The organism is Streptomyces sp. JHA26, from assembly GCF_002005565.1.
In the GTDB taxonomy this organism is placed as follows: domain Bacteria; phylum Actinomycetota; class Actinomycetes; order Streptomycetales; family Streptomycetaceae; genus Streptomyces.
In genome coordinates, this window is sequence record NZ_BDJC01000004.1 from 170,108 (window position 1) to 225,631 (window position 55,524).

Below are 55,524 nucleotides of genomic sequence, written 5' to 3' on the forward strand. Positions count from 1 at the left end.
GTCGCCGGCGCGGGCACCGGCAAGGAGCGTGTCGGCCGATGACACGGGCGTCCGGGAACCTTCTCGCGGGGCCCGCCACGCTGGTGGCGGGCCTGGCGCTGTGGCTGTTCGCCCAGGGAGTGGACCTGCCGGTGGTCGACCCCGTCAAGGTCGGCGTGGTGCTGATGTGCGTCGGCGGCGCCGAGACCCTGCTGGGCCTCTACCGGGCCGCACGCGGTCGGGCGGAGCCCCGGTAGGGCTCAGCGCTCCCCGCCCGGCACCCACAGCACGTCGCCGGTCTCCTCGTTCGCGACGCGCGCCAGGATGAACAGCAGGTCGGAGAGCCGGTTCAGGTAGGTGGCGGTGAGCGGGTTCATCGTCTCGCCGTGGACCTCCAGCGCCGCCCACGTCGAGCGCTCGGCCCGCCTCACCACCGTGCACGCCTGGTGCAGCAGGGCCGCGCCGGGCGTGCCGCCGGGCAGGATGAAGGAGCGGAGCTTCTCCAGCCGCTCGTTGAAGCGGTCGCAGTCCGCCTCCAGCCGGTCGACGTAGAACTGCTCGACCCGCAGCGGCGGGTACTCGGGGTTCTCCACGACCGGTGTCGACAGGTCGGCGCCCACGTCGAACAGGTCGTTCTGGACGCGGGTGAGGACCTGGACGACCTCGTCCTCCAGACCCCCCAGCGCGATCGCCGTGCCGATCACCGCGTTCGCCTCGTTGGCGTCGGCGTAGGCGGAGATCCGCAGATCGGTCTTGGCGACCCGGGACATGTCACCGAGGTTCGTGGTGCCCTTGTCGCCGGTCCGGGTGTAGATACGCGTCAGGTTGACCATGGGGTCAGCCTAGTTACGCCCCGGCCGTCCGGAACACGCGTGTGCCCACCGTCACGGCCAGTGCGGTGAAGGCCACGGCGACGAGGGAGCCGTACAGCATGTGCGCCGTCGCGTAGCTGCCGACGTAGGCGTCCCGTACCGCGTCGACCAGGTAGCGGAACGGCATCAGGTGCGACAGCACGTCCAGCCACGCCGGCCCCAGCGTCATCGGGAGCATCAGACCGGACAGCAGCATCGACGGCATCGTCAGCGCGTTGATCGTGGGCCCGAACTCCTGCGGGGTCCGCACCTTCATCGCCAGCGCGTACGACAGCGACGCCAGCGAGACCGTGAGCAGCGCGACGAACACGAAGCCGATCAGCACGCCGGGCAGCGGTGCGCGCAGGCCCATGACCACGGCCGCCAGCACCAGCAGCACCGCCTGGAAGGCGAAGACGGTGGCGTCCCGCAGGACCCGCCCCAGGAGCAGCGCGAGCCGGCTGACGGGCGTGACGCGCATGCGTTCGACCACCCCCTGACCGTTCTCGATGATGATCGAGAACCCGGCGAAGGAGGCTCCGAACAGGCCGAGTTGCAGCAGCAGGCCGGGGACCAGCACCTGCCAGGAGCTGCCCCGCCCGCCGAGCGGCAGGTCGGTCAGCAGCGGGCCGAAGAAGAGCAGGTACAGCAGCGGCATCAGGACGCCGAAGAGCAGCGCGAAGCGGGAGCGCAGGGACTGGCGCAGATAGCGGCCGTAGACGAGGCCGGTGTCGTGGAGCAGCATCGGTGTTCCCAGGGGTGTCGGGCGGCTACGGGGTGTCAGACGGTTGCGGGGGTGGCGTCGGCCGGCGCGGCGCTGCGACCGGTGACGGCGAGGAAGGTGTCCTGGAGGGAGGCGTCGGGCGAGCCGCCGTACTCGAGCTTCAGGGCGGCCGGGGTGCCCTCGGCGACCACCACGCCGCCGTCCACGACCACCAGGCGGTCGGAGAGCGCGTCGGCCTCGTCGAGGTAGTGGGTGGTCAGGAAGACCGTGGTGCCGTGCTCGTCGCGCAGCCGGCGCACCAGGTCCCACAGGTCGGCGCGGCTGCCGGGGTCCAGGCCGGTCGTCGGCTCGTCCAGGAAGAGCACCTCCGGGCGGTGGGTGAGCGCCATCGCGATGTCCAGCCGGCGCCGCTGCCCGCCGGACAGCGCGCCGCACCTGCGGTCCAGCAGCTCGGTCAGGTCCAGGTCGCGGGCCAGCTCCTCGGCGCGCTCGACGGCCCGCGCCCTGGTCAGCCGGTACAGGCGGCCCTGGGTGACCAGCTCCTCCCGCACGGTGATCTGTGTGTCCACCCCGCCCGACTGCGCCACGTACCCGCACGCCGCGCGCACCCCGGCCGGGTCGGTCGCCAGGTCGTGGCCGGCGACGGTGGCCGCGCCGCCGGTGGGGGCGAGCAGGGTCGTGAGCATCCGCAGGGTGGTGGTCTTGCCGGCGCCGTTGGGGCCGAGGAAGCCCAGGATCTCGCCCTCGCGGACGGTGAGGTCGATGCCGCGCACGGCCTCGACCGGGCCGCGCTTGGTCGCGAAGGTACGGGCCAGCCCGGCCGTACTGATGATTGCCATGCCCCCAGAAAAACAGAGTCACTGAAATTTTGCAATGACACCAAGTTTTCAGTGACCCCATCCGGTGGTGCCGGCGCGGTTAGGATGCGGGCATGGCCGAGGGACTCAGGGAACGGAAGAAGCGGCAGACCCGGCAGTACATCTCGGATGTCGCCACGGGGCTGTTCCTGGAGCGCGGCTTCGAGGCCGTCACGGTGGCGGAGGTCGCGGACGCCGCGAACGTCTCCGTCAACACCGTCTACAACTACTTCCCGGCCAAGGAGGACCTCTTCCTCGACCGCTCCAAGGGCGTCGTCGACCGGCTCTCGCGCTGGGTGCGCGGCCGGCGCGAGGGGGAGTCGGCGGCCCGCGCCGTGCTGCGCGAACTGCGCGAGGAGGTCGAGACGGTCTCCCCCCGCGTCGGCCTCATGGAGGGGTACGCGCGGTTCATGGGGGTCATCGAGGCCTCACCCGCGCTGCGCTCCCGGCTCTGGGCGATCGCCCAGGAGGTGCAGGACGACCTGGAGCGCACCCTGCGCGAGGTGACCGGCGCCCCGGACGGCGACCCGGTGCCCTCGCTGATGGCGGGTCAGATCAGCTGGCTGCACGGCACGGTGATGACGGCCATCGGTCGCCGCATGACGGCCGGCGGAAAGCCCGCCGAGGTCTCCCGCGACACCCTCGTGCTGCTGGACGAGATGGAGGACCTGTTGAGCGACAGGGTGCTCAACTACGCCGTCCGGGGTGCGGACTGACACCTGAACGGCGCACCCCGGTGTGACGTCCGTCATTTGAGACGTGACGCGCGTTACTAACCGGTCACACAGCGCCTCACGCCCGCTAATCTCCGGCCGAGAGACGAGAATCAGCGCGTATCAGGGGAGTCGCACAGTGGCACGGAAGCTCGCCGTCATCGGAGCCGGACTCATGGGGTCCGGCATCGCCCAGGTCTCCGCGCAGGCGGGCTGGGACGTCGTCCTGCGCGACGTCACCGACGAGGCGCTGCGGCGCGGCACCGACGGCATCAGGGCCTCGTACGACAAGTTCGTCGCCAAGGGCAAGCTCGCCGCGGACGACGCCGAGGCCGCCCTCGCCCGCATCACCGCGACCACCGACCTGGACGCCGCCGCCGACGCGGACGTCGTCGTCGAGGCCGTCTTCGAGAAGCTGGAGGTCAAGCACGAGATCTTCCGCGCCCTCGACAAGCTGGTCAAGGACGAGGCGATCCTCGCGTCCAACACCTCCGCCATCCCGATCACCAAGATCGCGGCCGTGACGGAGCGCCCCGAGCGGGTCGTCGGCACCCACTTCTTCTCCCCGGTCCCGATGATGCAGCTGTGCGAACTGGTGCGCGGCTACAAGACCAGCGACGAAACGCTCGCCACCGCCCGTGAGTTCGCCGAGTCCACCGGCAAGACGTGCATCGTCGTCAACCGCGACGTCGCCGGCTTCGTGACCACCCGTCTCATCTCCGCCCTCGTCGTCGAGGCCGCGAAGCTGTACGAGTCGGGCGTCGCCACCGCCGAGGACATCGACCTCGCCTGCAGGCTGGGCTTCGGCCACGCCATGGGGCCGCTGGCCACCGCCGACCTGACGGGCGTCGACATCCTGCTGCACGCCACGAGCAACATCTACACCGAGTCCCAGGACGAGAAGTTCGCCCCGCCGGAGCTGATGCGCCGGATGGTGGACGCCGGTGACATCGGGCGCAAGAGCGGGCAGGGCTTCTACAAGCACTGAGTCCGCACCGAGTCCGCCCCCGGCCCGGGCAACATCACACGCCGGGGTGAATTCGGTATCGGTTCGCTCACGGGTGGCAACCTCCGACCGTTTCGGCCAGTCAGAGGTTGCATGACCTGATATCGCCGAGAGACCACCCCGCGGGACGGGAGACCGCCCGTGGGACACATCGCCGAGCACGAGACGCACGCCGGGGAGCGCATATGCACATCAGGGGCGACCACGTCGAGCTGGTCGTCGGGGGCCGCCTCGACGTCCGCAGCGCGGCGGACGCCCGTACGGTCCTGCACTCGGCCGTCGACGACGGGGTCGGCGACCTGGTCCTGGACCTGTCCGAGCTGGACTCCTGGGACGCCACCGGACTCGGGGTGATCATGGGGGTCCACCGGCGGGCCGGCCGCTGCGGCCGGCGCCTGGTGCTGCGCGGTGTTCCGCCGCAGATGCAGCGCCTGCTGGTGGCCACCCGGCTGCACAGGATCCTGGCCATCGAGGGCGGCATCGGCGTGGAGACCCTGCCCAGGGTGTGACCCCCGGTGGCCGTCGCACCCCGGCGGCCGCGGAACGCCCCGCCGCGAGGACCCGGGCACCGTCCGGCACGACGCCCGATGCACGCAATCCTCACGAGACCGTGACCTCTCGGACGGACCGGCACCCCGGACTGTCGGAGATACTGGGCGAAGGTTTAGGGTCTGGCTGCCCGCCGCATCGCAGCCCACTTGGCGGGCCCGGACCAGAAGCGACAGCGCGGTGTGCGGCAAGGCCGGGAGGGGTGGTCCCGACCGGGGACCCGGCACACGACGCTTTTGGGGGGCTTGAACCTATGGACCCGAACAACCGGGGACCCGAGGAGCACGGCCACGACGGCAGCACGCCGCGCCCGCGCCCGTCCAGGGACCCCCTCACACCCGACTTCGGACAGCACGCGCCCGCGCTCGCCCGCACCGTGCAGCTCGTCTCCGGCGACTTCCTGCTCACCGTCAACCCCGTCGACGGCAGCGAGATCGAGGTCTGCCCGCCTGGGGGTACCTCCCGCTCGAGCGAATTCGAGAGTGGGGGAGAGCGCCCCGCCCGCCCGGAGAAGCTCACCGCGACCGAACGCGCCGAACTGGACCGCGCCGCCCGGCCGCCCGCCCCGCCGGGCCCGACGCGGCCCGCACTCGGCCTGCTGGCCCGCCAGGACGAACGCGAACGACTGACCCGGCTGCTCGCCCGCGGCCGTTCGGTGCGCCTGACCGGCCCCGCCGGCTCCGGTCGCACCAGCCTCCTCGACGTCGTCGCCGAGGACTGCGCCGGCCTCGCGCCCGACGGCGTCGTCCGCCTCAGCGGCTTCCGCCGCACGGCCGACGACCTGCTGTACGACCTCTTCCACGCCGTGTACCGCGCCCCCCTGCACCGGCCGGACCGGGAGGAACTGCTCGACCTCGTCCGCGAGGTCGGCGCGGTCGTCGTCCTGGACGACGTGGAGTTCGGCGGCGCCGCCCTCGACGAACTGCTCGACGCCACCCCCGAGTGCGCCTTCCTCGTCGCCGCGACGCCGGACGTGCCCGCCCCCTCGGCCGGCTCCGCCGTCGAGGAGGTCTTCCTCACCGGCCTGGACCGCTCGGACGGCGTGGAACTGCTGGAGCGCGCCGCCCGGCGGCCCCTCACCGACGAGGAGGCCAACTGGGCCGGTGACCTCTGGTTCGAGTCCGAGGGCCTGCCCCTGCGGTTCGTGCAGGCCGGTGCGCTGCTGCGCCGGCGCGACCGGCTGCGGGCCGGCGCCGACGCCGTCGACGAGTTCGGCGTCTTCGCCGACGCCCGCCCGGCCGACGACACGCCCTACGACGCCGCCGAGAACGACGAGGTCCCCCTGCCGTCCGTCGGCGAGGCCGCCGCGCCCGCGCCGCTGCTCGCCTCCCGGCTGAGCGCCTCGGCCCGCGCCACCCTGGAGTTCGCCGTCGCCCTCGGCGGCGAGGTGCCCCACCAGGCGCACCTGCCCGCGCTGGTCGGCGACACCCACGCGGACGCCGCCCTCGGCGAGCTGGCCGACTGCGGACTGGTCTCGCCGGTCGGCTCCCGCTACCGGCTCGCCGCCGGGGTCCTCACCCAGCTGGAGAACGCCGGATACGCCGACGGCGCGCGGGAGAAGGCGTCGGCCACCGCCCGGCACTACGCCTGGTGGGCCGGACACCCCTCGGTCACCCCCGAGCGCGTGTGCGCCGAGGCCGACGCCGTGCTGGCCGCCCTCGCCGCGCTGGTGCCGGCGACGGCCCCGGCCGGGGACGACGAGGAGAGCCCCGCCGTCCAGCTGGCCCGCACCGCGGCCCCCGCGTTCGCCGCCGGACTGCACTGGAGCGCCTGGGAACGGGCGCTGCGCTCCGGCGCCGAGGCCTCCCGGCTCGCCGGTGACGTCGCCGAACAGGCCTACTTCCACCACGAGCTCGGCGTCCTCGCGCTGTGCGAGGGACAGCTCGACCGGGCCCGTGCCGAGCTGGAGGCGTCCATCGGGCTGCGCGGCGCGCTCTCCGACAAGCGCGGCGCCGTCTCGGGCCGCCGTGCCCTCGCCCTGGTGTCGGACCGCTCCGGGGACACCCCCGGCCCGGGTGGCGCCGCGGGACCCGGGGCCGTCGGCGCCGGACTCGGCGCCGCCTTCGGCCCGACCGCGGCCGAGGAGGTGCCCGACGCCCGGCACGAGGAGTCGGCGTCGCCGCCGGCCGGTGTGCCCGCGCCCTTCCCGCCGCTCCGGCCGTCCCCGCAGTCCCCGACGCTCGTCGTCCGCCGGGACCCGTCCCCGGGGCCGGCCCGCGGCCCCCTGGGCGGCATCAGGGGACTCGCGCGGCGCAACCTGGCGGCCGCCGGCGCGGGCGCGCTGCTCGTCGCCGTGCTCGGCACGGTGGTGACGCTGGGCGCCACCTCCGAGAACGACCCGGGCACGCCCGCCGACCAGGTCGGCGTCAACCCGTCCGCGAGCCAGGGCGTCGACGACGGAAGCCTGGGCGCCGACCGGCCGGAGGACGACGGCAACGGCTCCGCGGACACCGGTGAGGCGACCGCCCGGCCGACCGACCCCGGCCCGGACGGCACCCCCGGCACCTCCGACGACCCGACGCCGGCCGAGTCGGACCGGCCGTCGGACAGCAGCGGGCCCGGACACCCGAGCGGCACCGGCGACCCGAGCGGCACCGGCGACCCCAGCGACCCGGACGGGTCGGACGGGCCGGGCGGCCCGACGAAGCCGCAGCCGCCCACGTCGTCCAGGCCGCCCACGTCGTCCGAACCGCCGACCTCGTCCGAGCCGCCCACCGATCCGCCGTCCCAGACGCCCACGACCGACCCGCCCTCCGAGTCGCCGACGACGCCGCCGACCTCGCCGTCGACCCCGGAGACCTCCAACAGCGCGACCGGTCCGGGCACCACCACCCCGACCACCGCGAGCGCTCCCGCCGACGGCCCCGCGACCGCGACGCAGAGCGGCACCCCGACCGGCGGCACGGGGTCCGCCCCGGCGACCGGGCTGATCGTCTGAGGCGGTCCGACGCGCGAGGGGCCGGGTCCGCATCACGGACCCGGCCCCTCGCGCACGCGGGCCTCACGCCCGTACCGCTCAGAACAGCCGGAGCTTGTCGTCCTCGATGCCGCGCAGGGCGTCGTAGTCCAGGACCGTGCAGCCGATGCCGCGGTCGGTGGCGAGGACGCGCGCCTGGGGCTTGATCTCCTGGGCCGCGAAGATGCCGCGGACCGGGGCGAGGTGGGGATCGCGGTTCAGCAGTTCCAGATAGCGGGTGAGCTGCTCCACGCCGTCGATCTCGCCGCGCCGCTTGATCTCGACGGCCACGGTCCCGCCGTCGCCGTCCCGGCACAGGATGTCGACCGGCCCGATGGCCGTCGGGTACTCGCGGCGGATCAGGGTGTAGCCCTCGCCGAGGGTCTCGATGCGGTCGGCGAGCAGTTCCTGGAGGTGCGCCTCCACGCCGTCCTTGATGAGACCGGGGTCCACGCCCAGCTCGTGCGAGGAGTCGTGGAGGATCTCCTCCATCGTGATGATGAGTTTCTCGCCCGCCTTGTTGACGACGGTCCACACGCCCGCCTCGTCACCGGAGCCCTCCTTGAGGGTGCACGGAGGCGACATCCAGTTCAGGGGTTTGTAGGCCCGGTCGTCGGCATGGATCGAGACGCTGCCGTCCGCCTTGACCAGAATCAGCCGCGGGGCCGAGGGAAGGTGGGCGGTGAGCCGTCCGGCATAGTCGACGGAGCAGCGGGCAATGACGAGACGCATGGTCGGAAACGCTACTCGACGCGCCCCTTCCGACGCGATTCGCCTCCGCTCCCGACGCCCGGCGGAATGCCCCGCTTCCCCCCAATGGTCCCGTGTTGCGCACTGGCCGATTGTGTACGTACCGGATGGGACCCATCTGGGCATTCTCCTGGTGCGGCCCCGATCGGTTGCTTACGGTATTGAACGGGAGGTCGCGAGGCGTGTACGCAGCGTGTCCGACATCGCGCACTCCCTTCACTGTCCGGCAACCCCTGTCGATCGGGGGTGCGAGAGGAGTACCCATGTCGCTCGACGTCTCACCGGCCCTACTCGAAAAGGCCGAGCGAGGCGAGGTCGACGAAGCAGAATTCGTCGACTGCGTCCGGACCTCCCTGCCCTACGCATGGGAGATGATCAGCTCCCTGGTGGCACAGCTGAAGGTCGACGGCGGAGCCTTCGCCGACAACCAGACGCCCCCGCCGGACGAGCAGGCGCGTGGTCAGCTGCTGCGTGCGCTCGCGAGCGACGCCATACGCGGTGCGCTGCAGCGGCACTTCGGAGTGCGGCTGGCCTTCCAGAACTGCCACCGGGTGGCGGTGTTCCCGTTGGACTCCTCCGTCGACGAGACGCTGGCCCGTTTCACCTCGGTGCGCAGCCAAGTGCTGAACCAGTCGCCCGAGTTCCGCGACTGCTGACGCGACGGTCGTCCGCTTGCCGCTCCGTACGCGGGAGGTGCAGTTCGTACCGGAGCGGCAAGTCTCCCGCCCGGCCCTTCGCGGGCACCGGACGTTCGTCCGTCCCCGGGTCGCTCAGCGGAACCGGGGGAGCACCTCGGTCCCGAGGCGCCGCACGTTCTCCTCGGTCGCCGCGAGGTCGCCGGAACCCTCGACGAGCAGCGCGAAGCGGGAGATGCCGGTCCGCTCGCTGGTCGCCGCGAGCCGGTCCGCGCACAGCCGGGGCGTGCCCACCGGGTGCAGCCCGCAGAGCAGTTCGGTGTACGCCAGCGGGTCGCGCATCCGCCGGGCGCGGCCGTCCACCGTGACGTGGGCGCCCAGCCCCTGGCGCAGCCAGCCCGGCATCGCCTTGAGCAGCGCCTCCGACGCGTCGGCGTGCCGGTCCGCGATCTGGCAGACGCCGGCCGAGACGTGGGCCGCGTCGTGGATCTCCGCGTCCGGACGCCCGGCGACGCGGGCGTGCCGCCGCCACAGGGCGACCATCTCGGCCTTCTCCTCGTCCCCGACGTGCATCCCGAGCAGCATCGGCAGTCCCCGCTCGGCCGCCACGCGCACGCTCGCGGGGGAGGTGCAGGCCATCACGACCTCCGGTCCCGGAACCTCCGACAGGGCCTGCGACGGCTGCGGGACGACGGGCACCTCGCGAAACCGGAAGCGGTCCCCCGAGGCGGCGACGGCCGGTTCGCGCAGCCAGCGCACCAGCAGATCGAGTGACTCCGGGAACCCCGTCTCGTACGCCTGCAGGCCCGCGCCGAACACCTCCAGGTCGACCCACGGGCCGCCGCGGCCCACGCCCAGCGAGAACCGGCCGCCGCTCGTGACGTGCAGCAGCGCCGCCTGCTCGCCGAGCGCCACCGGATGGGTGGTGGGCAGCACGCTGACCGCCGTGCCGACCCGGATGCGGCGGGTGCGGCCCAGCAGCAGCGCGGCCAGCGTCACGGCCGACGGACACGTGCCGTACGGCACGAAGTGGTGCTCGGCCAGCCAGACCGTGTCGAGCCCCGCCTCCTCGGCGACCTCGGCGGAGCGGACCGCGCGGTGCAGCGCCTCGCCCTGGCCCTGGCCCGGGAACTGGGCGCCCAACACGAAACTTCCAACGCGCATTGCTCTTCCTGCTTCCTCGGCTCCGACACGGAGCTCCCCCGCAGGGCATAACCAGCCGACACGTGCCGAGGACACGGCCGGACGAGGGGATTTGCGGATTGTCTGCGGAATCCGCCGCCGAGGGAGGTCTGCAGGCGCTTCACCCGCGCCGCGTAGGCTGGACGCGGTCCGTACTTCCTGTATAGCTCCGTGAGGTGTCCTGTGTCCCCGCGTCGCAACCGACCCAAGGGAGCCGGCACGACCGGCCGGAGCGCCGAGGACGACGGCCTCGTCCGCTACGGCGGCCGGCAGACGTCGGAGAGCTGGCGGGGCGAGGACTGGAACGTACGGCACGTGGCCGGCGCGAGCGCGCAGGGCAAGTCCTACCGCTGCCCGGGCTGCGACCAGCTGATCCCGGACGGCGTCCCGCACGTGGTGGCCTGGCCGGCGCACTCGGGCGTCGACGACCGCCGGCACTGGCACAAGTCCTGCTGGAACGCGAAGGACCGCCGCACCACGCGGGTGCAGCGGTCCCGTAACGCGCCGAGGTTCTGAGCGCCGGTCAGACGTCCCGCTTCCGCAGCAGGGCGAACGCGCCGGCGAACGCGACGGCCGTCACGACGAGCATGATCAGCAGCGGGTCCCAGCCGGACGGGCCGGACTCCGTGAGGGAACTGACGTAGAAGACGCTCATCTGGTTCGGGATCGAGTACTCGAACAGGGCGTCGCGCACGTCCTCCAGGGACCGCGAGACCATGAACAGGGCGATCACCAGCGGCGCCAGCACGGCCCCGATCATGAGGGTGATCGCGCCCGCCGAATGCCGGATGACGGAGCCGACGGCGAGCGAGAGCAGTCCCAGCAGCGCGAGGTAGAACGAGACGCCCACGGTGGCCTTCAGCCACTCCTCACCGGTGGGCGCCACCGCGCCGTGGTCCTCCAGCAGGGCCACGTGCAGCAGGGCGACGAGCGTCGTGGACACCAGCGTCACCACGAACGCGACCAGGAAGAAGACGATCGCCTTCGCGGCGAGCACCCGGCCGCGGCTGGGGCAGGCGGTCATCGTCGTGCGGATCATGCCGGTGCCGTACTCCGAGGCCGTGGTCATCACACCGAGCGTGATGACGCACATGCTGCCGAGCAGCAGGCCGAAGAAGCCGAGGCTGAGCGCGTTCTCGCCGGACGCGTCCGCGGAGGACTTCGCCACCAGCACACCGGCCAGCAGGCCGATGCCGAGGACCAGCAGGACGAACACGCCCAGCGTCCACATCGTCGAGCGCACCGACCTGATCTTGGTCCACTCGGAGGCCAGCGCGTGCCCGAGGTGCGCGCGCACCACCGGGATCGGCGAGGTGTAGGCGGGGTACGGCGAACCGGGCGCCGCCTGCCACTCGGGCGCGGCCTGCGGCATCGGGGACTGGGGCGTGCTCATCGGGCGTCCTCGGACTTGGTCGGGTCGGTGACGGGCGCGGGGTCGGTGACGGGCGCGGGGGGAGCGGCCGGGGGAGTCGCGGGGGCGGACGGGGCCTGCCGCGCGTAGGGGTTGTCCGACGGCGTGCCCGCCGGGGACGCGCCGGGAGCGGCCGGGGCGCCGTAGGGACCCGCGGGGGCCTGGACCGGCGGGCCCTGCGGCGCGGGCAGGTCGCCCGGCCGGGGCGGCGGCGGGGCGTACCAGCCGGGCTGGCCCTGCCCGGGCACCGGCATCGGAGGCTGCGCGCCGGGCGGCAGCGGCTGCTGGAGCCCGGCCTTCTGGTCGGCGGTCGACCGGTAGTCGACGGCGCCCTGCGTCATCCGCATGTACGCCTCCTCCAGCGAGGCCTGGTGCGGCGACAGCTCCCACAGCCGTACGCCGGACTCGTGCGCGATGTCGCTGATCCGCGGCAGCGCCAGCCCGGTCACCCGCAGCGCCCCGTCCTGCTCGGGCAGCACGTGGCCGCCCGCCTCGGTCAGCGCGGAGGTCAGCTTCTCGCGCAGCTGCGGTTCGGTGTCCGGCGTGCGCACCCGGGCGAAGTCGGCGGAGTTGGCCGAGATGAAGTCCTTGACGCTCATGTCGGCGAGGAGCTGGCCGCGCCCGATGACGATCAGGTGGTCGGCGGTCAGCGCCATCTCGCTCATCAGGTGCGAGGAGACGAAGACCGTGCGGCCCTCCGCCGCGAGCGCCTTCATCAGGTTGCGCACCCAGTGGATGCCCTCGGGGTCGAGGCCGTTGACCGGTTCGTCGAACAGCAGCACCTGGGGGTCGCCGAGGAGCGCCGCGGCGATGCCGAGCCGCTGGCCCATGCCGAGGGAGAAGCCCTTGGAGCGCCGCTTGGCCACGTCCTGCAGGCCCACCACGCCGAGCACCTCGTCCACGCGCCGGGCCGGGATGCCGGACAGCTGGGCCAGGCTCAGCAGGTGGTTGCGGGCGGACCGGCCGCCGTGCACGGCCTTGGCGTCGAGCAGGGCGCCGACCTGGCGCGGGGCGTTGGGGAGCCTGCGGTACGGGTGACCGCCGATCGTCACGTGCCCCGCGGTCGGGTTGTCCAGGCCGAGGATCATGCGCATCGTCGTCGACTTGCCGGAGCCGTTGGGTCCGAGGAAGCCGGTCACGGCACCCGGCCGCACCTGGAAGGACAGGTTGTACACAGCGGTCTTGTCGCCGTAGCGCTTGGTCAGGCCGACTGCCTCGATCATGCTCCGCACCCATCGAAAGGTTCAGGACAGCGGGGCACACGCCCCCGTAAGGGTTAGGAGGATATCGAGGCGCTGACGGTTCCCTTCAAGTCCGGGTAAAAAACCGGTCGTCCCGGGCCCCTCCCCGGGCCCGTCGTCGGCCTCCCGCCCCTCCGGGCGTACGGCGGGAGGCCGACGACAGGTCCTAGGCGTCCCGCCTCTTCAGCACGAGGTAGCCGCCGACGAGCGCCGCCACCACCCACAGCACCATGATCCCCAGGCCGCCCCAGGGGCCGTACGGGGTGTCGTCGTCGATCGGCGTCACCACCTGCATGATCTTGCTGCCGGCCTGGTCGGGCAGGAACTGGCCGACCTTCTTGGTCACGTCGACGTTGCCGAGGATGTTGGAGATCAGGAAGAAGAACGGCATCAGGATGCCGAGCGACAGCATGGGGGAGCGCAGCATCGCGGCGACGCCCATCGAGAACACCGCGATGAGGGTCATGTAGAGGCCGCCGCCGATGACCGCCCGCAGCACGCCCGGGTCGCCGATCGACGCCTTGAGGTCGCCGAGCATCACCTGCCCGAGGAAGAAGGTGACGAAGCTGGTGACCATGGAGACGACCAGGGCGAGCCCCGTGGCCACGACGATCTTGCTGAACAGGAAGGTGCCGCGCTGCGGCACGGCCGCCAGCGAGGTGCGGATCATGCCGGAGCTGTACTCGTTCGCCACCACCAGCACCCCGAACACGATCATCGCCAGCTGACCGAGGCTCATCCCGGCGAAGCTGATGAAGGTCGGGTCGAAGAAGAGCCGCTCCCGCTCGCTCATGTCACCGAACTCGTTCTTCGCCAGGGCCGAGATCAGCATGCCGAGGGCGACGGTGACGACCACGGCCAGGGACAGCGTCCACACCGTGGACGCCACCGACCGGATCTTGGTCCACTCGGACCGGACGACCTGGGTCGCGGCCGTGCTCATCGCCGCCTCCAGTCGCTGCCCCACTGCTGTGCCCGCCGCTGTCCGCCCTGCTGTCCGTCCTGCTGTCCGTCCTGCGGCAGCCCCTGGCGCGGCGGCGCCGCGAGCGGCTGCCCGTCGTGCGCGTGGTACTCCACCGACTCCGCCGTCAACCGCATGAACGCCTCCTCCAGCGAGGCCCGTTGCGGGCTCAGCTCGTGCAGCACGATCTGGTTGCGGGCCGCCAGTTCGCCGATCGCCTCCGACTTGTCGCCGTCGACCTCCAGGACCTCGGCGCCGCTCTCGACGACCGTGATCCCGGCACCGTGCAGCACGTCGAGCAGCCGCTCCCGCTGCGGGGAGCGGATCCGGACGTAGCCGCGCGAGTTCTCCTCGATGAACTCGGCCATCGAGGTGTCCGCCAGCAGCCTGCCCTGGCCGATGACGACCAGGTGGTCGGCGGTCAGCGCCATCTCGCTCATCAGGTGGGAGGAGACGAAGACCGTACGGTCCTGGGCGGCCAGCGTCTTCATCAGGTTGCGGATCCAGTGGATGCCCTCGGGGTCCAGGCCGTTGACCGGCTCGTCGAACATCAGGATCCGCGGGTCGCCGAGCAGCGCCCCGGCGATGCCGAGCCGCTGGCCCATGCCGAGGGAGAAACCCTTGGCCTTCTTCTTCGCGACCGCCGTCAGGCCGACGATGTCCAGCACCTCGCGCACCCGGCGGGCCGGGATCCCGTTGGCCTGCGCCAGGCACAGCAGATGGTTGTAGGCGCTGCGTCCGCCGTGCATCGCCTTGGCGTCCAGCAGGGCGCCGACGTACGTGAGCGGGTCCTTCAACTGGTCGTAGCGGCGCCCGTCGATGCGGACGTCCCCGGCGGTGGGCCGGTCCAGTCCCAGCACCATCCGCATGGTGGTCGACTTGCCCGCACCGTTCGGCCCGAGGAAGCCGGTGATGACGCCGGGTCTGACGGTGAACGTGAGGTCGTCGACCGCCACTTTCTCGCCGTACCGCTTGGTCAGCCCCTCGAGCTCGATCATGCGGCCCACGCTAGAACGGGACGGAGCCCCCTGCCACCCCAGTGGCAGAGGGCTCCGCCCCCGTTCTGCTCCGGTTCGGCCGGACCGCGTCCCGGCGTCAGCGGGTCTGCTGGGCCGGCACCCCGCGGGAGACCGGCTCGTCCTCGGCCGGCGTACCGGCGGCGGCCACCGCGGCGCCCGTCAGGGTCGCCAGCATCTCGCGCACGTTGGTCAGCTGCGCGTTGATGGAGTCGCGGCGGTTGGTGAGGGCGGCGAGCTCGCGCTCCGACTCGGAACGGATGCGGTCGGCCTTGGCGTTGGCGTCGGCCACGATGTCCTCGGCCTGGCGCTGCGCCGTCTCGACGGTCTGGCGGGCGCGGCGCTCGGCGTCCGTGCGCAGCTTCTCCGCCTCCAGGCGCAGCTGCTCGGCGCGGTGCTCGATCTCCGCGAGCCGCTTCTCGGCCTTGGCCTGACGGGAGGCCAGGTCGCGCTCGGACTGCTCCCGGCGCTTGGCCAGGTTCGTCTCGAAGTCGGCGGCGGCCTGGGCGGCCTTGGCGCGGGTCTCCTCGAAGAGCGCGTCCGCCTCCTCGCGCTTGGACTGCGCGTCCTTCTGGGCCTCGGCCCGCAGCTGCGACGCGTCGCTCTTGGCCTTCTCGACGATCCGAACGCCCTCGTCCTCCGCCTTGGCCTTGCGCTCCGCGGCGTACGACTCGGCGTCGTTGCGCACCTGCTGGGCCGCCGACTCGGCCAGCTCGCGGTGCTGCTCGGCGGCGCGCCGGGCCTCTTCCCGCAGGTCCTTCGCCTCCTCCTCGGCGAGGCGCAGGATCTTCTCGACCCGGGCACCGAGACCGGCGTACGACGGCTCGGCGTCACTGACCTGGGCCTGGGCGTTCTGGGTCTCGAGGTGGAGTTCCTCGATGCGCTTTTCCAGAGCGGTGATGCGGGACAGGGCGCTGTCACGGTCGGAGACGAGCTTGGAGATGCGTTCGTCCACCTGAGCGCGGTCGTACCCACGCCGCACAAGCTCGAAGCCGTAGGGGGAAGTGTCGCTCATGGGGTTCCTGTCGAAAGAGACCGGGTGAGGTGATAGAGGGAATCCTAGGCGTCATTGCGGTGTGTCATCGAGCGGATGCGTGTTTGATCTGGAGAATGACACCTCTTTTGAGTGGCTGACCTCCGGACGGCTTGCCAAACTTCGAGTCAAAGGCCAAGACCATGACGGGTCAGAGCCCTCCAGGAGACACGGAAACCCTCCTCGACGCTAGCCGTCCGACGACTTGCCACCCGAACGGGGGGCGCCGACCGTCGCGCCAGCCTTGACCCCGCCGTCCTTGCCGCCCGCCGGGGCCTCGAAGGACTCCAGCGCCTCCAGCACGTCCTGCACCCGGGAGATCTCGGCGTTGATGTCCTCGCGGCGCCGCACCAGGACCTCCAGCTCGCGCTTGCCCTCCTCGACCGTGCGCCGGGCCTCCCGGACCGCCTCGGCCTTGAGCTCCTCGGCCTCCCGGACCAGCGAGGCCTTCTTCTGCTCGGCCTCCTTCAGCAGGCCCTCGGCCTTCTTGACGGCGGCGATGCGCACCTTGCCGGCCTCGGAGTTGGCCTCCGACACCAGCTCCTTGGCCTTCGCCTCGGCCTTGGCGAGCTGCTCCTCGGCGGCCTTGACGAGCGCGTCGCAGCGCTCGCCGGCCGACTTCATCGTCTCGGCTGCCTCGCGGCGGGCCCGCTCGTGCAGCTCCTCGATCTCGGAGGTGAGGCGCCGGCGCAACTCCTCCGCGCGCTCCCTGATGGCCGTCGCGTCCCGCCGGGCGCCGACGAGCAGCTCGTCCGCGTCCGTACGGGCCTTCTCCACCCGGGTGTTGCCCTCGACCGTCGCCTCGGCGACGATCCGGTCGGCCTCCGCACGGGCCGCGCCGACCATCGTGTCGGCCTGCGACTCGGCGTCCGCGGTGGCCTTCTGCGCCTGCTGCTGGGCCTCGGTGAGCAGCTTGTCGGCCTCCGCCGTGGTCTCCGTGATGAGCGTGTCGACCTGCTCGGCCGCCTCCGAACGCCGCTTGTTGGCGTCCTTGCGGGCCTCGTCCAGGGTGCGTTCGGCCTCCTCGCGTGCGGCCGTCGTGACCCGTTCGGCCTCCTCCGCCGCCCGGGCCTTGAGCCGCTCCGCCTCGGAACGGATCCGCTCGGCGTGCTGCTGCGCGGAGCCGACCGCCTCGGCGGCCTCGGCCCGCAGCCGCTCCGCCTCGCCGGTGGCCTCCGACAGGAGCTGCTCGGCCTGGGCGCTCGCCTCGGCCCGGACCCGGTCGGCCTCGGCCGCCGCCTCGGCGCGGACGCGTTCCGCCTCCGCGACCGTCTCGGTGCGGATCCGGTCGGTCTCGGCGGCCGTCTCCGTGGTGAGCCGCTCCGCCTCGGAGCGCGCCTCGGTGATCAGGGTGTCGGCCTGCGTCGCCGCGTCCGACCGGATGCGGTTGGCGTCCTCGCGGGCGTCCGCCCGGGTGCGCGCCGCCGCCTGCTCGGCCTCCGCGATGGCGTCCGACGCCTCCGTGCGCACCCGCTGGGCGTGCTCGGCGACGTCCGACCGGATCCGCTCGGCCTCCGACATCGCCTCGGACATCGTCCGCTCGGCCAGTGCCTTGGCGGCCTCCGCCTCCTCCTGCGCCTCGCGGCGCAGCCGGCCGGCGTCCTCGCTCGCCCGCTCCCGCTCCGCGTAGGCGTCGGTGCGGACCCGGTCCGCCTCCTCCTCGGCCTCGCGCCGGGTGCGCTCCGCCGCGTGCTCGGCGGCACTGCGCAGCCCGGTGATCTCCTCCTGGGCCTGCTCGTGCAGCCCGGCGACCGACTCCCGCACCTGCTGCGCGTGCTGCTCGGCGGCCGACACCATCTCGGTCGCGCGCCGGTCGGCCTCCTCGACCAGCCGGACCGCCTCGGCCTGCGCCTCCTCCACGCGGGTGCGCGCCGAGGCCAGCAGCTCCTCGCTCTGCTCGCGGGCCCGCTCACGCTCCTGGTCCGCCTCCTGCCGGGCGGCGCCCAGCAGTTCCTCGGCCTCGCGGCGGCGCCGGGCGGCCTCCTCCTGCGCGGCGGCCAGCGTCTCCGAGGCCTCCGCGGCGATGCGCTCGGCGGCGGCCTGCGCCTCCGCCCGGACCCGGTCCGCGCTCTCCTGCGCCTCCGACTTCAGCCGCTCCGCCTCGCCCGCGGCCTCCGACCGCAGCCGTACGGCGACGGCCTCGCCCTCCGCGCGGAACGCGGAGGCGTCGGCGGCGGCCTCGGTGCGCAGCCGCTCGGCCTCCGTCTCGGCCTGCTGCTGGAGCGTACGGATGCGCTCCGCGGCCTCCGTGCGCAGCCGCTCGCTCTCCTCGGCGGCCTCGCGGCGGATCCGGGCGCCCTCCTCACGGGCCTCCGTCAGCGCCTGCTCGGCGGCGGACCGGCGCTCCTCCGCCTCGGTGTGCAGCCGCGTCAGTTCCTCGGCGGCCTCCGCCTGCCGGGCCTCGACGGCGCGCTCGGTCTCCTCGCGCAGCTCACGGGCGGCGTGCTCGGCCTCCGCCTGGAGCTCCTCGGCCCGCTCGGCGGCCTCCGCCCGGTGCCGCTCGGCCTCGGCGCGGGTGCGCTCCAGCGTCTCCTCGGCCTGACGGCGCAGGGTCGTCGCCCGCTCGATCGCCTCGGTGCGGACCTTCTCGCTGTCCGCGGTGGCGCTCTGCCGCAGCTCGTCGGCGTCCGCCTTGGCCTTGGCGAGCAGCTCCTCGGCGGTCTTCGCCGCCTCCTCGATCTGCGCCACGGCCTCCTTGCGGGCCTCGGCGCGGATCTTCTCGCCCTCGGCGACCGCGTCGGCGCGCAGCTGCTCGGCCTCGCCGCGCAGCCGGCGCGCCTCCTCCTGCAGCTCGACCGTCTTGGCGCGGTACTCCTTGGTGTCGTCCTTCGCCGCGCCCTTGAGCTCCTCGGCGATGTCGTGGGCCTCGGCCCGCAGCCGGTCCGCCTCCGCCTCGGCCTCGCGGCGGATCCGCTCGGCCTCCTCGACGGCGGCCCTCGTGGTCCGCTTGGCCTCCTCGGACGCCTTGTTCAGCACGTCCTCGGCGGTCTTGGCGGCCTTGGACAGCTGGGTGGCCGACTCCTCGGCGCTGACCGTACGGGCCTTCTCGGCGGCCTCGGTGACGATCTTCTCGGCCTCGGCGCGGGCGTCCGCGACCAGTTGCTCGGCCTCGGCCCTGGTGGTCTCGGCGTCCTTCGTGGCCTCGCTGACCAGCCGGGCGACCTGCTCCTTGGCGGTGCGGGTGCGCTGCTCGTTGGCCGACTCGGCGCTCGCGAGGGCCTTGGCCGCGGACTCCTTGGCCTCGGCGACCAGCTTCTCCGCCTCGGCCTGCGCCTTGCGCAGCGCCTCCTCGGCCTCGCTCATGCGCTGCTCGGCGGTCCGGCTCAGCTCCTGGGCCTGCCGGCGCGCGGCCTCCGACTCGCTCGCCGTGGAGCTGCGCAGCTGCTCGGCGTGGTCGGTGGCCTCCTGCGCCTGCGTGGAGGCGGCGTTCAGCAGCCGTTCGGCGTCCGCGCGGGCGCGGCGCAGGATCTGCTCGGCCTCGGCGCGCGCGGTCTCGGCGTCGTTCTGCAGCCGCTGCCGGGCCTCGGAGGTCAGCCGTTCGGCCTCCGCGCGGGCCGCGGCCAGGGCCTGTTCGGCCTCGGCGCGGGACTCGTCGAGCAGCCGGCGGGCCTGCTGCTCGGTGCGGGCGCGCAACTGCTCCGCCCACGCCACGTTCTCGTTGACGTGCGACTCGACGGTCCGCCGGCGCTCGGCCAGCTCCTGGTCGAGCTGCTGGCGCCGGGTCACCGCCTCCTGGTGCAGCTCGGCCTGGAGCCGGGCGGCCTGCTCGGCGTGCTCCTGGAGGATGCGCTGGGTCTGCGCGCGGGCCTGGCTGAGCTCGCGCTCGGCGTCCGCGCGCAGCTGGTCGGCCTGCACCTGCGCGTTGCGCAGCAACTGCTCGGCCTGGTACCCGATGTCGCCGCCGTCGAAGGCGGGCCGGGACATGATGGTGCGCCGCGCCTCGTGCAGCTTGGCGCGCAGCACCTCGACCTGGTAGCCGAGGTCCTCGGCGTGCTGGATCGCCTTTTCCCGCTCGGTCCTCAGCCGCTTCATCTCGGCCTCGAACCGAGAGAGGTGGTCGACGTCAGCCGCCGGCTCTCGCTCCTGGCTCTCGTAGCCCCGCACTGCGCGGTCCCATCCGTCCCCTGGTCGCAAATCCCTTAGAACGGGCTCCGTCCGTCCACCGAACGGGGCCCCCGGGGGAATGGTGTCAGATCAACGGCGGAGCTTGGGCTGCTGCCCCGTCCCTCGCCCCCCGAAACACGGACCCCGGCGGTCCCGGCGCCGGTGACGACAGGACCGGGTCACCCTGGACTGAGCGGCGACCGCACCCAACCCTACCGGCCCTTATGTACGGGGGTCAGTGCTCAGGTGACTCAACGGCCGCCGAAGTGACCAGTTCCGTCAGGACACCGTGGCAGTCCTTGGGGTGCAGGAAGGTGATCCGCGAGCCCATGGATCCGCGCCGGGGCTCGTCGTACAGGACGCGTACGCCCTTCCCGCGGATGTCCGCGGCGTCCGCGTCGACGTCCGCCGTGCCGAAGGCGATGTGGTGGACGCCCTCCCCGTTCTTCGCCAGCCACTTGCCGACCGCGGAGTCCTCCCGGGTCGGCTCCAGCAGCTGGAGGTACGACGCGCCGCCGTCCGACGTATCGTTGATCTTGAGCATGGCCTCGCGCACGCCCTGTTCCTCGTTGACCTCGGTGTGGAACACCTCGAAGCCGTAGGTGGCACGGTAGAACTCGACGGTCGCGTCGAGGTCGCGGCAGGCGATTCCGATGTGGTCGATTCGCGTCAGCATGGAATCAGTGCAGCGCGGCGGAGGTGGTTGCGCAACGTGCGGGCGATCACACCGACGGCACGGTGACGGGCGGGATACCGCTCAGTACATTCGAGTAAACCCTCGTTCACTCCTCGGCCTGTGCGGGCCGGAAAAGGGGATCGCAGCTCATGTCTTCTGCAACGAACGGCACGACCTCCGTCATCGTCGCGGGTGCCCGCACCCCGATGGGGCGGCTGCTCGGCTCGCTGAAGTCCTTCTCCGGGGCCGACCTCGGCGGCTTCGCGATCAAGGCCGCCCTCGACCGCGCCGGGATCGGCGGCGACCAGGTCCAGTACGTGATCATGGGGCAGGTGCTCCAGGCCGGCGCCGGCCAGATCCCCGCCCGCCAGGCCGCCGTCAAGGCCGGCATCCCCATGAACGTCCCGGCGCTCACCGTCAACAAGGTGTGCCTCTCCGGCCTCGACGCCATCGCGCTGGCCGACCAGCTGATTCGCGCCGGCGAATTCGACATCGTGGTCGCCGGCGGCCAGGAGTCCATGACCAACGCCCCGCACCTGCTGCCCAAGTCCCGCGAGGGCTACAAGTACGGCGCGGTCCAGATGCTCGACGCCATGGCGCACGACGGCCTGACCGACTCCTTCGAGAACATCGCCATGGGCGAGTCGACGGAGAAGCACAACACCCGCCTCGGCATCACCCGTCCGGAGCAGGACGAGATCGCCGCCCTGTCCCACCAGCGCGCCGCCGCCGCCCAGAAGAACGGCGTCTTCGAGGCCGAGATCACCCCGGTCGAGATCCCGCAGCGCAAGGGCGACCCGGTGCTGTTCAGCAAGGACGAGGGCATCCGCGGCGACACCACCGCCGAGTCCCTCGGCAAGCTGCGTCCGGCCTTCGCCAAGGACGGCACGATCACCGCGGGCTCCTCCTCGCAGATCTCCGACGGCGCGGCGGCCGTGGTCGTCATGAGCAAGGCCAAGGCCCAGGAGCTCGGCCTGGAGTGGCTCGCCGAGATCGGCGCCCACGGCAATGTGGCCGGCCCCGACAACTCTTTGCAGTCGCAGCCGTCCAACGCCATCCGGCACGCCCTGAAGAAGGAGGGCCTGGAGGTCGGCGACCTCGACCTGATCGAGATCAACGAGGCGTTCGCGGCCGTCGCCGTGCAGTCGATGAAGGACCTCGGCGTGTCCACCGAAAAGGTGAACGTCAACGGCGGCGCCATCGCCCTGGGCCACCCCATCGGCATGTCCGGCGCCCGGCTCGTCCTGCACCTGGCGCTGGAGCTCAAGCGGCGCGGCGGCGGCGTCGGCGCGGCGGCGCTGTGCGGCGGCGGCGGTCAGGGTGACGCGCTGATCGTCCGGGTACCCAAGGCCTGACACCCCCTTCTCCCCACGTACGCGCTGACTCGGAACGGAGCTGTGATGCAGGACGTCTCCTCGCTGGTCGCCCAGGCCAGGGAAGGCCGACCGCGGGCCGTGGCCCGGTTGATCTCCCTGGTCGAGGGGGCGTCCCCGCAGCTCAGGGAGGTCATGGCGGCCCTCGCGCCGCTCACCGGGGGCGCGTACGTGGTGGGCCTGACGGGGTCGCCGGGCGTCGGCAAGTCGACGTCCACCTCGGCGCTGGTCACGGCCTACCGCAAGCAGGGCAAGCGGGTCGGCGTCCTGGCCGTCGACCCGTCCTCGCCGTTCTCCGGCGGCGCCCTGCTCGGCGACCGGGTCCGCATGTCGGAGCACGCCTCCGACCCGGGCGTCTACATCCGCTCCATGGCCACCCGCGGCCACCTCGGCGGCCTCGCCTGGGCCGCGCCGCAGGCCATCCGGGTGCTGGACGCGGCGGGCTGCGACGTGATCCTGGTCGAGACCGTCGGCGTCGGCCAGTCCGAGGTCGAGATCGCCTCGCAGGCCGACACCTCCGTCGTCCTCCTCGCCCCGGGCATGGGCGACGGCATCCAGGCCGCGAAGGCCGGGATCCTGGAGATCGGCGACGTCTACGTCGTCAACAAGGCCGACCGCGACGGCGCGGACGCCACCGCCCGCGAGCTGAACCACATGCTGGGCCTCGGCGAGGCCCGCGCCGCCGGCGACTGGCGCCCGCCCATCGTCAAGACGGTCGCCGCGCGCGGCGAGGGCGTCGACGAGGTCGTGGAGGCGCTGGAGAAGCACCGCGCCTGGATGGAGGAGCGGGACGTGCTGGCCGAGCGCCGCCGGGCCCGCGCCGCCCGCGAGGTCGAGACGATCGCCGTCACCACCCTGCGCGAACGCATCGGCGACCTCCACGGCGACCGGCGCCTCGGTGCGCTGGCCGAACGGATCGTGTCGGGCGAACTGGACCCGTACCGCGCCGCGGACGAGCTGGTGACGGGGCTGACGCGGGGCTGACGCGGACCGGCCGGGCACGGCCGGCCCGTGCACGGGCGCCGGTCAGTCGTCGTCCGAGCCGGAGTCGTCCGAGTCGGCCGTGACCCTGCCGGTTCCGGCGTCGACCCGCCAGCCCTGTTCCCCCTTGCCGGAGACACGGGTCTCGACCTCCCAGGCGGCCCCGCCGTCGCCGTCGTCGTCCAGCTCCACCGAGGTCACGGTGCCGTGGCCGGCCGCGGCCCGCGCGGCCCCGGCGGCGTCCACGGACGCGCCCTTCAGCGCGGCCCGCGCCTCGGCGGTGTCGTCGGTGTCGTCGTCATCCTCCGTCTGCGAACCGAGGACCTCGCCGGTGGCCGGGTCGATCCGGACGCTGTGCCGGGTGCCGTCGCCGGCGAGGACGTCGACCTCCCACGCCGTGCGCCCGTTGTCACCGTCGTCCTCGTCGTCGAGTTCGGCCGAGACGGCGGTGCCCGGCGCCTCCCGCAGGGCGGAGGCGACGGCGTCGCCGGCCGGGACCTTCACCGAGGTCACCCGGGCGTCGTCGTCCCGGTGGGGCGCGTCGTCGTCCCCCGTGACGGCCAGGGCCGTCGCCGTGCCGCCTCCGACCAGTGCGGCGGCGGTGACGGCGGCGATCACGATGTTGCGCTTCATGCGGTTTCCTCCGAGTCGTCCAGAGCCCGGTGTCTTCCGGTGTCTTCACTGTCGTGGACCGACGCTGAGGCCAGGCTGAAGCCACCTGAAGGGATCTTCAGCTTGCTTTTGGGACCCTCTTCCCATGCGCCCACCCGTCGCCCACCACCACCCTGCTCGAGGCGCTTCGCGCCGCCCCTCTCGAATCTTGATCGTGGAGGACGAGAAGCGCCTCGCCGTGTCGCTCGCCAAGGGCCTCACCGCGGAGGGGTACGCCGTGGACGTCGTCCACGACGGGCTGGAGGGACTGCACCGCGCCGGCGAGGGCGTGTACGACCTCGTCGTCCTCGACATCATGCTGCCCGGCCTCAACGGCTACCGCGTCTGCGCCGCCCTGCGCGCCGCCGGACACGACGTGCCGATCCTGATGCTCACCGCCAAGGACGGCGAGTACGACGAGGCCGAGGGCCTGGACACCGGCGCCGACGACTACCTCACCAAGCCGTTCTCGTACGTCGTCCTGGTCGCCCGCGTGAAGGCCCTGCTGCGGCGCCGGGCGCAGGGCGCCGGTGCCTCGCCCGTGCACGTCCACGGCGATCTCAAGGTCGACACCGCCGCCCGCCGGGTCTTCCTCGGCGAGGACGAGGTCACCCTCACCGCGAAGGAGTTCGCCGTCCTGGAGCAGCTCGTGGTGCGGGCCGGACAGGTGGTGTCGAAGGCGGAGATCCTCGAGCACGTCTGGGACTTCGCCTACGACGGCGACCCGAACATCGTCGAGGTGTATGTGAGCGCGCTCCGGCGCAAGCTGCGCGCCGGGCTCATCGGGACCGTGCGCGGCGCCGGATACCGGCTGGAGACCGCGCGATGAGCCGCCCGTTCGCCTCGGTGCGGGCCCGCGCCACGCTCGCCGCGACCCTCGTGGTCGCCGTCGCGCTCGTCGCGGCCGGCACCGCCGTCCTGCTGTCCCTGCGCTCCAACCTGCTCGGCGAGGCCGGCACCCAGGCGGAGCGCTCGGCGCGGGAGGTGGCGACGGAGCTGGCCGTCGGGACGCCGTACGCCGACCTGTCGCTGGACGTCGACGACCGGCCGGTGCAGGTCGTCGACGACGACGGTGCGCTGGTCGCCGCCAGCGAGGACCTGGAGCGGATCAGCGGGACCGGCGTCGACACGGTGAAGCCGCGGCCCGCCGCCTCACCGGGCGGGGAGGACGCCGAGGACGACGATGACGACGACGGCTCGGGCGAGTCCCTCGGCCCCGGTGAGATCGGCGGCCGGATCACCGTCAGCGACGGCTCGGCGACCATCGACGGGGACACGGAGGACTACCGTTTCGCCGCCGTCCCGGTGAAGACCGACGACCGGGGCGAGCTCACCGTCTACGCCGGTGCCCCGCTGTCCGCCGAGCACGGCGCCGTCGACACCGCGCTGACCGTCATGCTGATCGGCTTCCCGGCGCTGCTCGCGGTCGTGGCGTGGGTGACCTGGCTCGTCACCCGGCGCGCGCTGCGACCGGTGGAGGGCATCCGCCGGGAGATGGCCGCGATCACCGCCAGCGAGGACCTCGCCCGCCGCGTCCCCGTGCCGGACACCCACGACGAGGTCGCCCGGCTCGCCACGACGACCAACGAGACGCTGGCCGCCCTGGAGAGCTCGGTGGAGCGGCAGCGGCGGTTCGTCGCCGACGCCTCGCACGAACTGCGCAGCCCGATCGCCTCGCTGCGCACCCAGCTGGAGGTGGCCGCCGCCCACCCCGAGCTGCTCGACCTGGACGGCGCCGTCGAGGACACGGTACGGCTGCAGCGGCTCGCCGCCGACCTGTTGCTGCTGGCCAGGCTGGACGCGGGGGAGCGGCCCGCCGACGCGCGGGTCGACCTCGCCGCGCTGGCGCGCGCGCAGGCGGAGGGCCGGGCCGGGGTGAGCGTGCGGGCCGAGGACGCCGTGGTGGTCGCCGGATCGCGGGGCCAGCTGGAGCGGGTGCTGGCCAACCTGCTCGACAACGCCCGGCGGCACGCCCGTTCGGCGGTGGAGGTGTCGGTGCGCCGGGACGGTGACGTGGCGGTGGCCGCGGTGGCCGACGACGGGGAGGGCGTGCCGGTGGCGGACCGGGAGCGGATCTTCGAACGGTTCGTCCGGCTCGACGCCGCCCGCAGCCGCGACGAGGGCGGGGCCGGTCTCGGGCTGGCCATCGCCCGTGACGTCGCCGTGCGGCACGGCGGCACGCTCACGGTGCGCGACGCGCCGGCGGGCGGAGCCCTGTTCGAACTCCGCCTGCCGGTCGTCTAGGACGCGTCCGGGGGACCGTCCGGGGTCAGGGACGTCCTCGTTGGCCGCGCAGGTGCTCGGCGACGGGCCTGAGCGCCTTGTCGAGCTCCGCCAGGGCCTCGGGCGTCAGCAGGTCGATGAAGTGCCGGCGCACGGACGCCACGTGGTGCGGCGCGACCTTCCGCATCGTCTCCAGACCGTGCTCGGTGAGGACGGCGTAGAGCCCGCGGCGGTCGGACTCGCAGTTCTCCCGCCGTACCAGGTTCGCGTTCTCCATGCGCGTGATCTGGTGGGAGAGGCGGCTCTTGGACTGCAGGGTGGCGGAGGCGAGATCGCTCATCCGCATCCTGTCGTCCTCGGACTCGGAGAGGTTCACCAGGATTTCGTAGTCGTTCATCGTCAGGCCGAACGGCTGCAGGTCCTTCTCGAGCTGGTGCGTCAACAGCCTGTTGACCTCCAGGTGGGTGCGCCAAGCACACTGCTCCGTATCGGTCAGCCAGCGGGTGGCCGTCTCGGTCTCCATGAATGAAGTCTACCTAAAAAGTTGAAAGGCGAACTAATGAGGGGTGTCGTGTGACGGTGACGGGTGCGCACGCGTTCGACGTCACACTCCGCAGGTTACCGCTCACAGCCCGAAGCGGCGCTGGAGGTCTCCCAGCTGTCCGGGAAGCCCCGGTACTCCCGACCGGCCTCCCGGCGTGCCCTGCGGGCCGCCGCCGGGCACGCCCGCCTGCTGCGGAGCGGCCCCCGTCGCCTGTTCCGCCATCAGCGCCTCGCTCGACTGCAGCAGCACCGTCCCCGCCCCCACGAACTCGAACTGGTGCTCCTCCCCGGAGGCGCCGCCCAGGCCCGTCATCGCACGTAGACCGCCCAGCAGGCCGGTCAGGTACCCGTGGTCGTAGTGATGGCAGGGCGAGGGGCAGTCGGCCCAGCCGACCAGGGCCTGCGGGTCCACCCGGATCGGGGGTTCCATGAACACCACCGGACCGTTCGACGCGGCCACGAACTTTCCGGTTCCGATCAGAGTCAGAAAACCCGGCACGATCGACTGCTTGAGGGCGAGACTTGGCTGAAAAGCGAGCAGGTTGCCCGAGCGAATGGTCAGATTGCCGTCCTCCAGGTCGTACGAGTTCACGTCGAAGGCCCGGTCGGCGAGGAGCATCTTGCCCGAGCCCCCGGCGACGACCCAGTCGCTCGCGTGCAGAGGCGAATGGAAGGCCGTGCGCACCAGCCGGTCCAGCCGGCCGTGCCCGATCCCGTTGAACTCGATCGTCCCGTAGTAGGCGATCATCTTCCCCTTCTGCAGGAACCACTGGTTCCCCGTCAGCTCCACGCAGAAGGTGTACGCGTTGACGTTGTCGTCGGCCGGCAGCGTCGCCGGGTCGTGGGGGACGGTGCTCACAACTTCTCCTCGGACGCCTGGACGTACACCGTGCCGTTGCCGCTCAGCTCCAGCTGGAACGCCTCGCCGGAGCCGCGCCCCACCATGTCCCGCCAGCCCAGCGCCGTGGACAGCCTGTTGCGGAGGTCACCGTGGTGGGCGACGTAGGCCTGCGGGTCGACGTGCACCGTCCGGTGCGGGGTGACGGGCACCTCGAAGACCCCGCCGTGCGCCATCACCGCCACCGACCCGTGCCCCTTGAGGGACGTGGTGAACAGCCCCTGCCCGCTCACCTGGCCCCGCACCATGCCCATGACGCCGCCCTGCGAGCCGAGGAACACCGTGCCCTGCTCCAGGGTGCCCTCGAAGGCGAGGAGGCGGTCCGCCTCCACGTACAGGGTGTCGCCCGACAGGTTGATCACCTGCACGTGGTGGCCGCCGTGCCCGAAGAACACCGTGCCGCTGCCCTCGACGGTCATCAGCGGGGTGTCCTCGTTCGCCACCCGGCGGCCGATCATCGACACGACGCCGCCCCGGCCACCGGTCAGGTTCGGGGTGAACGACACGTCCCCCTGGTAGGCGAGCATCGCACCGCGCTGACTGAACAGCCGCTGCCCGGGCCTCACGGTCGCCCGGACCATCTTGGAGTTCACTTCCTCGAAGGCCATGTCACACGTCCCCCGCGATCGTGTTCCGCTCGCTCGGCTGCACGTACACCAGTCCGTCGCCCTCGAAGCGGATCTGGAACGCCTCGCCGCCGCCCTCGCCGAACAGGGTGCGGAAGGTCACACCCGACTGGAAGGACTGCCGCAGGTTCCCCTGGTGCGCGACGTACGCCCCCGGGTCGACGGTCAGCGGGTACCGCGCGCTGACCCGCAGCACCACCGCCGGGCCGTCCGACACGATCGCCGCCCGGCCGTGGCCCTCGACCGTCGTGGTGAACAGCCCGTTGCCCTGCGCGGCACCGCGGGTCCCCGTGAAACTGGTGCCCGTGCGCAGCCCGGCGTCGGCCGCCAGGAAGTTGCTGGACTCGACGTACAGCGTGTCGCCCCGGAGTTCCACCAGGGTGATCTCCGAGGCCCGGTCCGCGAACCAGCAGGTCCCCCGCCCCCTCACCTCCATCACCGTCATCTGCTCGCCGGTGAGCCGCCGGGTCACCATGCCCCGGATGCCCTCACCGCCGCCGCTCAGCTTCTTGAAGGCCATCTCCCCGTCGTACGCGACCATCGAGCCGTTCTTCGCCTTCACGGCGTCCCCGGTCATGTCGACGGCGAGCACCTTGCCGCCCTGAAGTCGGAACATCGCCACAAATGAGAACGTAGCGGCCGGGCGGCCCGGAGGACAGGTCCCCGGGGTGGAGGTCACCCCCGATCCCGGCCCCGGGGCGCCGACGCGCCCGCGGTCCCCGACCCCCCGGGCCGGGCGTGGCGCGGGTTTGCCACAATGGACGGGCGCTTGTGAGTGTGTTCACAAACCGCGCTGCTCATCGACCGATCCCTCATCCACCCCTCTCCCACCGAAGGTGACCCGTGGACCTCAAGACCGCCACCGCCCTCCGCCGCCTCCGCCTGGTCTCGGGCCCCGAGGCGATCTCGTTCATCCTGCTGCTCGTCTGCTCGGTGCTGAAGCGGACCACGGACTTCAACGCGGTGCCGGTGATGGGCATGATCCACGGCGTGCTGTTCGTGCTGTACGTCCTCTTCTGGGCGGACGCGTGGAACCGCGCCAAGTGGCCGCTGGGGACCGCCGCCCTCTACTTCGTGCTGTCGGTCCTGCCGACCGGCGGCTTCTTCGCCGAGCGCAGGCTCAAGCGCGAGGCCGAGAACGCGGTCATCGCCTCGCGCGCCCGTCAGGAAGGGATCGTCAACGCATGATCGTCGCCTTTTCCGTGACGCCGCTGGGCGTCGGCGAGGACGTCGGGGAGTACGTGGCCGACGCGGTCCGGGTGGTCCGCGAGTCGGGGCTGCCGAACCGCACCGACGCGATGTTCACGTCCGTCGAGGGCGAGTGGGACGAGGTCATGGACGTCGTCCGGCGCGCCGTCGCCGCCGTCGAGGCGCGGGCGCCGCGGGTCTCCCTGGTCCTCAAGGCGGACATCCGCCCCGGCGTGACGGACGGCCTCACGTCCAAGGTCGAGACGGTGGAGCGCCACCTCGCCGGATGAAGCGGTCGGCGGGACGGTGGTATCGAAAGGCGAGACGGGGCTGACCGGCATATGACCGGCCGGTAAGGTCTGATGCCGTGCCGAAGCCCCTCAGCCTCTCCTTCGATCCCATCGCCCGCGCCGACGAACTCTGGAAGGAGCGCTGGGGCGGCGTCCCCTCCATGGCCGCGATCACCTCGATCATGCGCGCCCACCAGATCCTGCTGGCCGAGGTCGACGCGGTGGTCAAGCCCTACGGGCTGACGTTCGCGCGCTACGAGGCGCTGGTGCTGCTCACCTTCTCCAAGTCGGGCGAGCTGCCGATGTCCAAGATCGGTGAGCGGCTCATGGTGCACCCCACCTCCGTGACCAACACCGTCGACCGCCTGGTCCGCTCCGGCCTGGTCGACAAGCGCCCCAACCCCAACGACGGCCGCGGCACGCTCGCCAGCATCACCGACAAGGGCCGCGAGGTCGTCGAGTCGGCCACCCGCGACCTCATGGCCATGGACTTCGGCCTGGGTGCGTACGACGCGGAGGAGTGCGGCGAGATCTTCGCGATGCTCCGCCCGCTGCGGGTCGCCGCGGGCGACTTCAAGGAGGACTAGGGCCACTTTCGCCACAGGCCCTAGGGCCGGCACGTCGCCTCCTGCCCGCGGGGGACGGTCCCGGCGTCCCGGCGCACCGGCGGGTCACGGCGTACCGCTCCCCGCCGACGCGGGGATGTTTCGGGCGGTTATGCTCGCATCCATGAAACGAAGCGTGCTGACCCGCTACCGCGTCATGGCGTACGTCACCGGTGTGCTGCTGATCGCCCTGTGCCTGGGCATGATCGCCAAGTACGCCCTGGAGCTGGACGGCGCCGCCGACTTCACCCGGGTCGTCAGCATCGCCCACGGCTGGCTGTACGTCATCTACCTCGTCCTCGCCTTCGACCTGGGCTCCAAGGCGAAGTGGCCGGTCAAGAAGCAGCTCTGGGTGCTGCTCGCGGGGACCGTCCCGACGGCCGCCTTCTTCGTGGAGCGGAAGATCAGCCGGGAGCTGGACGCCAAGACCGCCGACGCCGCCCCGGCGGCCGCCGGGGCCTGACCCCACCGCCGTACGGACACCCGTTCGGCGGTACCCCATCGACATTTACTTGGACGTCCTAGTAAATTCGAGGGTATGGACGCTGACGCCATAGAGGAAGGCCGCCGCCGGTGGCAGGCCCGGTACGACGCCTCGCGCAAGCGGGACGCCGACTTCACCACGCTCTCCGGGGACCCCGTGGAGCCGGTGTACGGGCCCCGGAGCGGGGACAGGTACGAGGGGTTCGAGCGGATCGGGTGGCCGGGGGAGTTCCCCTTCACCCGGGGGCTGTATCCCACCGGCTACCGAGGGCGGACGTGGACCATCCGGCAGTTCGCCGGGTTCGGGAACGCCGAGCAGACCAACGAGCGGTACAAGATGATCCTCCGGAACGGAGGCGGGGGGCTGTCCGTCGCGTTCGACATGCCGACGCTGATGGGCCGCGACTCCGACGACCCGCGCTCGCTCGGCGAGGTCGGGCACTGCGGGGTGGCCATCGACTCGGCCGCCGACATGGAGGTGCTGTTCAAGGACATCCCGCTCGGGGACGTGACGACCTCCATGACGATCAGCGGGCCCGCCGTGCCCGTGTTCTGCATGTACCTCGTCGCCGCCGAGCGCCAGGGCGTCGACGCCTCCGTGCTCAACGGCACGCTCCAGACGGACATCTTCAAGGAGTACATCGCCCAGAAGGAGTGGCTCTTCCAGCCCGAGCCGCACCTGCGCCTCATCGGCGACCTGATGGAGTACTGCGCGGCCGGCATCCCCGCCTACAAGCCGCTCTCCGTCTCCGGGTACCACATCCGCGAGGCCGGGGCGACGGCCGCGCAGGAGCTGGCGTACACCCTGGCGGACGGCTTCGGGTACGTCGAGCTGGGGCTCAGCCGCGGGCTGGACGTCGACGTCTTCGCGCCCGGGCTGTCCTTCTTCTTCGACGCGCACGTCGACTTCTTCGAGGAGATCGCCAAGTTCCGCGCCGCCCGGAGGATCTGGGCCCGCTGGATGCGGGACGTGTACGGGGCGAAGAGCGAGAAGGCGCAGTGGCTGCGGTTCCACACCCAGACCGCCGGCGTCTCGCTGACCGCGCAGCAGCCGTACAACAACGTCGTGCGGACCGCCGTGGAGGCGCTGGCCGCCGTGCTCGGCGGGACCAACTCCCTGCACACCAACGCCCTGGACGAGACCCTCGCCCTGCCCAGCGAGCAGGCCGCCGAGATCGCCCTGCGGACCCAGCAGGTGCTGATGGAGGAGACCGGCGTCGCCAACGTCGCCGACCCGCTGGGCGGCTCCTGGTTCGTCGAGCAGCTGACGGACCGGATCGAGGCGGACGCCGAGAAGATCTTCGAGCAGATCAAGGAGCGCGGGCTCAGGGCCCACCCCGACGGGCGGCACCCCATCGGGCCGATGACCTCCGGCATCCTGCGCGGCATCGAGGACGGCTGGTTCACCGGCGAGATCGCCGAGTCCGCCTTCCGCTACCAGCAGGCACTGGAGAAGGAGGACAAGAGGGTCGTCGGCGTCAACGTCCACACCGGCTCCGTCACCGGCGACCTGGAGATCCTGCGGGTCAGCCACGAGGTGGAGCGCGAGCAGGTGCGGGTGCTGGGCGAGCGCAGGGCGGCCCGGGACGACGCGGCCGTGCGCTCCGCGCTGGACGCGATGCTCGCCGCGGCGCGGTCCGGCGGGAACATGATCGAGCCGATGCTGGAAGCCGTGCGGGCCGAGGCGACGCTCGGTGAGATCTGCGGGGTGCTGCGGGACGAGTGGGGCGTCTACACGGAGCCGGCGGGTTTCTAGGCGCCCGCGCCCGCCCACCGCCGGGCGCGGTGGGTCAGGAGGTGGGGCCGGCCGGCTCGTCCGGTCGAGCCGTCAGGCCCCACAGCAGTACCCGCGTCAGGCTCCGCACCCACTCCCCGTCGGCCGGTTCCGCGCTGACCAGGGTGCGGTGGACCACCGCGCCCGCCACCACGTCGAAGATGAGGTCCGCCGTGCGGGCGGCCTCCGCCGGGTCGGCCTCGGCCGGCAGCTCGCCGCGCGCCTGGGCGCGGGCCCTGCCGGTCAGCACCAGGCGCTTCTGCCGGTCGACGATGGAATCGCGGATGCGTTCGCGCAGCGCGTCGTCCCGCGTGGCCTCGGACACCACCGCCATCAGCCCGTTCCGGGCCTCCGGCCGGGCCAGGATCGCCGCGAACTGCAGCACCACACCCTCGATGTCGGCGGCCAGACAGCCCCGGTCGGGCAGTTCGAGTTCGTCGAAGAGCTCCGCCACCGCGTCCACGACCAGCTCGTTCTTGCCCGCCCAGCGACGGTAGAGGGTCGTCTTGGCAACCCCGGCCCGCGTCGCGACGTCTCCCAGGGTGAGCTTCGACCAGCCGAGGTCCACCAGGGCCGCCCGGGTCGCGGCCAGGATCGCGGCGTCCGCCGCGGCGCTGCGCGGGCGCCCGGTGCGGCCGGCGGGGGTGCTGCTCTGCATGCCCTCGACCATAACCGGCGTGTTTCCGGCGGCCGGCCGTGAGGGAGATCACCGGAGCGGGGTGTTCCGACGACCCGTCATGGCATTACGCTACGACTCGTAGCGAAAGCGCGGGTACGCCCGTGCCCGAGCGACGACCACGGGCGCAGGGTGGGGACCCGGCGCCGCACGACCCGCGCCGACGGCACACGTCGGGGCGGGCTTTCACGCCGCTTTTCACACACGCGCGCAGGACAGGGGAGGATAGACCCATGCAGCCACGGAACATGTCCATGAGCGGGGTCGTCGACCTCGCCGCGGTGAAGGCGGCCCAGGAGGCCAAGGCGAAGGCGGAGCAGGCACGCGCCGAGGCGGCCCGGCACGGCGGAACGGGGGGCGTCTCCCCGGCCGATCTCGTCATCGACGTCGACGAGGCCCGCTTCGAGAGCGACGTCCTGCAGCGGTCCACCGAGGTCCCGGTCGTCATCGACTTCTGGGCCGAGTGGTGCGAACCCTGCAAGCAGTTGAGCCCCGTCCTGGAGCGGCTCGCCGTCGAGTACAACGGGCGCTTCCTCCTCGCCAAGATCGACGTCGACGCCAACCAGATGCTGATGCAGCAGTTCGGCGTCCAGGGCATCCCGGCCGTGTTCGCGGTCGTGGCCGGACAGGCGCTGCCGCTCTTCCAGGGCGCCGCCGGCGAGGCGCAGATCCGTCAGACCCTGGACCAGCTGGTGCAGGTCGCCGAACAGCGCTTCGGCCTGACCGGCCTCGTCGTCGACCCGGAGGCGGAGCCGGGCGCGGACCGGGCCGCCGCCCCCGAGCGTCCGGCCGGGCCGCACGACGCGGCACTCGAGGCCGCCGTGCAGGCGCTGGACGCCGGCGACCTGGCCGGCGCCGTCCGCGCGTACAAGAACGTGCTCAGCGACGACCCGGGCAACACGGAGGCCAAACTGGGCCTCGCCCAGGCCGAGTTGCTCCAGCGCGTCCAGGGCGCCGACCCGCAGCGGGTCCGTCAGGAGGCGGCCGACAAGCCGGACGACGCACAGGCGCAGATCGCCGCCGCCGACCTGGACCTGGTGGGCGGGCACGTGGAGGACGCCTTCGGCCGGCTCATCGACACGGTGCGCCGCACGGCCGGGGACGACCGGGACGCCGTACGGGTGCGCCTGCTGGAGCTGTTCGAGGTGGTCGGTGCCGACGACCCGCGGGTGACCGCGGCGCGCAGGGCACTGGCCCGCGCCCTGTTCTAGGGGGCGTTTCCGGGCCCTTCCGCCGGGCGGTCGTCGGCCGCCCGGCCGGGTGGTGCCCGAGTGGGAGAACTGCCGACGCGACGTCAGTGCGGCCGCGCTTTGCCAAATCTTGGTAATCGCGGCCGCTGTTACTGCTAGTAAGTCGTAGGCGCCGTTCTGCCGGATTCTGTCCGGCGATCGATGTTTTTGTCCCTCCCGTAGGACACACCCAGCGTCGCCGTCCGGGGCCGGTGTGTCGTGTCAGGGTTATCCGGCCGTTACCAGTGAGTAACGAGCCCCTTGTGCCGACGGCGAGAATGCACCACGATCGGCGACGCTCGGTCCATTCCCGTACCCCGAAAGCCAGTCGGGTCGCGGGGGTTCCTGGGTCCCCACCGAGCAGAGCCGGCGGCAGTGGCGCCGGCTCTTGGGCAGGGGGGTCTTCACCCAGTCGGTGAAGCCTGTCCAGCAGGGTTGTGCGTGATGTGTGTCAGGCGCGACCAGTGGTTGTCGCTCGGGGGTGATCGCCGGTGATTCGGGCGCGTTCCACGTGCCGCCGAGCGCGGGCGCTCTCCTTCCCGAGGACGTAGCACTTCTCCCATCCCTGCCAGGCCGAGCCGCCGATCCGGGGGCGGGCCGAGGCCAGGAGATGTACGTCCGAGAAGGAGGAAATATGGAGTCCCAGGTGCGTGGCGGGACCAGATGGAAGCGGTTCGCCGTCGTCATGGTGCCCAGCGTGGCCGCGACGGCCGCGATAGGCGTGGCGCTGGCGCAGGGTGCCCTGGCCGCGTCGTTCAGCGTCTCCGGCCAGTCGTTCAAGGTGACGGCGGAGCAGCTCGACGGTACGGGCTTCGTCCAGTACGGGGCGATCGACTCGGGTTACACGCTCGACGGGCAGAAGACGGCTCACCCCGTCGCCGTCTCGGCGTTCAAGTCCGCGTCGATCAAGGGCATGTGCCAGTCCGTGGTCACCCCGGACATCCCGCTCATCGGCTCGGTCAGCCTCATGCTGAAGGCCGGCGGCGGCGGCAAGGCGGTCGAGGCCGAGAACCTGTACATCGACGTCGAGCAGCTCGAGGCCGATGCCACGTTCCGCGGCATCGACATCGGCGTCGCGGCCAAGGACGCCGCCAAGGGTCCGGGCATCAAGAAGGGCGACACCACGAACCCCTACGGGTTCGCGCAGCAGGCCGACTCGGTCACACTGACCGGCGTGAAGCAGACGGCGTGGGCGACCACCGCCGGAACCTTCAAGCTCAGCGGCCTGAAGATGTCGCTGTCCAAGGGTGTCAAGGAGTGCTACTAAGCACTCGCTGACGGGCGGGGGAGCCGGTGGCGCCCCCGCCCGTCCACTCTCCGGGCGCGCCTTCACGCGCGGCCCACATCTCCACCACAGCAAAGCCGTACCAGGGAGCTGTTTTCCATGAGCGCCGAGACTCCTGCCGCAACCGGCCAGTTCACCAGCCGGAGGCTGCAGTTCCGTGCCTGGCGAGGCGCGCGGCCGTTCTGGGCCGGACTGTTCGTCGCCCTCGGTGGACTCCCCATCGCCTACTTCCCGTACGCGAACCTCCAGATCGGTCACCTGACGCTGGCGATGGCCACCACCGCGGGCGCCGGGTCCCTGATCATCGGCGTGCTGCTGGTCGTCCTGGGCGTCAGCCTCTGGTTCCAGAAGCACGTCCGGGTCTTCGCGGGTGTGGCGGCGATCCTGCTGGCGCTGGTGTCCATCCCCGTGTCCAACCTCGGCGGTTTCCTCATCGGCTTCCTGTTCGCGCTGGTCGGCGGGGCGATGGCCGTGTCGTGGGTGCCGGGCCTGCCGCCGCAGGCCGAGCCGCCGCTGGAGGGCAGGGGAACGGGCGGCGCGCCCGAGGGCGTGGTCCCCGGCACCCCGGTGCCCGACGCCCCGGTGCCCGACGCCCCGGTGCCCGGCACCGCGGTGCCGCAGCCGCGGGACGGCGGGGAAGAGCCGAACGATCTGTCAGGAACGAGCCCGGCCAACGGGGCGAACGGGAGGCACAGTGCCGGCTGACGAGGTGACCCGCGGGACTGATGTGGAGGCGTCCCGTGTGAGAACCGGGCCGCGCCACGCGGCACCCAAGAAGCCGTTGTTCACCAGGTTCCACATGCCGGCCGGGAAGGCGATAGCCCTGGCGGCGATGCCCACGGCGGTCCTCATGGGGATGGGGTTCACGCCGACGCTGGCCCTGGCGGACGGCAACGACGCGGCGCCGCCGTCGAACAGCCTGACGGCCGACGAGTACAAGGACTGCGTGGCGGCCCTCGAGGACGCCGGGAAGGACCCCTCGGAGTCCCCCGAGCCGTCGCCCTCGGCGACCGACGGGGCGGACGACGAGAAGGCCGACGACAAGCCCGACGACAAGCCCGACGACCAGGGCGACGCGACCGAGCCGGAGCCTTCGGCCTCCGGTGCCGCGGACCAGGACGGCGACCAGGGCGCCGGTTCGACCTCTTCGCCGGATTCAGGTTCCGACGACGAGGCCGGCCCCGCCCCCTCCGCGTCCCCCGAGGCGCAGAGCCGGGAGAAGGCGCCCGACGCCGGCACCCCGACGCCCTCGTCGTCCGGGAGCGGGAGCGGCGGCGTGCTGAAGGACCTCGGTGACGCCCTCGGGGGCATCCTCACCGGCGGCAAGGTCGAGAAGAGCCCGAGCCCCACGCCCACCCCCACGGCGTCCGCGAGCGCCGACGAGGACACCGGTGGGAAGAGCACCGCCGAGGACGTCTCCCGGACCGTCGGGGACACGGTCGAGAAGGCCACCGGCACGGTGGAGGACACCGTGAAGGACACCACCGACGCGGTGTCCGGGGCGGCCGAGGACACCGGCGAGGCGGTGGAGGAGCCCGGCGGGGAAGCGGCCGGGGCGACGGAGGAGTCCGGAGCGACGGAGGAGGCCGAGGAGGACGAGGAGGCCACCGCCTCGCCCGGCCCCGAGGCGTCCGAGAGCGCCGGCCCGGACGTGGACGACTGCCCGGTCGCCACGGACGCGCAGGGCGGCGTCGACAACAAGGTGCCGCTGCCGGACGACCCCTGGTACCTCAACGCCAGCTCGCTGCTGCTCAAGGGCGCCTCGTACAAGGGCGTCGTCGAGGTCAGGACGGCGGGCGGCGCCACCAAGAAGGTGCTGAAGTACGTCGTCTCGAACGGCACCGACATCGGCGACCTGCACCAGACGGTGAAGGACGAGCAGTCCGGCAAGACCTACCACGTGCAGGCGGCCAAGGGCTCGACGTCCACGATCCGCGACGGCGAGACCGTGATGTACACCGAGAGCATCTCGGGCAACCTGCTCGGGCTGATCCCGATCACCTTCGACCCGGAGAACCCGCCGCCCCTGGACATCCCGCTGATCTACTTCACGAACGTGACGGTCGTCCAGGCCGGCCAGTTCGGCGGCACCCTGCACGTCCCCGGGCTGCACCAGTACACGACCTGAGCACACCCGCGGGCCCTTCCGGAGCCGCGGAAAGAGCGAGGGCGCCCCCTGTCGAGCACAGGGGGCGCCCTCGTCGCGTACCGCGTACCGCGGAAGGCGTCAGGCGCGGCGCGCCTCGCCGAGGTGGTGCACGCGGACCATGTTGGTGGTGCCGGGCACGCCGGGGGGCGAGCCGGCGGTGATCACGACGATGTCGCCGTCGTTGAAGCGGCTCAGCTTCACCATCTCCTGGTCCACCAGCTCGACCATCTCGTCCGTGCTGTTGACGAACGGCACCACGTGCGGCTCCACGCCCCAGCTGAGCGCCAGCTGGTTGCGGGTGGACTCGTCGGTGGTGAAGGCGAGGATGGGCTGGGTCGCGCGGTAGCGGGACAGGCGGCGCGCGGTGTCGCCGGACTGGGTGAAGGCCACCAGGCCCTTGCCGCCGAGGAAGTCGGCGATCTCGGCGGCGGCACGGGCCACCGAACCGCCCTGCGTGCGCGGCTTCTTGCCCGGCACCAGCGGCTGCAGGCCCTTGGAGAGCAGCTCCTGCTCGGCCGCCGTGACGATCTTCGACATCGTCTTGACGGTCTCGATCGGGTACGCGCCCACGGACGACTCCGCCGACAGCATGACCGCGTCCGCGCCGTCCAGGATGGCGTTGGCGACGTCGGAGGCCTCGGCGCGCGTCGGGCGGGAGTTGGTGATCATCGACTCCATCATCTGGGTCGCCACGATCACCGGCTTGGCGTTGCGCCGGCACAGCTCGATCAGGCGCTTCTGCACCATGGGGACCTTCTCGAGCGGGTACTCGACGGCCAGGTCGCCACGGGCGACCATCACGCCGTCGAACGCCATCACGACGTCCTCCATGTTGTCGACCGCCTGCGGCTTCTCCACCTTGGCGATCACCGGGACGCGGCGGCCCTCCTCGTCCATCACGCGGTGCACGTCGGCGACGTCCTTGGCGTCCCGGACGAAGGAGAGGGCGACCAGGTCGCAGCCCATGCGCAGCGCGAAGCGGAGGTCCTCGATGTCCTTCTCGGACAGCGCGGGCACGTTCACCGCCGCGCCGGGCAGGTTGATGCCCTTGTGGTCGGAGATGACGCCGCCCTCGATGACGATCGTCCGCACCCGGGGGCCGTCGACCTCGGTGACCTTCAGCTCGACGTTGCCGTCGTTGATGAGGATCTGGTCGCCCTTGGCCACGTCGCCGGGCAGGCCCTTGTACGTCGTGCCGCAGATCGTCCGGTCGCCCGGCACGTCCTCGGTGGTGATGGTGAACTCGTCACCGCGCACCAGCTCGACGGGACCCTCGGCGAAGGTCTCCAGGCGGATCTTGGGGCCCTGCAGGTCGGCGAGGACGCCGATGGCCCTGCCGGTCTCCTTGGCGGCGGCCCGGACGCGGTCGTAACGCCCCTGGTGCTCGGCGTGGGTGCCGTGGCTGAAGTTGAAGCGGGCCACGTTCATGCCGGCGTCGATCAGGGCGACGAGCTGCTCGTGGGAGTCGACCGCGGGGCCGAGAGTACAGACGATTTTCGAACGGCGCATGGGGCGATCCTATCGGTTTGTTTCGCTGCGGAATATTCCGTCTGGCGGAAAATACAAAAGGGCGGGATGCCGCTCAGGTGAGATTCCCCGAACCATTTACCAGCGCGTAGGTTTGTGTCGCGATCTCCATTTCCTCGTCGGTCGGCACCACGGCCACCGCCACCCGCGCGTACGCGGGCGAGATCAGCCGCGCCCCGTCGCCGCGCGCGGCGTTCAGGTCCGCGTCGACCACCAGGCCCAGCCCTTCCAGGCCCGCCACGGCGGCTTCCCGCACCGGTGCCGCGTTCTCCCCGACCCCGGCGGTGAAGGCGACCGCGTCCACCCGTCCGAGAACGGCGTAATAGGCGCCGATGTACTTCTTCAACCGGTGAATGTAGATGTCGAAGGCGAGCCGCGCCTCTTCGTCCCCCGCGTCGATCCGGCGCCGGATCTCCCGCATGTCGTTGTCGCCGCACAGCCCGAACAGGCCGCTCCTCTTGTTGAGGAGCGTGTCGATCTCGTCCGTGGACATTCCGCCGACGCGCTCCAAATGGAAGATGACCGCCGGGTCGAGGTCTCCCGAACGCGTACCCATCACCAGTCCCTCCAGGGGCGTCATCCCCATGGACGTGTCCACGCACCGGCCGCCCTCGACCGCCGAGACCGAGGCGCCGTTGCCGAGGTGGAGCACGATGACGTTGACCTCCGACGGGGCCCTGCCCAGCAGGCGTGCCGTCTCCCGGGAGACGTACGCGTGCGAGGTGCCGTGGAAGCCGTAGCGGCGGATGCGGTGCCGGTCGGCGATCTTCGGGTCGATCGCGTAACGCGCCGCGGACTCCGGGATCGTCGTGTGGAACGCCGTGTCGAAGACCGCCACCTGGGGCAGGTCGGGGCGGAACGCCCGGGCGGTGCGGATGCCGGTGAGGTTGGCCGGGTTGTGCAGCGGTGCCACCGGGACCAGCCGCTCGATCTCCGTGAGCACGGAGTCGTCGATGAGGGTGGGCTCGGTGAAGAAGACGCCGCCGTGCACCACCCGGTGCCCGATCGCGGCCAGCTCCGGGGAGTCCAGGCCCAGACCGTCCCGGGCCAGTTCCCCGGCGACCGCCTTCAGGGCGGCCTCGTGGTCGGCGATCGGCCCGTTCTGCTCACGGGTGTCGCCGTCGGCCACGCGGGTGTGCTTCAGCCGGGAGGTCCGCTCGCCGATCCGCTCGACCAGCCCCACCGCCAGGCGGCTGCCGTCGTGCATGTCGAGCAGCTGGTACTTCACCGACGAGGAGCCGGAGTTGAGGACGAGGACGCGCGTCGCGCTCACAGGTCGGACACCTTCTCGTTCGGGGACTGCTGGGCCTGGATCGCCGTGATGGCGACCGTGTTGACGATGTCCTGGACCAGGGCGCCCCGGGACAGGTCGTTGACCGGCTTGCGCAGGCCCTGGAGGACCGGGCCGACGGCGATGGCGCCGGCCGAGCGCTGCACGGCCTTGTAGGTGTTGTTGCCGGTGTTCAGGTCGGGGAAGATCAGCACGCTGGCCTGCCCGGCGACCTCGGAGCCGGGCAGCTTGGTCGCGGCGACCGACGGCTCGACGGCGGCGTCGTACTGGATCGGTCCCTCGATCCTCAGGTCGGGGCGGCGCGCGCGGACCAGCCCGGTCGCCTCGCGCACCTTGTCGACGTCCGCGCCGGAACCGGACGTGCCGGTCGAGTACGACAGCATGGCGATGCGCGGGTCCACGCCGAACTGCGCCGCCGTGGACGCCGACTGCGTCGCGATGTCGGCGAGCTGCTCGGCGTCCGGGTCCGGGTTGACCGCGCAGTCGCCGTAGACGAGGACCTTGTCGGCCAGGCACATGAAGAAGACCGAGGAGACGATCGACGCCTCCGGCTTGGTCTTGATGATCTCGAAGGCCGGGCGGATGGTCGCCGCCGTCGAGTGCACCGACCCCGACACCATGCCGTCGGCCAGCCCCTCCTGCACCATCAGCGTGCCGAAGTAGTTCACGTCGGACACCACGTCGTACGCCAGCTCCACGGTGACGCCCTTGTGGGCGCGCAGGGCCGCGTACTTCTCGGCGAAGGAGTCGCGCAGCTCGGACACCGCCGGGTCGATCAGCTGGGCGGCGCCGAGGTCGACGCCGAGGTCGGCGGCCTTCTTGCGGATCTGCTCCACGTCGCCGAGCAGCGTCAGCTCGCACACGCCCCGGCGCAGCAGCACCTCCGCCGCGTGCAGCACCCGTTCCTCGGTGCCCTCCGGGAGGACGACCCGGCGCAGGTCCGAGCGGGCCTGCTCCAGCAGCTTGTGCTCGAACATCATCGGGGTGACGCGGTCGCTGCTCGGCGCGGAGACCCGCTTGCTGAGGTCGGCGGTGTCGACGTACCGCTCGAAGAGGCCGAGGGCGGTCTCCGCCTTGCGCGGGGTGGCCGCGCCCAGCTTGCCCTCCAGGGAGAACAGCTGCTCGGCGGTGGGGAAGCTGTTGCCGGTCACCGAGAGCACCGGCGTGCCCGGGGCGAGACGGGCGGCGAGGGTGAGGACGCTCTCGCCCGGCACCTCGTCCAGGGTCAGCAGCAGGCCGGCGATCGGCGGGGTGCCGGCGCTGTGCGCGGCCAGCGTGCCGACCACCAGGTCGGCCCGGTCGCCGGGGGTGATCACCAGGCAGCCGGGGGTCAGCGCGGCCAGCAGGTTGGGCAGCATCGCCCCGCCGAAGACGAAGTCCAGCGCGTCGCGGGCGAGCCCCGAGTCGTCCCCGAGGACCACCCTCGCGCCGAGGGAGTGCGCGATCTGGGAGACGGTCGGCGCCGACAGCGCGGGCTCGTCGGGCACCACCCAGCAGGGCACCGGCAGCCGGTTCGCCAGCCGCCCGGCGATCTCGTCCCGGTCCTCGCGGGCGACCCGGTTGGTCACCATGGCCAGGACGTCGCAGCCCAGCCCGTCGTAGGCGCGGAAGGCGTTGACCGTCTCGGCGAGCACCGACTCGGCCGTCTGCTTGCGCCCGCCCACGACCGGGAGCACCGAGGCGCCGAACTCGTTGGCGAGCCGCGCGTTCAGCGACAGCTCGTCCGGGAGCTGGGTGCCGGCGAAGTCGGTGCCGAGGACGAGGACGACGTCGTAGTCCCGGGCGACCAGGTGGAACCGCTCGACCAGCGCGGACACCAGCTCGTCCGTGCCCTGCTCGGCCTGGAGCGCGGACGCCTCCTGGTAGTCCAGGCCGTAGACCGTCGCCGGATCCTGCGAGAGCCGGTAGCGGGCGCGCAGCAGCTCGAAGAGCCGGTCGGGCCCGTCGTGGACCAGGGGACGGAAGACGCCGACCCGGTCGACCTGCCGGGTCAGGAGCTCCATGACCCCCAGCTCGACGACCTGGCGGCCGTCGCCGCGGTCGATGCCGGTCACGTACACGCTGCGCGTCACGCGTGCTCTCCGTTTCGTCTCGGTGCGGTTGTCCGGCGGCGGCTGCCCCGTGCACAAAGATCACCCACCGGGGTGAGCGGAACCCTCTTGACAGTACCTCTCCCCATGGATAAGGCGCCCGCCGGTGAAGCCTGCCGGAGGGCGGCCGGGACCGCTGTCCGCACGGAAGCGGCATCCCCCTGGGGGACGTGAAAGAATCGGACGTGGCTCACCGGTGTCCACAGCGAGCAGGAGACACAGCACGATGCGTATCGGAGTCCTCACCGCAGGCGGCGACTGCCCCGGGCTGAACGCAGTGATCCGGTCGGTCGTGCACCGAGCGGTCGACAACTACGGCGACGAGGTCATCGGCTTCGAGGACGGCTACGCGGGCCTGCTCGACGGCCGTTACCGCACCCTCGACCTGAACGCGGTCAGCGGCATCCTGGCGCGCGGCGGCACGATCCTCGGCTCCTCCCGGCTGGAGCGCGACCGGCTCCGCGAGGCCTGCGAGAACGCGGGCGACATGATCCAGAGCTTCGGCATCGACGCGCTGATCCCGATCGGCGGCGAGGGCACGCTGACGGCGGCCCGGATGCTGTCCGACGCGGGTCTGCCCGTGGTCGGCGTGCCCAAGACGATCGACAACGACATCTCCTCCACCGACCGCACCTTCGGCTTCGACACGGCGGTCGGCGTGGCGACGGAGGCGATGGACCGCCTCAAGACCACCGCCGAGTCCCACCAGCGCGTGATGGTCGTCGAGGTCATGGGCCGGCACGCCGGCTGGATCGCCCTCGAGTCCGGCATGGCCGCCGGCGCCCACGGCATCTGCCTGCCCGAGCGGCCCTTCGACCCGGCCGACCTGGTCAAGATGGTCGAGGCCCGCTTCGCCCGCGGCAAGAAGTTCGCCGTCGTCTGCGTCGCCGAGGGGGCCCACCCCGTCGAGGGCTCCATGGACTACGGCAAGGGCGAGATCGACAAGTTCGGGCACGAGCGCTTCCAGGGCATCGGCACGGCACTGGCGTACGAGCTGGAGCGCCGGCTCGGCAAGGAGGCCAAGCCGGTCATCCTCGGCCACGTCCAGCGCGGTGGCGTGCCCACCGCGTACGACCGCGTCCTCGCGACCCGCTTCGGCTGGCACGCGGTCGAGGCCGCGCACCGGGGCGAGTTCGGCCGGATGACCGCGCTGCGCGGCACGGACGTCGTCATGGTGCCGCTGGCGGAGGCCGTCACCGAGCTGAAGACGGTGCCGAAGGACCGCATGGACGAGGCCGAGTCGGTCTTCTAGAACCGGACTTCCAGAACCGGAAGCGGTCCCCTCACCGGCTGCTCCGTCCTCGCCCGCTCCGCCCTCGGCCGCCGCCCCGGCCGAGGGCGGCGGCCGTGTGGCCCCGGTGGTCCTCCCGGGACGAAGCAGCCGATCGGGCAGGCCGAGCGGCCCTCAGGGGTGTGCCGGCGTCGCCGCCGCGCCGGGGGTGCTCCACAGCGGAGCCCGACTCCACGTCGGACGCCTTCGCGCGGTCCGGCCCCAGCGGCCCGGCGGCGTACTCCCGTAGCGCCCTCGGAGCCGGTTCGGTCGTCGAACTGCCGGAAAACGGGGCGCGGGCCGATGAGTTCCCTCATGATCGGCGGTCATAGGTCGTGACCGGTGCGCCGCAGCCGCGAGTGCGGCCGCAGCGTCCACCGGTCCGACCCGCTGAGAACCAGACACGAGCTAGCGAGGAACCTTCGATGCGCACCCTGATCAGTACCGCCTTCATCTCGCTCGACGGCGTCGTGGAGGCCCCGGGCGGCGAGCCCGGTTACCGGAACTCCGGCTGGACCTTCAAGGACGTCGAGTTCCTCCCCGAGGCGTTCGACATCAAGGGGCGCGAGCAGAAGGAAGCCACGGCGATGCTGATGGGCCGGACCAGCTACGAGGCGTTCAGCCCGGTGTGGCCGGACATGGCGGACTTCGCCGACTACAAGGTGATGCCGAAGTACGTGGTCTCCACCACCCTCACCGAGGACGAACTGGTGGCGAACTGGGGCGAGACGACGATCCTGCGTTCGCTCGACGAGGTCGCCGCCCTGAAGGAGACCGAGGGCGGCCCGATCATCGTCCACGGCAGCGCCACCCTGAACCGGAGCCTCTCGGACGCCGGCCTGATCGACCGCTACCACCTGCTCGTCTTCCCGCTCCTGCTCGGTGCGGGCAAGCGCCTGTTCAGCGACACGGACAAGGACACCCAGAAGCTGAAGCTGGTCGAGCACGAGGCGTACGCCAACGGCCTGCAGAAGAACGTGTTCGACGTCGTCCGCTGACCCGGCCCCCGCACCCGCCCGGCGGCCGCGTCATCGGACCCATCGGTACACCAACTCCGGTCGTCCCACCTGCCCGTAGAGCGGGCTGCGCCGCGCCCGGCCGGTGTCCACCAGGTGCTCCAGGTAGCGGCGGGCGGTGATCCGCGAGATGCCCACGGCCTCGGCCACCCCGGCCGCGGTGAGGCCCTCCTCCCCGCCGCGCAGCGCGCCCGTCACGCGTTCCAGCGTGGGCGCGCTGAGCCCCTTGGGCAGCGCCGCCGGGCCGGGCGCCCGCAGCGTGGCCAGTGCCCGGTCCACCTCGTCCTGCCCGCTCGCCTCCCCGGCGGTGCCCCGGAACTCGGCGTAGCGCACGAGCCGGTCCCGCAGGGTGGCGAAGGTGAACGGCTTCAGCACGTACTGCACGACCCCCAGCGACACCCCCTCCCGGACGACCGTCAGGTCCCGGGCCGACGTCACCGCTATCACGTCGGCGTGATGCCCGGCCGCCCGCAGCGAACGGGCCAGCTGGAGCCCGTGCACGTCCGGCAGGTGCAGGTCGAGCAGCAGCAGGTCGACCGGCGTGCGGTCCAGCAGGCGCCGCGCCTCCGCCCCGGTGTGCGCCGTGCCGACGGCGGTGAACCCCGGCACCCGCCCGACGTACATCACGTGCGCGTCGGCGGCGACGGGGTCGTCCTCGACGACGAGCACGCGGATGGGCTGTCCCGTGGTCATACGGCGCCCCCGACCCCCGGTCCGCCCACCGGGGCGGGTGCCGCCGCACCGGGGCCGGCGGCGTCCAGCGGCAGCCGTGCCTCGAAGCGGGCGCCGCCCTCGTCGGCCTCCGTCACGGTCAGCGTGCCCCCGTGGCGGTGCACCGCCTGGTGGACCAGTGCGAGACCCAGGCCCCGTCCCCCCGGCCCGGCCGGCTTGGTCGAGAAACCCCGCTGGAAGAGCAGGCCGGCGTGGGCCGGATCGACGCCCGCGCCGGTGTCCGAGACCCGCAGCACCAGCTCCGCCCCGGCCCCCGCCCCGGCCGTGTCCGTGTACGCCGCCACCGTCACCCGCGAGGGCACCCGGCCCTGGGCCGCGTCCACCGCGTTGTCGATCAGGTTGCCCAGGATCGTCACCAGGTCCCGGGCGGGCAGGGACGGCGGCAGCAGCCCGTCGTCCAGCCGGCTGTCCTGCGACACCACCAGTTCCACTCCCCGCTCGTTCGCCTGTGCCGTCTTGCCCAGCAGCAGCGCGGCCAGCACCGGCTCGCCCACCGCCGCCACCACCTGGTCGGTGAGCGCCTGCGCCAGCTCCAGCTCGGCCGTCGCGAAGTCCACCGCCTCCTCGGCGCGCCCCAGCTCGATCAGCGAGACGACCGTGTGCAGCCGGTTGGCGGCCTCGTGCGCCTGCGAGCGCAGCGCCTGGGTGAAGCCGCGCTCCGAGTCCAGTTCGCCCATCAGCGACTGCAGCTCGGTGACGTCGCGCAGGGTCACCACCGTGCCCCGGCGCTCACCGCCCGAGACCGGCGAGGTGTTCACCACCAGCACCCGCTCGGCCGTCAGGTGCACCTCGTCCACCCGGGGCTCCGACGCCAGCAGCGCCCCCGTCAGCTGCGCCGGCAGGCCCAGGTCGGCGACCGGGGTGCCGACCACGTCGCCGCCCACGCCGAGCAGCTCCCGCCCGCCGTCGTTGATCAGCGCGACACGGTACTGCCAGTCCAGCATCAGCAGCCCCTCCCGTACCGCGTGCAGCGCCGCCTGATGGTAGTCGTGCATGCGGCTGAGCTCGTCCGCGTTCATGCCGTGGGTGTGCCGGCGCAACCGCGCGTTGATCACGTACGTGCCGACCGCGCCCAGCACCAGGGCACCGACCGCGACCCCGAGCAGGGCCGTCAGCTGGTCCTGCACCCGCTTGCTGATCTCCTCGACCTTGATCCCGGCGCTGACCAGGCCGACGACCCGTCCGTCGTCCCGCACGGGGGTGACCGCCCGGACCGACGGCCCGAGCGTCCCCGTGTAGGTCTCGGTGAACGTCTCGCCGCGCTGCGCACGCTCGATGTGGCCCTGGAAGGGACGGCCGATCTGCTGCGGCTCGGGGTGGGTCCAGCGGATCCCCCGCGGGGACATGATCGTGACGAAGTCGACGTCGGTGTCCCGCATGACGCGCACCGCGTACGGCTGGAGCCGTGCCGTCGGGTCGGGGGTGCCGACGGCCTCCGACACGAACGGCGAGTCGGCGATCGACAGCGCCACCGACCTGGCCTGACGCCCCGCCGCATCCTCGGCCTGCCCCCGGTCGCCGAGGTAGGCGAACAGCGCGTACCCGGCGACGACGACCGCGATGAGCACGGCCTGCATCGCGAAGAGCTGACCGGCCAGGCTGCGGGGTCCGGGGACGCTGAGGCGCATGCCGCAAGTGTCTCTCCTGGCTGATTGCGAACTAAATGAACACAAGGGTGACCGCGCTCACAGGGCAGGAGATAGTCTCCGCATCCCCCAACCGAACCGCCCGGACGTGAGCCGCACGCCGGTGATGCCGACGACGTCGTCAAGGAGGGCCGCCGTGACCAGCGCAGCCGATACGGCACCTGCCGCACCCCAAGCCAAGCGGGACCGCACGCACTACCTCTACATCGCGGTGATCGTCGCGGTCGCCCTCGGCATCGCCGTCGGCCTGATCGCCCCCGACTTCGCGGTCGAGCTGAAGCCGATCGGCACCGGCTTCGTGAACCTGATCAAGATGATGATCTCGCCGATCATCTTCTGCACGATCGTGCTCGGCATCGGTTCGGTCCGCAAGGCGGCGAAGGTCGGCGCGGTGGGCGGCATCGCCCTCGCCTACTTCATGGTGATGTCGATGGTCGCCCTGGCGATCGGCCTGATCGTCGGCAACATCCTGGACCCGGGCACCGGCCTCGCGGTCACCGACGCCGTCAAGGAGACCGGTCACGCGCAGGTCGACGCCGAGGCCAAGGACACCACCGAGTTCCTGCTCGGCATCATCCCGACCACGATCGTCTCGGCGTTCACCGAGGGCGAGGTCCTGCAGACCCTGCTGGTCGCCCTGCTCTGCGGCTTCGCGCTCCAGGCGATGGGCGAGGCCGGCCGGCCCGTACTGCGCGGCGTCGAGCACATCCAGCGCCTGGTCTTCCGCGTCCTCGCCATGATCATGTGGGCGGCGCCGGTCGGCGCGTTCGGCGCGATGGCGGCGGTGACCGGTTCGGCCGGTGTGGACGCCCTGAAGAGCCTGGCCGTGCTGATGCTCGGCTTCTACGTCACCTGCATCCTGTTCGTCGTCGTGGTGCTGGGCGCCCTGCTGAAGATCTGCACCGGCGTCAACGCGCTCTCGCTCTTCAAGTACCTGGGCCGCGAGTTCCTGCTGATCCTGTCCACGTCCTCCTCCGAGTCGGCGCTGCCCCGTCTCATCGCCAAGATGGAGCACCTGGGCGTCAGCAAGCCGGTGGTCGGCATCACCGTCCCGACCGGCTACTCCTTCAACCTCGACGGCACCATGATCTACATGACCATGGCCTCGCTGTTCATCGCCGACGCCATGGGCACGCCGATGTCGATCGGTGAGCAGATCCCGCTGCTGCTGTTCCTGTTCGTCGCCTCCAAGGGCGCCGCCGGCGTCACCGGCGCGGGCCTCGCGACGCTGGCCGGCGGTCTCCAGTCGCACAAGCCCGCCCTGGTCGACGGCATCGGCCTGATCGTCGGCATCGACCGCTTCATGAGCGAGGCCCGCGCCCTGACCAACTTCGCGGGCAACGCGGTGGCCACCGTCCTGATCGGCACCTGGACCAAGGAGATCGACAAGGAGCGGGTCGCCGAGGTGCTGGCCGGGCGGGTCCCGTTCGACGAGCGGACGCTCCTCGACGACGGGCACGGCGGCGACGACACCCCGGCGCAGCTGCCCGAGCAGGGCGGCGAGAAGGAACTGGCGAAGGCCTGACGCCCGCTCCGCACCGACCCCGGGCGGCTGAGAGCTCCCCCCATTGCTCAGCCGCCCGGCCCTTCCTCACCTTCTCCTCCTCTTCCCTCCCCTCCCCTCTCCTCCCTCCTCTTTCCTCCTTGCCTTGACGTCGGCGTCAAGGCTTACGTTCGTCCTCATGCGAATCGGTGAGCTGGCCGCACGCGCCGGGACCACGACGCGGACGCTGCGGTACTACGAGTCACGCGGACTGCTGCCCGCGCGGCGGGACGCCCACGGGCACCGGACCTACGACGAGCGCGACGTGAAGCTGCTGGAGCAGATCAGGACGCTGCGCGACTTCGGGTTCGACCTGGAGGAGACCCGGCCCTTCGTGGAGTGTCTGCGGGCCGGACACCCGGAGGGGGACGCGTGCCCGGCGTCGCTCGCGGTCTACCGCCGCAAGCTGGCGGAGCTGGACGCGCTGATCGGCGAGCTGCGGGGCGTGCGCGCGACGGTCGCGGCCCAGCTGGCGCGGGCCGAGCGGGTGACGGCGGCCCTCGCCGCCGAGGCGCTGGTTCCGGGGGGTCCGGAACCCGGATGCGAACTGGGAGGGCAGACGTGGTGATCAGGACAGCAGGCGTGGCGGAGGTGACGGACGCCGACTTCGAGGCGGAGGTGCTCGGCTCGGATCTGCCGGTGCTCGTCGAGTTCACGGCCGACTGGTGCGGCCCCTGCCGGCAGCTGGCGCCGGTGCTGCGCGACATCGCCGCCGAGGAGGACGGCCGGCTGCGGGTGGTGCAGCTGGACGTGGACCGCAATCCGCAGACCACGGTGGCGTACGGCGTGCTGTCGATGCCGACGCTCATGGTGTTCCGGGAGGGTGAGCCGGTGAGGTCGATGGTGGGCGCCCGGCCCAAGCGGCGGCTGCTGGAGGAGCTGTCCGACGTGCTGTGATCCCGCCGACAGAAGAAATCCCCCGAGCGCAATTGCGCTCGGGGGATTTCTTTGCGTATATTCGATGATTCGTGACTTCAGGAAAAAGGTGTCACGAAGAAGTTCACTGAGCACAGTATATGTGGGCGGGAGTGGCATTGTCAAACAACGAATTTCCGGACGATGAATTGCGGCAGGAACAGGAATTCATCGACGGGCTGTACGCGCGCGTGGACGCGCTGCGCGGCGACACCGAGGTCTCGGTCACGGACGCGCTCGCGCAGGGCAACACCCCCATGCAGGCCAGACTGGAGCGGGACATCCTGGTCGCCGAGCGCTCCGGGCTGCTCGCCGCGCTCAACGCGGTGGACGGCTCCCTGTGCTTCGGCCGGATCGACCTCGCCTCCGGGGAGGCCCACCACATCGGCCGCATCGGCCTGCGCGCCGACGACGCCGAACGCACCCCGGTCCTGATCGACTGGCGGGCCGACGTCGCCCGCCCCTTCTACCTGGCGACCGGCCACACCCCGATGGGCCTGCGCCGCCGCCGGCACATCGCGAGCGAGGGCCGCCGCGTCACCGCCCTGCACGACGAGATCCTCGACCTCGGCGACGAGACCCGCACCGGCCACGAGGACCCGTCGGGCGACGCCGTGCTGCTCGCCGCGCTGAACTCCGCGCGCACCGGCCGCATGGGCGACATCGTGCAGACCATCCAGGCCGACCAGGACCGCATCATCCGCGCCCCGCACCGCGGCGTGCTGGTCGTCGAGGGCGGCCCCGGCACCGGCAAGACCGCCGTCGCCCTGCACCGCGCCGCCTACCTGCTCTACGAGCACCGCGAACTGCTCGCCAAGCGCGCCGTCCTCATCGTCGGCCCCAACCCGGCCTTCCTCGGCTACATCGGCGAGGTCCTGCCCTCCCTGGGCGAGACCGGGGTGCTCCTCGCGACCGTCGGCGAGCTGTTCCCCGGCGTGAAGGCCACCACCACGGACACCCCCGAGGCGGCGGCCGTCAAGGGCCGGGCCGACATGGCCGACGTCCTCGCCGAGGTGGTCCGCGACCGGCAGGCGCTGCCCGACCCGGTCATCGCGATCGAGCACGACCGTGACGTCCTCATGCTCGACGACGGCCTGGTCGGCGTCGCCCGCGAACGCACCCGCGCCACGGGACTGCCCCACAACGTGGCCCGCGAGCACTTCGAGGGCCACATCCTCAACACCCTCACCGACATGGTCGCCGAACGCATCGGCACCGACCCCTACGACGGCACCAACCTCCTCGACCCCAGCGACATCACCCAGATCCGCGACGAACTCGCCGAGAACCCCGAGGTCTGGGCCGCCGTCGACCGGCTCTGGCCCCGGCTCGCCCCGCAGCGACTGGTCGCCGACTTCCTCGCCGCGCCGGAGGCCTTCCTCACCGCCGAGGACGCCGCCGCCGTGCGCCGCCCGGTGACCCGGCACTGGACCGTCGCCGACGTCCCCCTGCTGGACGAGGCGGCCGAACTGCTCGGAGTGGACGACCGGATCGCCCGTACCCGCGCCGAACGCGAGCGGGCGGAGCAGATCGCCTACGCGCAGGGCGTGCTCGACGTGTCGTACGCCTCCCGAACGTACGAGTTCGAGGACAAGGACGAGGAGGACGCCGAGGTCCTGCTCGCGCACGACATCATCGACGCCGAGCGGTTCGCCGAGCGCCAGGAGGAGGAGGACCACCGCAGCGCCGCCGAGCGCGCCGCGGCCGACCGCACCTGGGCGTTCGGGCACATCATCGTCGACGAGGCGCAGGAACTGTCCCCGATGGCGTGGCGGCTGCTGATGCGCCGCTGCCCGACCCGCTCCATGACCCTGGTCGGCGACCCGGCGCAGACCGCGGAGGCGGCCGGCGTCGGCTCCTGGTCGAAGATCCTCGCCCCCTACGTCGAGGACCGCTGGGAGCACACCCGGCTCGGCGTCAACTACCGCACCCCGGCCGAGATCATGGACCTGGCGGCGGCCGTCGTCCGCGCCGAGGACCCGGAGTTCGCCCCGCCGAGCTCGGTGCGCTCCACGGGCGTACGGCCCTGGATCCGCGCCGCCGACGACCTCCCGGCCGCCGTCGCCGAGGCCGCCCGGGAGCTGACCCCCGACGAGGGCCGCCTCGCCGTCATCGCCCCGCGCGCACTGCACCGGGCGCTCGCGGCCCGGCTGGACGGCGTCACGGCGGGCACCGAGCCCGACCTGACCCGGCAGGTCGTCCTCCTCGACCCGCGCCAGTCCAAGGGCCTGGAGTTCGACTCCGTCCTGGTCGTCGAGCCCGGCCGCTACGGCACGAGCGACCTCTACGTGGCCCTCACCCGGGCCACCCAGCGGCTCGGCGTCCTGCACACCGAGCCGCTGCCGAAGGGCCTGGCGGACGCGGCCTGAGCGTCAGGCCGGGCGCAGCCACACCGTCGCCAGGGGCGGCAGGGTCAGCCGGATGCTCGCCGGCCGGCCGTGCCATCCCTGCGGCTCCGGCTTCACCGGGCCGGGATTGCGCACGTCGCCGCCCCCGTAACGGGCGGCGTCGGTGTTGAGGACCTCGTGCCAGGCGGGCACCTCGTCGGGGACGCCGAGCCGGTAGTCGGTGCGGACGACCGGCGCGAAGTGGGACACCGCCAGCAGCGGGGCGCCGTCCGCGTCGCACCGCAGGAACGCGAGGACGTTGTCCTCGGCGGCGTCCCCGACCACCCACGAGAAACCGGCGGGGTGGGTGTCCCGCTGCCACAGCGCGGGCGTGTCCCGGTAGACGGTGTTCAGATCGCGGACCAGGTCCAGCACGCCCCGGTGGTCGGCCGCCGCCCCGTACTGGGGATCGAGCAGCCACCAGTCGGGGCCGCGTTCCTCGGACCACTCGGCGCCCTGCGCGAACTCCTGCCCCATGAACAGCAGCTGCTTGCCGGGGTGGGCCCACATGAAGCCCAGGTACGCCCGCTCGTTCGCCCGCTGCTGCCACCAGTCGCCCGGCATCTTCGACACCAGCGACTTCTTGCCGTGCACCACCTCGTCGTGCGATATCGGCAGCACGTAGTTCTCGCTGTACGCGTACACCATGGAGAAGGTCATCTCGCCGTGGTGGTACGTGCGGTGCACCGGCTCGTGGCTCATGTACTGGAGCGAGTCGTGCATCCAGCCCATGTTCCACTTCAGCCCGAAGCCGAGGCCGCCGAAGCCGCTGGGACCCTTGTGGTGCGTGGCCCGCGTGACCCCGTCCCAGGCCGTGGACTCCTCGGCGACGGTCACCACGCCCGGCACCCGCCGGTACACCGTCGCGTTCATCTCCTGCAGGAACGCCACCGCGTCCAGGTTCTCCCGGCCGCCGTGCTCGTTCGGCGTCCACCGGCCCGGCTCGCGCGAGTAGTCCAGGTACAGCATCGAGGCGACCGCGTCCACGCGCAGCCCGTCGATGTGGAACTCCTCGCACCAGTAGACGGCGTTGGCGACCAGGAAGTTGCGCACCTCGCGGCGCCCGAAGTCGAACTCCAGCGTCCCCCAGTCCGGGTGCGCGGCCCGGAGCGGATCGGAGTGCTCGTACAGCGGACGCCCGTCGAACTCGGCCAGCGCCCAGTCGTCGCGCGGGAAGTGCGCCGGCACCCAGTCCATCAGGACGCCGATGCCGGCCTGGTGCAACCGGTCGACCAGGTACTTGAAGTCGTCGGGCTCGCCGAGCCGGGCCGTGGGCGCGTAGAAGCCGGTGACCTGGTAGCCCCACGAGCCGCCGAAGGGGTGCTCGGCGACCGGCATCAGTTCGACGTGCGTGAAGCCGAGGTCCTTGACGTACGCGGGCAGTTGATCCGCCAGCTCGCGGTACGACAGCCCCGGCCGCCAGGACGGCAGGTGGACCTCGTACACCGACATCGGGGCCTCGTGCGCGGGCACGCCGGCGCGTGAGGCCAGCCACGCGTCGTCGCCCCAGGTGTAGTCCGAGGCGTACACGACGGAGGACGTGGCCGGCGGCACCTCCGTGCGGCGGGCCAGCGGGTCGGCGCGGAAGGTGCGCGAGCCGTCGGGCCGGGTGATCTCGAACTTGTACAGTTCGCCCGCGCCGACGCCGGGCAGGAACACCTCCCACACGCCGGTCCCGCCGAGCGACCGCATGGGGTGGCCGGTGCCGTCCCAGAAGTTGAAGCCGCCGGCGACCCGCACCCCGCGCGCGTTCGGCGCCCACACCGCGAAGCGGGTGCCGGCCACTCCCTGGTGGGTCGTCGGGTGCGCGCCGAGCGCCTGCCACAGCTGCTCGTGCCGGCCCTCGCCGATCAGGTGCAGGTCCAGGTCGCCCAGCGTGGGCAGGAAGCGGTAGGGGTCCTCGGTCTCCTGGACCGTCCCCTGGTAGGCGACGAGGAGCCGGTAGGCGGGGACCTCGTCGAGCGGCAGCAGACCCGAGAAGAAGCCGTCCCCGTCGTGGTGCAGCTCGGCGCGCAGCTCCCCGGCCAGGACGGTCACGGCGAGCGCGTACGGCCGGAACACCCGGACGGCGACTCCGCCGGGCACCGGGTGCGCGCCGAGCACGGAGTGCGGGTCGTGGTGCGTGCCGGCCAGCAGCCGCTCCCGGTCGGTCGTGTCGAGGGCGGGGGCGGCCTCGGCGGTCGCCCTCCCGGCCGGGGGCCGACGGGCCGCGGTCTTCCGCGCGACCGCCTTCCTGGCGGGCGTCCCCTGCGCGAGCGTGCTCTTCGCGGCCGCGTCCTTCGCCACGGTCTTCTTGACGGCCGTCTTCTCGGCGGCTGTCTTCTTCGCGGCCGTCTTTTTGGCAGCTGTCTCCCTCGCGGCCGTTTTCTTCGCCGCCGGCTGCTTCGTGGCCGCGGTTTTCTTCGCTGCCGGCTCCCTCGTGGCCGCGGTCTTCCTCGCGGTCGTCTTCTTGACTGCCGGCTGCTTCGTGGCCGCGGTTTTCTTCGCCGCCGGCTCCCTCGTGGCCGCCGTCTTCTTCACGGTCGCCGGTTCGGCGGACGCCGGTTTCGCGGGGGTCTTCTTCGCCACCCTCTTCTTCTGAGGGGCCGCCGCCTTCTTCGCGGCGCGCTGCTCCTCGGCCGTCTTCTTCGGATCAGGACCGCTGGACGGGGGGCGGGGGGTCACGGGCGGAGCCTCCTGGATGACGAGCGAGCGGGAAACGGGGGTCAAGAGGGGACGCCGGGCCGGCCGGGCGCGGCCAGGCGGCGCACCGCGGACAGGGGGACCGGGAGCCAGTCGGGGCGGTGCCGGGCCTCGTACACCACCTCGTAGACGGCCTTGTCCGTCTCGTAGGCGCGCAGCAGCACCGGGTCGGTGCGCGGGTCGAAGCCGCCGGCCTCCGCGTACCCGGTGCAGTACGCGGCCCGGCAGGTCTCGGCCCAGCCGGGCACCGGGACGTCGGCGGAGTGCGCCGCGTAGTCGAAGGAGCGCAGCATCCCCGCGACGTCCCGCACCGCCGGCTGCGGCATCCGCCGCTCGGCCAGCGGTCTCGCGGGCTCGCCCTCGAAGTCGATCAGCGACCACTGCCCGGACGGCGACCGCAGGCACTGTCCGAGGTGCAGGTCGCCGTGGACGCGCTGCGCGGTCCAGGTGCGGCCCTCGCCGGCCAGGTCGGCCAGGGCCGTGAACGCCGTGCGCAGCCCGGGCGCGTACGGCAGCAGGGCCGGCACCGCATGGACGGCCTCCTCCAGCCGCGCGATCATGCCGTCGACCAGCGGCCGCAGCCGGCCGTGGCCCAGCGTGACCGTCGGCAGCGCGCGGGCCAACGCGGTGTGCACCTCGGCGGTCGCCCGGCCCAGCGCCCGCGCCTCGGCGGCGAAGTCCTGGCCCTTGGCCAGTTCGCGCAGGGCCAGCTCCCAGCCGTCGGTCGCGCCCTGCACGTACGGCTGGAGCACGCCCAGCACCCAGGTCTGCCCGGCCAGGTCCGCCGTCATCCAGCCCGTGGGCGCC

52 protein-coding genes (2 of these 52 only partly in view) are annotated in these 55,524 nt (G+C 72.3%); 27 read left to right on the forward strand and 25 right to left on the reverse strand.

Annotated elements, in window-relative coordinates:
* Positions 1-42 carry the 3' end of a hypothetical protein gene (locus tag JHAT_RS04095; RefSeq protein ID WP_077796641.1) on the forward strand. It extends 546 nt beyond the left edge of the window, so 42 of the gene's 588 nt are visible here — the last part of the coding sequence; its start codon lies beyond the left edge, outside the window; it ends in the stop codon at positions 40-42.
* A complete protein-coding gene (locus JHAT_RS04100) occupies positions 39-236 on the forward strand; it encodes a DUF5708 family protein (RefSeq protein WP_077796642.1) in 198 nt (65 codons plus the stop codon). The genes JHAT_RS04095 and JHAT_RS04100 overlap by 4 nt, the downstream gene beginning before the upstream one ends.
* A 3-nt stretch (positions 237-239) precedes the next feature.
* Here JHAT_RS04100 and JHAT_RS04105 read toward each other — a convergent pair whose 3' ends face one another.
* From JHAT_RS04105 to JHAT_RS04115, 3 genes are read right to left on the reverse strand one after another with little or no spacing between them, the layout of a single operon-like run.
* Complete coding sequence (locus JHAT_RS04105) at positions 240-812, reverse strand: cob(I)yrinic acid a,c-diamide adenosyltransferase (protein ID WP_077796643.1); 573 nt, start codon at positions 810-812, stop codon at positions 240-242.
* A 13-nt stretch (positions 813-825) separates the two neighbouring features.
* A complete protein-coding gene (locus JHAT_RS04110; protein WP_077796644.1) occupies positions 826-1,575 on the reverse strand; it encodes an ABC transporter permease in 750 nt (249 codons plus the stop codon).
* A gap of 35 nt (positions 1,576-1,610) precedes the next feature.
* Complete coding sequence (locus JHAT_RS04115) at positions 1,611-2,393, reverse strand: ABC transporter ATP-binding protein (RefSeq protein WP_077796645.1); 783 nt, start codon at positions 2,391-2,393, stop codon at positions 1,611-1,613.
* A 92-nt stretch (positions 2,394-2,485) separates the two neighbouring features.
* On the opposite strand from JHAT_RS04115, the gene JHAT_RS04120 reads away from it, so the two are divergent.
* The 4 genes from JHAT_RS04120 to JHAT_RS04135 all read left to right on the forward strand — a co-directional run bounded on the left by JHAT_RS04120 (position 2,486) and on the right by JHAT_RS04135 (position 7,617).
* Positions 2,486-3,127 carry a TetR/AcrR family transcriptional regulator gene (locus JHAT_RS04120; protein ID WP_077796646.1) on the forward strand — a complete coding sequence of 214 codons (642 nt, stop codon included), beginning with the start codon at positions 2,486-2,488 and terminating at the stop codon, positions 3,125-3,127.
* Between the two features lie 136 nt (positions 3,128-3,263).
* Positions 3,264-4,112: a 3-hydroxyacyl-CoA dehydrogenase family protein gene (locus JHAT_RS04125; RefSeq protein WP_077796647.1), complete on the forward strand. Its 849-nt coding sequence runs from the start codon at positions 3,264-3,266 to the stop codon at positions 4,110-4,112.
* Positions 4,113-4,315: 203 nt separating this feature from the next.
* Positions 4,316-4,639, forward strand: a complete 324-nt coding sequence (locus JHAT_RS04130) for an STAS domain-containing protein (protein ID WP_077796648.1) — start codon at positions 4,316-4,318, stop codon at positions 4,637-4,639.
* Positions 4,640-4,932: 293 nt separating this feature from the next.
* The gene (locus tag JHAT_RS04135; RefSeq protein ID WP_077796649.1) at positions 4,933-7,617 is read left to right on the forward strand and encodes an AAA family ATPase; all 2,685 of its coding nucleotides are present in this window, start codon (positions 4,933-4,935) and stop codon (positions 7,615-7,617) included.
* A 78-nt stretch (positions 7,618-7,695) separates the two neighbouring features.
* On the opposite strand, the gene nucS is transcribed toward JHAT_RS04135, so the two are convergent.
* Positions 7,696-8,367, reverse strand: a complete 672-nt coding sequence (nucS, locus tag JHAT_RS04140; RefSeq protein ID WP_077796650.1) for an endonuclease NucS — start codon at positions 8,365-8,367, stop codon at positions 7,696-7,698.
* A gap of 281 nt (positions 8,368-8,648) precedes the next feature.
* Between nucS and JHAT_RS04145 the strand changes: the two genes are divergently transcribed.
* Positions 8,649-9,041: an SCO5389 family protein gene (locus tag JHAT_RS04145; protein ID WP_077796651.1), complete on the forward strand. Its 393-nt coding sequence runs from the start codon at positions 8,649-8,651 to the stop codon at positions 9,039-9,041.
* 114 nt (positions 9,042-9,155) lie between these two features.
* Here the strand turns inward: JHAT_RS04145 and JHAT_RS04150 are convergent, their stop codons facing one another.
* Positions 9,156-10,184 carry an LLM class flavin-dependent oxidoreductase gene (locus JHAT_RS04150; RefSeq protein ID WP_077796652.1) on the reverse strand — a complete coding sequence of 343 codons (1,029 nt, stop codon included), beginning with the start codon at positions 10,182-10,184 and terminating at the stop codon, positions 9,156-9,158.
* Positions 10,185-10,385: 201 nt separating this feature from the next.
* On the opposite strand from JHAT_RS04150, the gene JHAT_RS04155 reads away from it, so the two are divergent.
* On the forward strand, positions 10,386-10,718 hold the full coding sequence (locus JHAT_RS04155; RefSeq protein ID WP_077796653.1) for an ATP/GTP-binding protein: 333 nt from the start codon (positions 10,386-10,388) through the stop codon (positions 10,716-10,718).
* A 7-nt stretch (positions 10,719-10,725) separates the two neighbouring features.
* Here the strand turns inward: JHAT_RS04155 and JHAT_RS04160 are convergent, their stop codons facing one another.
* The 7 genes from JHAT_RS04160 to mce form a co-directional block, all read right to left on the reverse strand.
* A complete protein-coding gene (locus tag JHAT_RS04160) occupies positions 10,726-11,595 on the reverse strand; it encodes an ABC transporter permease subunit (RefSeq protein WP_077796654.1) in 870 nt (289 codons plus the stop codon).
* The gene (locus tag JHAT_RS04165; protein WP_077796655.1) at positions 11,592-12,836 is read right to left on the reverse strand and encodes an ABC transporter ATP-binding protein; all 1,245 of its coding nucleotides are present in this window, start codon (positions 12,834-12,836) and stop codon (positions 11,592-11,594) included. Before JHAT_RS04165 ends, JHAT_RS04160 begins: the two co-directional genes overlap by 4 nt.
* A gap of 184 nt (positions 12,837-13,020) precedes the next feature.
* Positions 13,021-13,797, reverse strand: coding sequence for an ABC transporter permease (locus JHAT_RS04170; RefSeq protein WP_077796703.1), 777 nt, complete (start codon positions 13,795-13,797; stop codon positions 13,021-13,023).
* The gene (locus tag JHAT_RS04175) at positions 13,794-14,813 is read right to left on the reverse strand and encodes an ABC transporter ATP-binding protein (protein WP_171990735.1); all 1,020 of its coding nucleotides are present in this window, start codon (positions 14,811-14,813) and stop codon (positions 13,794-13,796) included. Before JHAT_RS04175 ends, JHAT_RS04170 begins: the two co-directional genes overlap by 4 nt.
* Before the next feature lie 97 nt (positions 14,814-14,910).
* Positions 14,911-15,846, reverse strand: a complete 936-nt coding sequence (locus JHAT_RS04180; protein ID WP_077796657.1) for a cellulose-binding protein — start codon at positions 15,844-15,846, stop codon at positions 14,911-14,913.
* A gap of 207 nt (positions 15,847-16,053) precedes the next feature.
* Complete coding sequence (scy, locus tag JHAT_RS04185) at positions 16,054-19,968, reverse strand: polarized growth protein Scy (RefSeq protein WP_077796658.1); 3,915 nt, start codon at positions 19,966-19,968, stop codon at positions 16,054-16,056.
* Between the two features lie 235 nt (positions 19,969-20,203).
* Positions 20,204-20,644 (reverse strand): methylmalonyl-CoA epimerase, encoded by a 441-nt coding sequence (gene mce, locus JHAT_RS04190; RefSeq protein WP_077796659.1) that lies wholly within the window; start codon positions 20,642-20,644, stop codon positions 20,204-20,206.
* 149 nt (positions 20,645-20,793) lie between these two features.
* On the opposite strand from mce, the gene JHAT_RS04195 reads away from it, so the two are divergent.
* Both JHAT_RS04195 and meaB read left to right on the forward strand, forming a co-directional pair.
* Positions 20,794-21,999, forward strand: a complete 1,206-nt coding sequence (locus JHAT_RS04195) for an acetyl-CoA C-acetyltransferase (protein WP_077796660.1) — start codon at positions 20,794-20,796, stop codon at positions 21,997-21,999.
* 45 nt (positions 22,000-22,044) lie between these two features.
* On the forward strand, positions 22,045-23,001 hold the full coding sequence (gene meaB / locus JHAT_RS04200; RefSeq protein ID WP_077796661.1) for a methylmalonyl Co-A mutase-associated GTPase MeaB: 957 nt from the start codon (positions 22,045-22,047) through the stop codon (positions 22,999-23,001).
* Positions 23,002-23,043: 42 nt separating this feature from the next.
* On the opposite strand, the gene JHAT_RS04205 is transcribed toward meaB, so the two are convergent.
* Positions 23,044-23,631, reverse strand: coding sequence for a PepSY domain-containing protein (locus JHAT_RS04205; RefSeq protein ID WP_077796662.1), 588 nt, complete (start codon positions 23,629-23,631; stop codon positions 23,044-23,046).
* A gap of 124 nt (positions 23,632-23,755) precedes the next feature.
* On the opposite strand from JHAT_RS04205, the gene JHAT_RS04210 reads away from it, so the two are divergent.
* Positions 23,756-24,478 (forward strand): response regulator transcription factor, encoded by a 723-nt coding sequence (locus JHAT_RS04210; RefSeq protein ID WP_077796663.1) that lies wholly within the window; start codon positions 23,756-23,758, stop codon positions 24,476-24,478.
* A complete protein-coding gene (locus JHAT_RS04215; RefSeq protein ID WP_077796664.1) occupies positions 24,475-25,893 on the forward strand; it encodes an ATP-binding protein in 1,419 nt (472 codons plus the stop codon). Before JHAT_RS04210 ends, JHAT_RS04215 begins: the two co-directional genes overlap by 4 nt.
* A gap of 25 nt (positions 25,894-25,918) precedes the next feature.
* Here the strand turns inward: JHAT_RS04215 and JHAT_RS04220 are convergent, their stop codons facing one another.
* The 4 genes from JHAT_RS04220 to JHAT_RS04235 all read right to left on the reverse strand — a co-directional run bounded on the left by JHAT_RS04220 (position 25,919) and on the right by JHAT_RS04235 (position 28,555).
* Positions 25,919-26,395: a MarR family winged helix-turn-helix transcriptional regulator gene (locus tag JHAT_RS04220; RefSeq protein ID WP_077796665.1), complete on the reverse strand. Its 477-nt coding sequence runs from the start codon at positions 26,393-26,395 to the stop codon at positions 25,919-25,921.
* 102 nt (positions 26,396-26,497) lie between these two features.
* Positions 26,498-27,274, reverse strand: coding sequence for an AIM24 family protein (locus tag JHAT_RS04225; RefSeq protein WP_077796666.1), 777 nt, complete (start codon positions 27,272-27,274; stop codon positions 26,498-26,500).
* Positions 27,271-27,921 carry an AIM24 family protein gene (locus JHAT_RS04230; RefSeq protein WP_077796667.1) on the reverse strand — a complete coding sequence of 217 codons (651 nt, stop codon included), beginning with the start codon at positions 27,919-27,921 and terminating at the stop codon, positions 27,271-27,273. Before JHAT_RS04230 ends, JHAT_RS04225 begins: the two co-directional genes overlap by 4 nt.
* Before the next feature lies 1 nt (position 27,922).
* Complete coding sequence (locus JHAT_RS04235; RefSeq protein ID WP_077796704.1) at positions 27,923-28,555, reverse strand: AIM24 family protein; 633 nt, start codon at positions 28,553-28,555, stop codon at positions 27,923-27,925.
* 227 nt (positions 28,556-28,782) lie between these two features.
* Here JHAT_RS04235 and JHAT_RS04240 point away from each other — a divergent pair, with 227 nt between their 5' ends.
* The 5 genes from JHAT_RS04240 (at position 28,783) to JHAT_RS04260 (ending at position 32,261) form a co-directional block, all read left to right on the forward strand.
* Positions 28,783-29,127, forward strand: a complete 345-nt coding sequence (locus JHAT_RS04240; RefSeq protein WP_077796668.1) for a DUF3817 domain-containing protein — start codon at positions 28,783-28,785, stop codon at positions 29,125-29,127.
* Complete coding sequence (locus JHAT_RS04245) at positions 29,124-29,417, forward strand: MTH1187 family thiamine-binding protein (protein ID WP_030187368.1); 294 nt, start codon at positions 29,124-29,126, stop codon at positions 29,415-29,417. Before JHAT_RS04240 ends, JHAT_RS04245 begins: the two co-directional genes overlap by 4 nt.
* 77 nt (positions 29,418-29,494) lie before the next feature.
* The gene (locus JHAT_RS04250) at positions 29,495-30,004 is read left to right on the forward strand and encodes a MarR family winged helix-turn-helix transcriptional regulator (protein ID WP_077796669.1); all 510 of its coding nucleotides are present in this window, start codon (positions 29,495-29,497) and stop codon (positions 30,002-30,004) included.
* Between the two features lie 142 nt (positions 30,005-30,146).
* Entirely contained in the window at positions 30,147-30,485 is a 339-nt protein-coding gene (locus tag JHAT_RS04255; protein ID WP_171990736.1) for a DUF3817 domain-containing protein, read from the forward strand.
* A gap of 75 nt (positions 30,486-30,560) precedes the next feature.
* On the forward strand, positions 30,561-32,261 hold the full coding sequence (locus tag JHAT_RS04260; RefSeq protein ID WP_077796671.1) for a methylmalonyl-CoA mutase: 1,701 nt from the start codon (positions 30,561-30,563) through the stop codon (positions 32,259-32,261).
* Positions 32,262-32,295: 34 nt separating this feature from the next.
* Here JHAT_RS04260 and JHAT_RS04265 read toward each other — a convergent pair whose 3' ends face one another.
* Entirely contained in the window at positions 32,296-32,937 is a 642-nt protein-coding gene (locus JHAT_RS04265; RefSeq protein ID WP_077796705.1) for a TetR/AcrR family transcriptional regulator, read from the reverse strand.
* Positions 32,938-33,188: 251 nt separating this feature from the next.
* On the opposite strand from JHAT_RS04265, the gene JHAT_RS04270 reads away from it, so the two are divergent.
* The 4 genes from JHAT_RS04270 to JHAT_RS04285 all read left to right on the forward strand — a co-directional run bounded on the left by JHAT_RS04270 (position 33,189) and on the right by JHAT_RS04285 (position 37,597).
* Positions 33,189-34,166: a tetratricopeptide repeat protein gene (locus JHAT_RS04270; protein ID WP_171990737.1), complete on the forward strand. Its 978-nt coding sequence runs from the start codon at positions 33,189-33,191 to the stop codon at positions 34,164-34,166.
* 652 nt (positions 34,167-34,818) lie between these two features.
* Complete coding sequence (locus tag JHAT_RS04275) at positions 34,819-35,451, forward strand: DUF6230 family protein (protein WP_077796673.1); 633 nt, start codon at positions 34,819-34,821, stop codon at positions 35,449-35,451.
* Between the two features lie 117 nt (positions 35,452-35,568).
* A complete protein-coding gene (locus JHAT_RS04280; RefSeq protein ID WP_077796674.1) occupies positions 35,569-36,174 on the forward strand; it encodes a DUF6114 domain-containing protein in 606 nt (201 codons plus the stop codon).
* On the forward strand, positions 36,164-37,597 hold the full coding sequence (locus JHAT_RS04285) for a hypothetical protein (RefSeq protein WP_077796675.1): 1,434 nt from the start codon (positions 36,164-36,166) through the stop codon (positions 37,595-37,597). The genes JHAT_RS04280 and JHAT_RS04285 overlap by 11 nt, the downstream gene beginning before the upstream one ends.
* 99 nt (positions 37,598-37,696) lie before the next feature.
* On the opposite strand, the gene pyk is transcribed toward JHAT_RS04285, so the two are convergent.
* From pyk to pta, 3 genes are all read right to left on the reverse strand, one after another.
* On the reverse strand, positions 37,697-39,127 hold the full coding sequence (gene pyk / locus JHAT_RS04290; protein ID WP_077796676.1) for a pyruvate kinase: 1,431 nt from the start codon (positions 39,125-39,127) through the stop codon (positions 37,697-37,699).
* A gap of 73 nt (positions 39,128-39,200) precedes the next feature.
* Positions 39,201-40,418, reverse strand: coding sequence for an acetate kinase (locus tag JHAT_RS04295; protein WP_077796677.1), 1,218 nt, complete (start codon positions 40,416-40,418; stop codon positions 39,201-39,203).
* The gene (pta, locus tag JHAT_RS04300) at positions 40,415-42,508 is read right to left on the reverse strand and encodes a phosphate acetyltransferase (RefSeq protein ID WP_077796678.1); all 2,094 of its coding nucleotides are present in this window, start codon (positions 42,506-42,508) and stop codon (positions 40,415-40,417) included. The genes JHAT_RS04295 and pta overlap by 4 nt, the downstream gene beginning before the upstream one ends.
* 244 nt (positions 42,509-42,752) lie before the next feature.
* Between pta and JHAT_RS04305 the strand changes: the two genes are divergently transcribed.
* Both JHAT_RS04305 and JHAT_RS04310 read left to right on the forward strand, forming a co-directional pair.
* Positions 42,753-43,778 (forward strand): ATP-dependent 6-phosphofructokinase, encoded by a 1,026-nt coding sequence (locus JHAT_RS04305; RefSeq protein ID WP_077796679.1) that lies wholly within the window; start codon positions 42,753-42,755, stop codon positions 43,776-43,778.
* A 443-nt stretch (positions 43,779-44,221) separates the two neighbouring features.
* Positions 44,222-44,794 carry a dihydrofolate reductase family protein gene (locus JHAT_RS04310; protein ID WP_077796680.1) on the forward strand — a complete coding sequence of 191 codons (573 nt, stop codon included), beginning with the start codon at positions 44,222-44,224 and terminating at the stop codon, positions 44,792-44,794.
* A 30-nt stretch (positions 44,795-44,824) separates the two neighbouring features.
* On the opposite strand, the gene JHAT_RS04315 is transcribed toward JHAT_RS04310, so the two are convergent.
* Both JHAT_RS04315 and JHAT_RS04320 read right to left on the reverse strand, forming a co-directional pair.
* Positions 44,825-45,505: a response regulator gene (locus JHAT_RS04315; RefSeq protein WP_077796681.1), complete on the reverse strand. Its 681-nt coding sequence runs from the start codon at positions 45,503-45,505 to the stop codon at positions 44,825-44,827.
* Positions 45,502-47,172, reverse strand: a complete 1,671-nt coding sequence (locus JHAT_RS04320; protein ID WP_077796682.1) for a sensor histidine kinase — start codon at positions 47,170-47,172, stop codon at positions 45,502-45,504. The genes JHAT_RS04315 and JHAT_RS04320 overlap by 4 nt, the downstream gene beginning before the upstream one ends.
* 154 nt (positions 47,173-47,326) lie before the next feature.
* Between JHAT_RS04320 and JHAT_RS04325 the strand changes: the two genes are divergently transcribed.
* The 4 genes from JHAT_RS04325 to JHAT_RS04340 all read left to right on the forward strand — a co-directional run bounded on the left by JHAT_RS04325 (position 47,327) and on the right by JHAT_RS04340 (position 52,017).
* Positions 47,327-48,715, forward strand: coding sequence for a cation:dicarboxylate symporter family transporter (locus JHAT_RS04325; protein ID WP_077796683.1), 1,389 nt, complete (start codon positions 47,327-47,329; stop codon positions 48,713-48,715).
* A gap of 157 nt (positions 48,716-48,872) precedes the next feature.
* On the forward strand, positions 48,873-49,301 hold the full coding sequence (locus JHAT_RS04330) for a MerR family transcriptional regulator (RefSeq protein ID WP_077796684.1): 429 nt from the start codon (positions 48,873-48,875) through the stop codon (positions 49,299-49,301).
* The gene (gene trxA / locus JHAT_RS04335) at positions 49,298-49,630 is read left to right on the forward strand and encodes a thioredoxin (RefSeq protein WP_107481816.1); all 333 of its coding nucleotides are present in this window, start codon (positions 49,298-49,300) and stop codon (positions 49,628-49,630) included. Before JHAT_RS04330 ends, trxA begins: the two co-directional genes overlap by 4 nt.
* 119 nt (positions 49,631-49,749) lie before the next feature.
* Positions 49,750-52,017, forward strand: coding sequence for an AAA family ATPase (locus JHAT_RS04340; RefSeq protein ID WP_077796686.1), 2,268 nt, complete (start codon positions 49,750-49,752; stop codon positions 52,015-52,017).
* Positions 52,018-52,020: 3 nt separating this feature from the next.
* Here JHAT_RS04340 and glgB read toward each other — a convergent pair whose 3' ends face one another.
* Both glgB and JHAT_RS04350 read right to left on the reverse strand, forming a co-directional pair.
* Positions 52,021-54,699, reverse strand: coding sequence for a 1,4-alpha-glucan branching enzyme (gene glgB, locus JHAT_RS04345; RefSeq protein WP_171990738.1), 2,679 nt, complete (start codon positions 54,697-54,699; stop codon positions 52,021-52,023).
* A gap of 41 nt (positions 54,700-54,740) precedes the next feature.
* A protein-coding gene (locus tag JHAT_RS04350; RefSeq protein ID WP_077796687.1) for a phosphotransferase crosses the window boundary here: on the reverse strand, positions 54,741-55,524 show its 3' portion. 623 nt of this gene lie beyond the right edge of the window; the window shows 784 of its 1,407 coding nt (coding positions 624-1,407); the start codon falls outside the window, past its right edge; the stop codon is at positions 54,741-54,743.

Excerpts from the sequence above, each read along its gene's own strand:
- JHAT_RS04175 (WP_171990735.1), bottom strand. The coding sequence starts at position 14,813 with ATGATCGAGCTCGAGGGGCTGACCAAGCGGTACGGCGAGAAAGTGGCG.
- JHAT_RS04180 (WP_077796657.1), bottom strand. The coding sequence starts at position 15,846 with ATGAGCGACACTTCCCCCTACGGCTTCGAGCTTGTGCGGCGTGGGTAC.
- JHAT_RS04275 (WP_077796673.1), top strand. The coding sequence starts at position 34,819 with ATGGAGTCCCAGGTGCGTGGCGGGACCAGATGGAAGCGGTTCGCCGTC.
- meaB (WP_077796661.1), top strand. The coding sequence starts at position 22,045 with ATGCAGGACGTCTCCTCGCTGGTCGCCCAGGCCAGGGAAGGCCGACCG.
- JHAT_RS04150 (WP_077796652.1), bottom strand. The coding sequence starts at position 10,184 with ATGCGCGTTGGAAGTTTCGTGTTGGGCGCCCAGTTCCCGGGCCAGGGC.
- JHAT_RS04330 (WP_077796684.1), top strand. The coding sequence starts at position 48,873 with ATGCGAATCGGTGAGCTGGCCGCACGCGCCGGGACCACGACGCGGACG.
- JHAT_RS04135 (WP_077796649.1), top strand. The coding sequence starts at position 4,933 with ATGGACCCGAACAACCGGGGACCCGAGGAGCACGGCCACGACGGCAGC.
- JHAT_RS04340 (WP_077796686.1), top strand. The coding sequence starts at position 49,750 with ATGTGGGCGGGAGTGGCATTGTCAAACAACGAATTTCCGGACGATGAA.
- JHAT_RS04305 (WP_077796679.1), top strand. The coding sequence starts at position 42,753 with ATGCGTATCGGAGTCCTCACCGCAGGCGGCGACTGCCCCGGGCTGAAC.
- JHAT_RS04205 (WP_077796662.1), bottom strand. The coding sequence starts at position 23,631 with ATGAAGCGCAACATCGTGATCGCCGCCGTCACCGCCGCCGCACTGGTC.
- JHAT_RS04105 (WP_077796643.1), bottom strand. The coding sequence starts at position 812 with ATGGTCAACCTGACGCGTATCTACACCCGGACCGGCGACAAGGGCACC.
- JHAT_RS04210 (WP_077796663.1), top strand. The coding sequence starts at position 23,756 with ATGCGCCCACCCGTCGCCCACCACCACCCTGCTCGAGGCGCTTCGCGC.
- JHAT_RS04320 (WP_077796682.1), bottom strand. The coding sequence starts at position 47,172 with ATGCGCCTCAGCGTCCCCGGACCCCGCAGCCTGGCCGGTCAGCTCTTC.
- JHAT_RS04215 (WP_077796664.1), top strand. The coding sequence starts at position 24,475 with ATGAGCCGCCCGTTCGCCTCGGTGCGGGCCCGCGCCACGCTCGCCGCG.
- JHAT_RS04280 (WP_077796674.1), top strand. The coding sequence starts at position 35,569 with ATGAGCGCCGAGACTCCTGCCGCAACCGGCCAGTTCACCAGCCGGAGG.
- JHAT_RS04130 (WP_077796648.1), top strand. The coding sequence starts at position 4,316 with ATGCACATCAGGGGCGACCACGTCGAGCTGGTCGTCGGGGGCCGCCTC.
- pyk (WP_077796676.1), bottom strand. The coding sequence starts at position 39,127 with ATGCGCCGTTCGAAAATCGTCTGTACTCTCGGCCCCGCGGTCGACTCC.
- JHAT_RS04110 (WP_077796644.1), bottom strand. The coding sequence starts at position 1,575 with ATGCTGCTCCACGACACCGGCCTCGTCTACGGCCGCTATCTGCGCCAG.
- JHAT_RS04170 (WP_077796703.1), bottom strand. The coding sequence starts at position 13,797 with ATGAGCACGGCCGCGACCCAGGTCGTCCGGTCCGAGTGGACCAAGATC.
- JHAT_RS04165 (WP_077796655.1), bottom strand. The coding sequence starts at position 12,836 with ATGATCGAGGCAGTCGGCCTGACCAAGCGCTACGGCGACAAGACCGCT.
- JHAT_RS04315 (WP_077796681.1), bottom strand. The coding sequence starts at position 45,505 with ATGACCACGGGACAGCCCATCCGCGTGCTCGTCGTCGAGGACGACCCC.
- nucS (WP_077796650.1), bottom strand. The coding sequence starts at position 8,367 with ATGCGTCTCGTCATTGCCCGCTGCTCCGTCGACTATGCCGGACGGCTC.
- JHAT_RS04270 (WP_171990737.1), top strand. The coding sequence starts at position 33,189 with ATGCAGCCACGGAACATGTCCATGAGCGGGGTCGTCGACCTCGCCGCG.
- JHAT_RS04260 (WP_077796671.1), top strand. The coding sequence starts at position 30,561 with ATGGACGCTGACGCCATAGAGGAAGGCCGCCGCCGGTGGCAGGCCCGG.
- JHAT_RS04100 (WP_077796642.1), top strand. The coding sequence starts at position 39 with ATGACACGGGCGTCCGGGAACCTTCTCGCGGGGCCCGCCACGCTGGTG.
- JHAT_RS04245 (WP_030187368.1), top strand. The coding sequence starts at position 29,124 with ATGATCGTCGCCTTTTCCGTGACGCCGCTGGGCGTCGGCGAGGACGTC.
- JHAT_RS04160 (WP_077796654.1), bottom strand. The coding sequence starts at position 11,595 with ATGAGCACGCCCCAGTCCCCGATGCCGCAGGCCGCGCCCGAGTGGCAG.
- mce (WP_077796659.1), bottom strand. The coding sequence starts at position 20,644 with ATGCTGACGCGAATCGACCACATCGGAATCGCCTGCCGCGACCTCGAC.
- JHAT_RS04255 (WP_171990736.1), top strand. The coding sequence starts at position 30,147 with ATGAAACGAAGCGTGCTGACCCGCTACCGCGTCATGGCGTACGTCACC.
- JHAT_RS04310 (WP_077796680.1), top strand. The coding sequence starts at position 44,222 with ATGCGCACCCTGATCAGTACCGCCTTCATCTCGCTCGACGGCGTCGTG.
- JHAT_RS04230 (WP_077796667.1), bottom strand. The coding sequence starts at position 27,921 with ATGGCCTTCGAGGAAGTGAACTCCAAGATGGTCCGGGCGACCGTGAGG.
- JHAT_RS04120 (WP_077796646.1), top strand. The coding sequence starts at position 2,486 with ATGGCCGAGGGACTCAGGGAACGGAAGAAGCGGCAGACCCGGCAGTAC.
- JHAT_RS04195 (WP_077796660.1), top strand. The coding sequence starts at position 20,794 with ATGTCTTCTGCAACGAACGGCACGACCTCCGTCATCGTCGCGGGTGCC.
- JHAT_RS04265 (WP_077796705.1), bottom strand. The coding sequence starts at position 32,937 with ATGCAGAGCAGCACCCCCGCCGGCCGCACCGGGCGCCCGCGCAGCGCC.
- JHAT_RS04145 (WP_077796651.1), top strand. The coding sequence starts at position 8,649 with ATGTCGCTCGACGTCTCACCGGCCCTACTCGAAAAGGCCGAGCGAGGC.
- JHAT_RS04220 (WP_077796665.1), bottom strand. The coding sequence starts at position 26,395 with ATGGAGACCGAGACGGCCACCCGCTGGCTGACCGATACGGAGCAGTGT.
- JHAT_RS04235 (WP_077796704.1), bottom strand. The coding sequence starts at position 28,555 with ATGTTCCGACTTCAGGGCGGCAAGGTGCTCGCCGTCGACATGACCGGG.
- JHAT_RS04115 (WP_077796645.1), bottom strand. The coding sequence starts at position 2,393 with ATGGCAATCATCAGTACGGCCGGGCTGGCCCGTACCTTCGCGACCAAG.